Source organism: Streptomyces sp. NPDC051020 (assembly GCF_040683105.1).
In the GTDB taxonomy this organism is placed as follows: Bacteria; Actinomycetota; Actinomycetes; order Streptomycetales; family Streptomycetaceae; genus Streptomyces.
On sequence record NZ_JBFBCG010000043.1, the window covers coordinates 1 to 56,212 of the forward strand.

51 protein-coding genes and 6 pseudogenes are annotated in these 56,212 nt (G+C 68.0%); 21 read left to right on the forward strand and 36 right to left on the reverse strand.

Going from position 1 to position 56,212, the window contains the following annotated elements:
- Positions 1-340 precede the first annotated feature (340 nt).
- Genes AB0N06_RS22945 through AB0N06_RS22955 form a run of 3 tightly spaced genes read left to right on the forward strand, consistent with a single transcriptional unit; the run spans position 341 to position 3,014 of the window.
- Complete coding sequence (locus AB0N06_RS22945) at positions 341-1,417, forward strand: site-specific integrase (RefSeq protein WP_366136546.1); 1,077 nt, start codon at positions 341-343, stop codon at positions 1,415-1,417.
- Complete coding sequence (locus tag AB0N06_RS22950; protein ID WP_366136548.1) at positions 1,414-1,737, forward strand: helix-turn-helix transcriptional regulator; 324 nt, start codon at positions 1,414-1,416, stop codon at positions 1,735-1,737. Before AB0N06_RS22945 ends, AB0N06_RS22950 begins: the two co-directional genes overlap by 4 nt.
- Positions 1,734-3,014 (forward strand): hypothetical protein, encoded by a 1,281-nt coding sequence (locus tag AB0N06_RS22955; protein WP_366136549.1) that lies wholly within the window; start codon positions 1,734-1,736, stop codon positions 3,012-3,014. The genes AB0N06_RS22950 and AB0N06_RS22955 overlap by 4 nt, the downstream gene beginning before the upstream one ends.
- Before the next feature lie 33 nt (positions 3,015-3,047).
- Here AB0N06_RS22955 and AB0N06_RS22960 read toward each other — a convergent pair whose 3' ends face one another.
- The 7 genes and pseudogenes from AB0N06_RS22960 to AB0N06_RS22990 all read right to left on the reverse strand — a co-directional run.
- The gene (locus AB0N06_RS22960) at positions 3,048-3,524 is read right to left on the reverse strand and encodes a hypothetical protein (protein ID WP_366136550.1); all 477 of its coding nucleotides are present in this window, start codon (positions 3,522-3,524) and stop codon (positions 3,048-3,050) included.
- Positions 3,525-3,817: 293 nt separating this feature from the next.
- A complete protein-coding gene (locus AB0N06_RS22965) occupies positions 3,818-4,432 on the reverse strand; it encodes a hypothetical protein (RefSeq protein WP_366136551.1) in 615 nt (204 codons plus the stop codon).
- Complete coding sequence (locus AB0N06_RS22970) at positions 4,429-5,079, reverse strand: recombinase family protein (protein ID WP_366136552.1); 651 nt, start codon at positions 5,077-5,079, stop codon at positions 4,429-4,431. The genes AB0N06_RS22965 and AB0N06_RS22970 overlap by 4 nt, the downstream gene beginning before the upstream one ends.
- 79 nt (positions 5,080-5,158) lie before the next feature.
- The gene (locus AB0N06_RS22975; RefSeq protein ID WP_366136553.1) at positions 5,159-6,034 is read right to left on the reverse strand and encodes a recombinase family protein; all 876 of its coding nucleotides are present in this window, start codon (positions 6,032-6,034) and stop codon (positions 5,159-5,161) included.
- A gap of 201 nt (positions 6,035-6,235) precedes the next feature.
- The gene (locus AB0N06_RS22980; RefSeq protein ID WP_366136554.1) at positions 6,236-7,075 is read right to left on the reverse strand and encodes a hypothetical protein; all 840 of its coding nucleotides are present in this window, start codon (positions 7,073-7,075) and stop codon (positions 6,236-6,238) included.
- Positions 7,072-7,806 (reverse strand): MerR family transcriptional regulator, encoded by a 735-nt coding sequence (locus AB0N06_RS22985; RefSeq protein WP_366136555.1) that lies wholly within the window; start codon positions 7,804-7,806, stop codon positions 7,072-7,074. Before AB0N06_RS22985 ends, AB0N06_RS22980 begins: the two co-directional genes overlap by 4 nt.
- 137 nt (positions 7,807-7,943) lie before the next feature.
- Positions 7,944-8,678, reverse strand: a pseudogene (locus AB0N06_RS22990) (Tn3 family transposase); the annotation flags it as partial.
- A 121-nt stretch (positions 8,679-8,799) separates the two neighbouring features.
- Between AB0N06_RS22990 and AB0N06_RS22995 the strand changes: the two are divergent.
- On the forward strand, positions 8,800-9,273 hold the full coding sequence (locus tag AB0N06_RS22995) for a hypothetical protein (protein ID WP_366136614.1): 474 nt from the start codon (positions 8,800-8,802) through the stop codon (positions 9,271-9,273).
- 16 nt (positions 9,274-9,289) lie between these two features.
- Here the strand turns inward: AB0N06_RS22995 and AB0N06_RS23000 are convergent, their stop codons facing one another.
- The 3 genes and pseudogenes from AB0N06_RS23000 to AB0N06_RS23010 form a co-directional block, all read right to left on the reverse strand.
- Positions 9,290-11,356, reverse strand: a complete 2,067-nt coding sequence (locus tag AB0N06_RS23000) for a site-specific integrase (protein ID WP_366136556.1) — start codon at positions 11,354-11,356, stop codon at positions 9,290-9,292.
- A 26-nt stretch (positions 11,357-11,382) separates the two neighbouring features.
- Positions 11,383-12,474: a tyrosine-type recombinase/integrase gene (locus AB0N06_RS23005; RefSeq protein WP_366136557.1), complete on the reverse strand. Its 1,092-nt coding sequence runs from the start codon at positions 12,472-12,474 to the stop codon at positions 11,383-11,385.
- 149 nt (positions 12,475-12,623) lie between these two features.
- Positions 12,624-15,011, reverse strand: a pseudogene (locus AB0N06_RS23010) (Tn3 family transposase); the annotation flags it as partial.
- 86 nt (positions 15,012-15,097) lie between these two features.
- Here AB0N06_RS23010 and AB0N06_RS23015 point away from each other — a divergent pair.
- A complete protein-coding gene (locus AB0N06_RS23015) occupies positions 15,098-15,409 on the forward strand; it encodes a hypothetical protein (protein ID WP_366136558.1) in 312 nt (103 codons plus the stop codon).
- On the opposite strand, the gene AB0N06_RS23020 is transcribed toward AB0N06_RS23015, so the two are convergent.
- From AB0N06_RS23020 to AB0N06_RS23030, 3 genes are all read right to left on the reverse strand, one after another.
- Positions 15,399-17,129, reverse strand: coding sequence for an IS1182 family transposase (locus AB0N06_RS23020; protein ID WP_366136559.1), 1,731 nt, complete (start codon positions 17,127-17,129; stop codon positions 15,399-15,401). The two genes, AB0N06_RS23015 and AB0N06_RS23020, sit on opposite strands and share 11 nt — an antisense overlap.
- 468 nt (positions 17,130-17,597) lie before the next feature.
- Positions 17,598-18,137, reverse strand: a complete 540-nt coding sequence (locus AB0N06_RS23025) for a hypothetical protein (protein WP_366136560.1) — start codon at positions 18,135-18,137, stop codon at positions 17,598-17,600.
- Between the two features lie 4 nt (positions 18,138-18,141).
- Positions 18,142-18,366, reverse strand: coding sequence for a hypothetical protein (locus tag AB0N06_RS23030; RefSeq protein ID WP_366136618.1), 225 nt, complete (start codon positions 18,364-18,366; stop codon positions 18,142-18,144).
- 88 nt (positions 18,367-18,454) lie between these two features.
- On the opposite strand from AB0N06_RS23030, the gene AB0N06_RS23035 reads away from it, so the two are divergent.
- Positions 18,455-18,817, forward strand: a complete 363-nt coding sequence (locus AB0N06_RS23035) for a hypothetical protein (RefSeq protein WP_366136561.1) — start codon at positions 18,455-18,457, stop codon at positions 18,815-18,817.
- 536 nt (positions 18,818-19,353) lie between these two features.
- Entirely contained in the window at positions 19,354-22,404 is a 3,051-nt protein-coding gene (locus tag AB0N06_RS23040) for a Tn3 family transposase (RefSeq protein WP_366136562.1), read from the forward strand.
- Positions 22,405-22,468: 64 nt separating this feature from the next.
- Here the strand turns inward: AB0N06_RS23040 and AB0N06_RS23045 are convergent, their stop codons facing one another.
- Both AB0N06_RS23045 and AB0N06_RS23050 read right to left on the reverse strand, forming a co-directional pair.
- Positions 22,469-22,858 (reverse strand): hypothetical protein, encoded by a 390-nt coding sequence (locus AB0N06_RS23045; protein ID WP_366136564.1) that lies wholly within the window; start codon positions 22,856-22,858, stop codon positions 22,469-22,471.
- 21 nt (positions 22,859-22,879) lie between these two features.
- Positions 22,880-23,218, reverse strand: coding sequence for a hypothetical protein (locus AB0N06_RS23050; protein WP_366136565.1), 339 nt, complete (start codon positions 23,216-23,218; stop codon positions 22,880-22,882).
- 220 nt (positions 23,219-23,438) lie between these two features.
- Here AB0N06_RS23050 and AB0N06_RS23055 point away from each other — a divergent pair, with 220 nt between their 5' ends.
- Both AB0N06_RS23055 and AB0N06_RS23060 read left to right on the forward strand, forming a co-directional pair.
- Positions 23,439-23,930, forward strand: coding sequence for a hypothetical protein (locus tag AB0N06_RS23055; RefSeq protein ID WP_366136566.1), 492 nt, complete (start codon positions 23,439-23,441; stop codon positions 23,928-23,930).
- Positions 23,931-24,345: 415 nt separating this feature from the next.
- Positions 24,346-24,948, forward strand: coding sequence for a recombinase family protein (locus AB0N06_RS23060; RefSeq protein ID WP_366136567.1), 603 nt, complete (start codon positions 24,346-24,348; stop codon positions 24,946-24,948).
- Between the two features lie 206 nt (positions 24,949-25,154).
- Here the strand turns inward: AB0N06_RS23060 and AB0N06_RS23065 are convergent, their stop codons facing one another.
- The 5 genes from AB0N06_RS23065 to AB0N06_RS23085 form a co-directional block, all read right to left on the reverse strand.
- Positions 25,155-26,591, reverse strand: a complete 1,437-nt coding sequence (locus AB0N06_RS23065; RefSeq protein WP_366136615.1) for an IS1380 family transposase — start codon at positions 26,589-26,591, stop codon at positions 25,155-25,157.
- Positions 26,592-26,968: 377 nt separating this feature from the next.
- Positions 26,969-27,331, reverse strand: a complete 363-nt coding sequence (locus AB0N06_RS23070) for a hypothetical protein (protein WP_366136568.1) — start codon at positions 27,329-27,331, stop codon at positions 26,969-26,971.
- A 321-nt stretch (positions 27,332-27,652) separates the two neighbouring features.
- Positions 27,653-27,991: a hypothetical protein gene (locus tag AB0N06_RS23075; RefSeq protein WP_366136569.1), complete on the reverse strand. Its 339-nt coding sequence runs from the start codon at positions 27,989-27,991 to the stop codon at positions 27,653-27,655.
- A complete protein-coding gene (locus AB0N06_RS23080) occupies positions 27,988-29,754 on the reverse strand; it encodes an RHS repeat-associated core domain-containing protein (RefSeq protein WP_366136616.1) in 1,767 nt (588 codons plus the stop codon). Before AB0N06_RS23080 ends, AB0N06_RS23075 begins: the two co-directional genes overlap by 4 nt.
- Complete coding sequence (locus AB0N06_RS23085) at positions 29,646-30,572, reverse strand: recombinase family protein (protein WP_366136570.1); 927 nt, start codon at positions 30,570-30,572, stop codon at positions 29,646-29,648. Before AB0N06_RS23085 ends, AB0N06_RS23080 begins: the two co-directional genes overlap by 109 nt.
- Positions 30,573-30,875: 303 nt before the next feature.
- Here AB0N06_RS23085 and AB0N06_RS23090 point away from each other — a divergent pair, with 303 nt between their 5' ends.
- A complete protein-coding gene (locus tag AB0N06_RS23090) occupies positions 30,876-32,090 on the forward strand; it encodes an MFS transporter (protein WP_366136571.1) in 1,215 nt (404 codons plus the stop codon).
- Between the two features lie 90 nt (positions 32,091-32,180).
- Here the strand turns inward: AB0N06_RS23090 and AB0N06_RS23095 are convergent, their stop codons facing one another.
- Entirely contained in the window at positions 32,181-33,491 is a 1,311-nt protein-coding gene (locus AB0N06_RS23095; protein WP_366136572.1) for a transposase, read from the reverse strand.
- A 647-nt stretch (positions 33,492-34,138) separates the two neighbouring features.
- On the opposite strand from AB0N06_RS23095, the pseudogene AB0N06_RS23100 reads away from it, so the two are divergent.
- Positions 34,139-35,671 (forward strand): annotated as a pseudogene (locus tag AB0N06_RS23100) (ATP-binding protein); the annotation flags it as partial.
- A 351-nt stretch (positions 35,672-36,022) separates the two neighbouring features.
- Positions 36,023-36,493, forward strand: coding sequence for an SsgA family sporulation/cell division regulator (locus AB0N06_RS23105; RefSeq protein ID WP_366136573.1), 471 nt, complete (start codon positions 36,023-36,025; stop codon positions 36,491-36,493).
- Positions 36,494-36,577: 84 nt separating this feature from the next.
- Here the strand turns inward: AB0N06_RS23105 and AB0N06_RS23110 are convergent, their stop codons facing one another.
- Genes AB0N06_RS23110 through AB0N06_RS23125 form a run of 4 tightly spaced genes read right to left on the reverse strand, consistent with a single transcriptional unit; the run spans position 36,578 to position 38,714 of the window.
- Entirely contained in the window at positions 36,578-37,519 is a 942-nt protein-coding gene (locus AB0N06_RS23110) for a hypothetical protein (RefSeq protein ID WP_366136574.1), read from the reverse strand.
- Between the two features lies 1 nt (position 37,520).
- Positions 37,521-38,135 (reverse strand): TetR family transcriptional regulator, encoded by a 615-nt coding sequence (locus AB0N06_RS23115; RefSeq protein ID WP_366136575.1) that lies wholly within the window; start codon positions 38,133-38,135, stop codon positions 37,521-37,523.
- Positions 38,039-38,353 (reverse strand): hypothetical protein, encoded by a 315-nt coding sequence (locus AB0N06_RS23120; RefSeq protein ID WP_366136577.1) that lies wholly within the window; start codon positions 38,351-38,353, stop codon positions 38,039-38,041. Before AB0N06_RS23120 ends, AB0N06_RS23115 begins: the two co-directional genes overlap by 97 nt.
- A gap of 31 nt (positions 38,354-38,384) precedes the next feature.
- Positions 38,385-38,714, reverse strand: coding sequence for a hypothetical protein (locus AB0N06_RS23125; RefSeq protein WP_366136578.1), 330 nt, complete (start codon positions 38,712-38,714; stop codon positions 38,385-38,387).
- A gap of 78 nt (positions 38,715-38,792) precedes the next feature.
- On the opposite strand from AB0N06_RS23125, the gene AB0N06_RS23130 reads away from it, so the two are divergent.
- Positions 38,793-39,845, forward strand: a complete 1,053-nt coding sequence (locus AB0N06_RS23130) for an IS630 family transposase (RefSeq protein WP_366136579.1) — start codon at positions 38,793-38,795, stop codon at positions 39,843-39,845.
- Positions 39,846-40,055: 210 nt separating this feature from the next.
- Here the strand turns inward: AB0N06_RS23130 and AB0N06_RS23135 are convergent, their stop codons facing one another.
- The 5 genes and pseudogenes from AB0N06_RS23135 to AB0N06_RS23155 form a co-directional block, all read right to left on the reverse strand.
- Positions 40,056-40,565 carry a GNAT family N-acetyltransferase gene (locus AB0N06_RS23135; RefSeq protein ID WP_366136580.1) on the reverse strand — a complete coding sequence of 170 codons (510 nt, stop codon included), beginning with the start codon at positions 40,563-40,565 and terminating at the stop codon, positions 40,056-40,058.
- Between the two features lie 72 nt (positions 40,566-40,637).
- Complete coding sequence (locus tag AB0N06_RS23140; protein ID WP_366136581.1) at positions 40,638-40,874, reverse strand: recombinase; 237 nt, start codon at positions 40,872-40,874, stop codon at positions 40,638-40,640.
- Positions 40,875-40,933: 59 nt separating this feature from the next.
- The gene (locus AB0N06_RS23145) at positions 40,934-41,485 is read right to left on the reverse strand and encodes a hypothetical protein (RefSeq protein ID WP_366136582.1); all 552 of its coding nucleotides are present in this window, start codon (positions 41,483-41,485) and stop codon (positions 40,934-40,936) included.
- Between the two features lie 15 nt (positions 41,486-41,500).
- A complete protein-coding gene (locus AB0N06_RS23150) occupies positions 41,501-41,839 on the reverse strand; it encodes a hypothetical protein (RefSeq protein WP_366136583.1) in 339 nt (112 codons plus the stop codon).
- 127 nt (positions 41,840-41,966) lie between these two features.
- Positions 41,967-42,074, reverse strand: a pseudogene (locus tag AB0N06_RS23155) (site-specific integrase); the annotation flags it as partial.
- A gap of 1,206 nt (positions 42,075-43,280) precedes the next feature.
- On the opposite strand from AB0N06_RS23155, the gene AB0N06_RS23160 reads away from it, so the two are divergent.
- Positions 43,281-43,592, forward strand: a complete 312-nt coding sequence (locus tag AB0N06_RS23160) for a site-specific integrase (protein WP_366136584.1) — start codon at positions 43,281-43,283, stop codon at positions 43,590-43,592.
- Positions 43,593-43,765: 173 nt separating this feature from the next.
- Here the strand turns inward: AB0N06_RS23160 and AB0N06_RS23165 are convergent, their stop codons facing one another.
- Together AB0N06_RS23165 and AB0N06_RS23170 are read right to left on the reverse strand one after the other, a co-directional pair.
- On the reverse strand, positions 43,766-44,473 hold the full coding sequence (locus AB0N06_RS23165; protein ID WP_366136586.1) for an SDR family oxidoreductase: 708 nt from the start codon (positions 44,471-44,473) through the stop codon (positions 43,766-43,768).
- A 469-nt stretch (positions 44,474-44,942) separates the two neighbouring features.
- Positions 44,943-45,506: a Tn3 family transposase gene (locus AB0N06_RS23170; protein ID WP_366136587.1), complete on the reverse strand. Its 564-nt coding sequence runs from the start codon at positions 45,504-45,506 to the stop codon at positions 44,943-44,945.
- A 44-nt stretch (positions 45,507-45,550) separates the two neighbouring features.
- Between AB0N06_RS23170 and AB0N06_RS23175 the strand changes: the two genes are divergently transcribed.
- The 3 genes from AB0N06_RS23175 (at position 45,551) to AB0N06_RS23185 (ending at position 47,131) form a co-directional block, all read left to right on the forward strand.
- The gene (locus tag AB0N06_RS23175; RefSeq protein WP_366136617.1) at positions 45,551-45,808 is read left to right on the forward strand and encodes a sigma factor-like helix-turn-helix DNA-binding protein; all 258 of its coding nucleotides are present in this window, start codon (positions 45,551-45,553) and stop codon (positions 45,806-45,808) included.
- Entirely contained in the window at positions 45,759-46,067 is a 309-nt protein-coding gene (locus tag AB0N06_RS23180) for a hypothetical protein (protein ID WP_366136589.1), read from the forward strand. The genes AB0N06_RS23175 and AB0N06_RS23180 overlap by 50 nt, the downstream gene beginning before the upstream one ends.
- A gap of 122 nt (positions 46,068-46,189) precedes the next feature.
- Complete coding sequence (locus tag AB0N06_RS23185) at positions 46,190-47,131, forward strand: alpha/beta hydrolase (protein WP_366136590.1); 942 nt, start codon at positions 46,190-46,192, stop codon at positions 47,129-47,131.
- Positions 47,132-47,291: 160 nt separating this feature from the next.
- Here the strand turns inward: AB0N06_RS23185 and AB0N06_RS23190 are convergent, their stop codons facing one another.
- From AB0N06_RS23190 to AB0N06_RS23200, 3 genes are all read right to left on the reverse strand, one after another.
- Positions 47,292-47,675 (reverse strand): DUF6009 family protein, encoded by a 384-nt coding sequence (locus AB0N06_RS23190; RefSeq protein WP_366136591.1) that lies wholly within the window; start codon positions 47,673-47,675, stop codon positions 47,292-47,294.
- A gap of 204 nt (positions 47,676-47,879) precedes the next feature.
- Positions 47,880-49,433: a phage/plasmid primase, P4 family gene (locus AB0N06_RS23195; protein ID WP_366136592.1), complete on the reverse strand. Its 1,554-nt coding sequence runs from the start codon at positions 49,431-49,433 to the stop codon at positions 47,880-47,882.
- The gene (locus tag AB0N06_RS23200; RefSeq protein WP_366136593.1) at positions 49,430-50,566 is read right to left on the reverse strand and encodes a bifunctional DNA primase/polymerase; all 1,137 of its coding nucleotides are present in this window, start codon (positions 50,564-50,566) and stop codon (positions 49,430-49,432) included. Before AB0N06_RS23200 ends, AB0N06_RS23195 begins: the two co-directional genes overlap by 4 nt.
- Before the next feature lie 1,342 nt (positions 50,567-51,908).
- Between AB0N06_RS23200 and AB0N06_RS23205 the strand changes: the two are divergent.
- Positions 51,909-52,831, forward strand: a pseudogene (locus tag AB0N06_RS23205) (IS110 family transposase); the annotation flags it as partial.
- Here AB0N06_RS23205 and AB0N06_RS23210 read toward each other — a convergent pair.
- Positions 52,823-53,182 carry a hypothetical protein gene (locus AB0N06_RS23210; protein ID WP_366136594.1) on the reverse strand — a complete coding sequence of 120 codons (360 nt, stop codon included), beginning with the start codon at positions 53,180-53,182 and terminating at the stop codon, positions 52,823-52,825. The pseudogene AB0N06_RS23205 and the gene AB0N06_RS23210 overlap by 9 nt on opposite strands.
- A 369-nt stretch (positions 53,183-53,551) precedes the next feature.
- On the opposite strand from AB0N06_RS23210, the pseudogene AB0N06_RS23215 reads away from it, so the two are divergent.
- From AB0N06_RS23215 to AB0N06_RS23225, 3 genes and pseudogenes are all read left to right on the forward strand, one after another.
- Positions 53,552-53,734: pseudogene (locus AB0N06_RS23215) on the forward strand (IS110 family transposase); the annotation flags it as partial.
- A gap of 1,130 nt (positions 53,735-54,864) precedes the next feature.
- On the forward strand, positions 54,865-55,122 hold the full coding sequence (locus AB0N06_RS23220; protein ID WP_366136595.1) for a hypothetical protein: 258 nt from the start codon (positions 54,865-54,867) through the stop codon (positions 55,120-55,122).
- 531 nt (positions 55,123-55,653) lie between these two features.
- Positions 55,654-56,196 carry a hypothetical protein gene (locus tag AB0N06_RS23225; protein ID WP_366136596.1) on the forward strand — a complete coding sequence of 181 codons (543 nt, stop codon included), beginning with the start codon at positions 55,654-55,656 and terminating at the stop codon, positions 56,194-56,196.
- Positions 56,197-56,212 lie beyond the last annotated feature (16 nt).

The following is a 56,212-nucleotide window of genomic DNA, read 5'->3' on the forward strand; positions in this document are numbered from 1 at the left end:
TCGAGGTCGCGGTGGGGGTTGAGCCGAGATACGGGAGATCCCCGCCATGGCGGGGATCTCCCGTATCTCGGCTCAACCCCCACCGCGACCTCGACAAGGACGTCGTCGACCGCTGACCGTCCGGCACACGACAAGGGCGCCCGCAGCCATCACGGGTGAGCAATAGTCCCCGAGTTCCGCGTTCATCCCCCAGCGTCTGGCACGACTGAGAGTGCCTGGACCTGGGCCTGTTACCTCGTTCGGGTGGCCGCAGACCGTTCTGACCCAACCTCGCCCGTAGTGCGCAACCCTCATCCCTGTCGGGATTCCTTCAGTCTGGGTGAAGTCGTGGAGGCGTGGGTTGGCTCTGGCCGTAGTACGCGATCTGCGCGAGTACCGGGCGCCGGTGAACGAGGAGGAGCTCGCCGAGTTCGAGACTGATGTGCTGGCCGGGTTCGTGCTCGCGCGGGCGTCGGCCGGTCTGGTCGACAGCACGATCCGCAACGACACCAACCACCTGGAGCTGATCCGGGACTGGTTCGGCCGTCCGTTGTGGGAGATGGAGCCGGCCGACGCCGACGTCTACTTCGGCAAAGTGCTCCGCGACGCCAAGCCCTCGACGCGGACCGGGCGGGCGGGCGCGCTGGCGGTGTTCTTCCAGTTCCTTGAGCTGCGGCACAAGGTTGAGCTGCACAACCTCACCGGCCATGTGGTCGAGTGCCCGCTGGATGAGATGAACCGGCCGCGGGCCTCGGTGGAACCGCAACTGCGGATCCCGCCCAGCGAGGCGGAGATCGAGACGCTATTCGCCGGATGGCGCGAGCAGCTGGTGACCTGCCGCAAGTTCGGCCCGGCCGCCCGCAACTACGCGGTCGCCCGGCTGGCGGCCGACGTGGGACTGCGGATCAACGAGGCACGGATGCTCGACCTGGACGACATCCGGTGGGAGCTGGGCCGGTTCGGCAAGGTCAACGTCCGGCACGGCAAGGGATCCCGGCGGCGTGGACCGAAGCCGCGGCTGGTGCCGCTGATCAACGGCGCCGACCGCAACCTGCGCTGGTTCGTCGAAGACGTGTGGGGCCACTTCGATGCCGACCACACCCGCCCGGGCGCCCCGCTGTTCCCCTCCGAGCGCAAGAACCGGGATGGCTCCTGCTCGCGGGCGACCGCCGACGTCTTCCGCCGGTCGCTGGCCGACGCCGCGGCCCAGCACCTGCCTACCTGGGCCGGGAAGCTCACCCCGCACGTGCTGCGGCATTTTTGTGCCTCCCAGCTCTATCTCGCTGGCATGACCTTGTTCGCCATCCAAGAACTACTCGGACATACCTGGACCGGAACCACGGCCCGGTACATCCACGTCCACGGCACCCATGTCGAAGACGCCTGGGTCGCCGGACAGCAGCGCGCCACCGACCGATGGAAAGGACTGGCCCAGTGAAGTGGAACCTTCGCCTGGCGGCCGCCAACCGCGGCATCTGGAAGGCCAGCGAACTCCAGCGGATGCTCGCCGAACGCGGTGTGGTGATCAGCGCGGGGAAGATGTCGGGGCTGTGGTCCGGCCAGCCGAACACCGTCAAGCTCGACGAGCTGGACGTCATCTGCGCCGTGCTCGGCTGCGGTGTCGAGGAACTGCTCCTGCCCGAGCCGGAACGGGTGCCGGAGCCGACGCCGGCGACGGACTCGCAGGCCGCCGCGGTGGGCCAGGCCCGTGCCATCGCCCCACGCGCCCGCACCGGCAGGTCCCTGCCGCCTCGATGAACTGCGTGCACTGCGGCAAGCCGCTGCCCGACGGATCACGGCGTGACCGGGCCTACTGCGACCACAACTGCCGTGCCCTGGCCTCGTATTACCGGCGCAAGGCGGGTATCCCGCCCCCGCCGCGCTGGCAGCACCCCGCGCTGGCCTCGGACAACCCTGCGCTGCGGTCGGCCGCGGCCCATGCCAAGCAGCTCGGCGAGGCCAACGGATGGTCACCGTCACTCATCCGGTGCGCGATGGACGGCCTGACAGCGGTGCTGGCCGACCGCCCGCCCGGCAAACCGGTGAAGCTCACCGAAGTCCGTACGCGAATACCGCGACACGCTTCCAGCCATCGGGTCGCCGAGGTCCTCACCGACCTCGAACTGCTCGAAGACGACAGTGTGTTGGCAATCCGCTCCTGGATCGAGGACCGCACCACCGAGCTGCCCGCCGGCTTCGCTAGTGACGTTCGCGCCTGGCTGCTGGTCCTGCTCGACGGCGACAGCCGTGCCAAGCCCCGGTCCCACACCTGCCTTTACGTCTACTTCGGCTGCGTCCGCCAGCTGCTGGAGGACTGGGCGACGACCCGTGGGCACTTGCGCGAGATCACCGTCGCCGATGTCACGGCCGCGCTGTCACCCCTACGCGGATGGCAGCAACGCAACGCCATCGCCGCACTACGCTCACTGTTTCGCTTCGCCAAGAAGCGCGGCCTGATCTTCGCCAACCCCACCACCCGCCTCAAGACCGAAGCCATCCCGCGCAGCCTGCTGCCGATGACCGACGCCGAGGTCCTCACCGTCCAGCGGATCGCCGTCACCCCAGCGCAACGGCTGATCGTCGCCCTGGCCGCCGTCCACGCCGCCCGCGCTACGGCCATCCGACGCCTCACTTTGGACGACCTCGACCTGCCCAACCGCCGGATCACCATCGCCGGACACACCCAACGGCTCGGCGAACTGCCTCACCAGACCCTGCTGGCCTGGCTCGCCCAGCGTCGCATCACCTGGCCGAAGACCCCCAACCGGCACGTATTGATCAACGCGAAGACCGCCCTGGAAACCGGGCCTGTCAGTGCGGAATACCTCAAGCGGCATCTGCTGCACCAGGGCGTCTACCTCGAACGCATCCGCGGCGACCGGGTGCTGCACGAGGCGCTGACCGTCGGTGCTGACCCGCTGCACCTCGCCCTGGTCTTCGACCTGTCCCACACCACCGCGAGCCGCTATGCGGCCATCGCCCAGAACCTGCTCGACGACCAGATCGAGCAGACCGCCGATGATGAAGATTCTTGATTTCGGCTCTGTCCGCAGTTTCGGGAGCCCCGTTCAGAAGGACCGGTATATCCCCTCGGGATCATCGTGAGCCCATGCCGCGTACTCCTCGAAGCCCAGGTTGCCGATGCTCAGGTTCGCGTGGACGTCGTGGACCCCTGCGGGGATAGTGCGGAAATCGCGGCCGAACTCGCTCAGCTGTTCGTAGTCCTCATCGCCCGCGCACTCCTCCCGCGTCAGCGTGGTGACCGCCAGCAGTGCGTGGCTTTCGGCCTGCATGGTTGTACGGTCGGCGAGAAAGACAACGGCCAGGTTGTCGTCGGCGCAGACCGCAGTCAGCACCTCGTCAACGGTCGCCCCTGCCCAGGTCGGATCGTCGATGAAGTGGACGTGCGCCTCGTACTGCCTGTCTCCCCAGGGCTGCATCAGCGCCGCCGCGACGTCCTGCCACGCCTGGCCGTCGTGGTAGTCGGTCCTGACGACCAAAACATCGAACTCATCACGGCCAGTGACGGCGGGCAACGCTCTCATGGATCCTTCTCCTCGGTGACGATCGGTGAGCCGTGCCCGACTGTCTCATGGGCCGTTTTCAAGAGTCCTCATCACCGACAGCGAATGAGCATCTTGCCGATTCAGCAGCGACGAACCCACCGCACTTTCGAGCTTGCCGACCGAAGGCACCGTGGATTCCCGGTGAAAGCACCACAGTCACGCTGAACCCACGGCCGACGTGCCGTTAACGAGCAGCGACCCAGGTGACAAGTAACCTGCCAGTAGCTTTCGGATCGAAGGCCGTCGAGCCGGTTCGCATGCCTGGCCGATAGTCAGGTCAGGCCGGGTGGATCGCCGTTGAGATAGCGGCGGGCGGCGGTGACGAACGCGCGCTCGGCCTCGTCGTACATCTCCCGAACCCGGTTCGGAGGCACCGCTTCGCCCTCTGACACCAGTACTCGCTCGTTTTCGGCATCCGGCGGCACGATTTGGCAGACGTAGATGAGCGATCGGCCGATCCTGGTCAGGGAGTCAAGGAAGCCGAGCAGTTCGTCAGGGCCTTCGAGCGTGACCAAGGCCGCCGCCTTGTGCAGAGCGTCGTACGCCTCCGCGACCGCGTCGATGGCCTGGGAACGCTCCTCCTCGGCCTCCGTGCGACGGGCGTCGCTCTCGTTGTCGCGATTCCTGACCAAGTGGCAGAACAAGGCGGCGTCACGGGCCCGGGCGTCGGCGTCTCGGAGGGTCCGCACGGCGGCGAGCAGTTCGAGGAAGGCGGCACGCTGAGCGGTCCGGCGATCCTGAGCGTGCTGGGCGCGGGCGGTCACCCCGGCTGCGGCGACAGGGCTGCGGGCCGCCCGGACTGCGGTGCGGGCCTGCCAGTAGACGGCCGGAAGGCCCACCGCTGTGATGGCGACGGTCGCGACAGCCGCGACGCCCTCGATAGTCACGACTGTGATCCCGTCTGATTCTCCAGGGCCGTCTCGGACTGTTCGTCCTCAGCAAGGATGCGGTAGACCGTGGCGACCGAGGGGCGCTGGCCCTTGTTCTTGCCCGAGGTGATGACGAGCCTCTGGGCGATCTGCGGTACGGGCACGCCGTTGGCGCGCAGGCTGCGGGCGTAGTCGGCCATGTCGTCGTCGACGACCTTGGGCCGCCCGCCGTGACGGCCGCGCTCGCGGGCGGACGCCTGGCCTTCCAGGGACTTCTCCCGGATGTACTCGCGCTCGGACTCGGCCATGCCGGCGAAGAATGCGAAGAGGGCGACGCCGTGCCCGGAGGGGTCGTAGACGCCCTGGAGGGGGCCGGTGAGGAGTTCGAGCTGGATGTCGTGGTGACGCAGATCTTCGGCGATGGCCAGCAGCTCGGCGGCGCCGCGGCCCAGGCGCTTCATCTCGTGCACGGTGAAGATCACCCGTTGATGCGGGACGGCCCTCTTGATGGTGCGGGCGAAGTCCATCGCCTTGACGAACTCCGGCCGCACCCTGATCCGGGTGCTGATCTTCTCCGAGAAGACCGGATCACAGCCTGCCTCCTCCAGGGCGTCGAGCTGGCTCTGGAGCTCCTGCTGGGCGGTACTGCAACGGGCATACCCCACCCTCGTGGGCTTTGTTGGGGGTCAGCCGAGATACGGCCGGAAGGGATAGCAGCGTGATCTGGGCGCTGTGGGCGGCTGCTCAGGTCTGCGGTTCGTCCTCTGCGAGGACGCGGTAGACGGAGGCGACGGATGGGTTCTGGCCCTTGTTCTTGCCGGTGGGGATGAAGAGCTTGGCGGCGATGTCAGGTACGGGGACGCCGCCGGCGCGCAGGGTGCGGGCGTAGTGGGCCATGTCGTCGTCGAAGACCTTGGGGCGTCCGCCGTGGCGGCCGCGGTCGCGGGCGGATGCCTGTCCTTCGAGGGATTTCTCGCGGATGTACTCGCGTTCGGACTCGGCCATGCCGGCGAAGAACGCGAAGAGGGCGGCGCCGTGCCCGGAGGGGTCGTAGATCCCTTGGAGGGGGCCGGTGAGGAGTTCGAGTTCGATGTCGTTGGTGCGCAGGTCGTCGGCGATGGCGAGGAGTTCGGCGGCGCCGCGTCCCAGCCGCTTCATCTCGTGCACGGTGAGGATCACCCGTTGGTGGGGGACGGCCTTCTTGATGGTGCGGGCGAAGTCCATCGCCTTGACGAACTCGGGCCGCACCTTGATGCGGGTGCTGATCTTCTCCGAGAAGACCGGGTCGCACCCGGCTTCCGCCAGGGCGTCGAGCTGGCTCTGGAGTTCTTGCTGGGCGGTGCTGCAACGGGCGTAACCCACTCTCGTGGGCTTCGCCGTGGCCTCGGGCACCGAGGCGTCGAGGGCGGGGCCCATTTCCCACGCGCGGCCGGGGCCGCGGTCGGCGGGGGTGCGGACTTCGAGTTTGGCGCGGAGCTGGGGGACGAGCATGAAGCGGGGGGTGTGGTACTTCGGGGCGACTTTGCCGCCGCGGGTGCGGCAGGTGCTTCCGGCGGGGACGGAGCAGGTGGGGCAGTCGAACTGTTCGACGGCGGCGGCCGGTTCGGCGGGCTGGCTCATGTCTCAGAAGCTACCTGAGGGAGCTTTGTGCGAAGGCTGTTCTGCGAGAGGTTCTGAGAACCGGGATCGGGGACGAACCGGACACTCTTCGGGGCGGCTTGATCGTTCGCAGAACTACTCATTTGTGAGAATACAGAGAAGTCGAACGTGCAACCGATCGGAGCGCCTTGCCTGGCGCCACGTCGCGGCGAAGATGTGTGCTCAGGCGGGCTGACGGAGCGCGCTGACCAGCGCGCGCGGGTCGTCGGCATGGAAGCGGATGGTGCGGGCCTCTTCCGTCGCGCCGAGCGGGCGGGTGAAGGGGAGTGGCCGGTTCAGTTCCAGGGTCACCGAGGTCTGGCTGCCCACGATCAGGTCGAGGACCCCGTCCTCGGAGAGGGTGATCAGGCCGCCCTCGGGATAGCGCCGGTCGACCCGGACCGAGGCGACCGCGTCCGGCGGTACGGCGAGGTCGAAGAGGGCTCCGTAGCGGATCCGCAGAGAACCGTCGGGGCGCACGACGTGCGGCCGGGTGACGCAGGCGGCGTGCAGAGCCAGCACAAGGACGACGCCGTACAGGTCGAGTATCAGGATCACCCGGTGGACTGCCGGCCAAGGGATGAGGAAGGCCAGGCCCACCGTCTCGATCACCATCACGAAGAGCAGCCCGTACATCATCGCGGTCTGGGGCCCGGTATACGCGGCAGCGAGGTCCCCGGGGCGCACCCCGTGGGTGCCGCGCCGGACCCACCGCCCCAGGGAGGCGAGGGCGCGCAGTTCGTGGAGGACCAGGCGGCGGACCGTCACCGGCACCGCCTCCCGAACGGCGGCTTTCCGCGCTGCCCGGCGGTCCGCGCCGCGGGCGCGTGCGGCGACGTACAGAGAGCGCAGCACCCAGGCTTCCAGCAGCAGTACTGCGAGCACCAGCGCCTCGGCGCCCGCCAGCGCCCACCCGGGCGGCCGGACCCCGGCCACGAGGCAGGCCGCCAGGGCCAGTTCCCCCGGCAGTACGGCGGCTACCGCGACCCGCGCCGCCCGTACGCCCCTTGGCCGGCCGCTCATCCCCGGCCCCTTTCCATGAAAGCCTCCATGAGCCGGCCCACGACTTCCGCCTGCGCGGGGGTGTACTCGGCGAGCAGCGCCTCCTTGAACCCGGTCACGACCACCCCGTCCTCGGGGATCGCGGCGAACAGCTCCTCGGGGACGGCTGCCATCAGGTCAGCTGCCAGGGGTGCGATCCTCGGATCGTCGGTCGGGGCTTCGGCGAGCCCGTCGAGGCGTTCATACAGTTCGCCAACCGCGGGATCGGCGACCAGCGTCCCGAGCAGCGCGAAAATCTCTTGGTTACCGGTGCTGGTGGCGTCCAGCAGCGTGAGGAACTCGCGGTCCTTGGCCGCGCTCGGCGAGTCTGTTCGGGGTGCCTGTGCCAGCAGTGCGGTGAGGGCGGGTGAGAAGGGCCCGGTCGCGCCGGGCGGCTCGGCGAGCAGGGCGCCGAGCCGGCAGCGGCGCTCCCTGATGTCGGCTTCCTGGCGGGCCAGGTCGGCGTCGAGTTCTTCCAATATCTCGGTCAGTTCGCGCCCGGCATCGTCGGCGAGGGCGTCGCGCACTTCATCGAGGCTGAGGCCGAGTTCGGTGAGCCGGCGCACCCTGGCGAGCAGGACGGCGTCGCGGACGCTGTAGGCCCGGTAGCCGTTGGGGCGCCGCTCCGGTTCCGGAAGCAGCCCGACATGGTGGTAGTGCCGGATCGCCCGGGTGGTGAGCCCCACGAGCGCGGCGATCTCTCCGATTCGCATGCCGCCAGTAGAAACCCTGCCGTTGCGTCAAGGTCAAGCGCTGAAAGTATCGTTGGGCGCAAAACGATTCAAGCGTGTCTACACACCGGAGTGGTACGTCTTCGCCAGCGCACGTATCTGGCCGGAGTCCGCTCCCGCTACTCCTCGTCGTCCTCGTCGAGTTCCACTGTGTCCGGGTCGCGAAGCGGGCGTAGGGCGCCGCCAGCCGGGGTGGAGGCGGTGAAGTTGTAACGGCCCAAGACGTTGAGGTTGCGGTGCTTGAGCGGGGACAGGCGGGCGATGTCCTCGTCCCGGATCTCGTGTCCCTCGGCACGGAGCCGGGCGACGGCGGCGTCGATGTACCGGGTGGTCCAGAGCACCACGGCGTTGAGGACCAGGCCCAGTGAGCCGAGCTGGTCCTCCATCCCGTCCCGGTACGCCTGGTGGATGGTGCCGCGCTTGCCGTGGCACACGTCGCGGGCCAGCTTGTGCCGGGACTCCTGCACGGTGAGCTGGCGGTTCATCTGGCGGCGGTAGGTATCGTCGACCGGGTCGACGACGCGGAGCAGGTGCTCGGTCTTGGCGATCCGGCCGTACTCGGCGAATGCCTGCCCCAACGGGGTCGGGTGGCCTTCGCGTCCGAACATCCGCAGCAGGTCGTAGGCGCGCACCTGGTTGGTGACCAGGGAACCGGCGACCCGGAGCATGTCCGGCCAGTGAGTGATCACCTTGTTCAGGTTGACCCGGTTGCGGGCCAGCGGCTCCAGCGGCCCGTACGTGCCGGTCTCTACGCCGGGAAGGGACGCGCGCCAGAACCGTTGGTCGTCTAGGTCCTTGAACCGGGGACTGAAGTTGTAGCCCAGGATGCGGAAGATGCCGAACACGATGTCGCTGTTTATGTGGACAGTTCAAGTTGATCTTCTTTCGGCGTGTTACTCGGATCGGTGCCGGGGCCGGCCGGAGTAGCCACCCGCATAGAGTGAGATCTTCGATGGAGTGGCAGGGGTGGCGACCGTGGAAATCACCGTCCAGTGGATACGGACGTCTTGGACGAAGCAGTCCCGGGGAGGAGAGGCTGCCGCCCGTAGGAACGCGGCCCCGGTCGGCTTCACTGTCCCGGCTTCGCCGCCCCCGTTTGCGCACGTGGTCCGCATGCATGAGCAAGACGGCTTCGAGCCCCGTGGCGGACAGGAAGACCTGCGCAAGGTCGATGTTCAGCTCCGTGAAGCCGACGGCCGGTTGAGGGTGCTTCCCCGAGTGCAGCCCTTGTTTGGCATACCCCCGCGGCCGCGACGGCCTCCGGCTGTCCGTCTGGCACCTGGACAGTGGGTCCGCTGGCAGCTCAACTACCGTTTCAGCAGCGCGGCAGGGATACGGGACTGGTCGTACTGGATGGACACCTTCAACATCGCCTACGGCCCGGTGGACGCCGATGTGTTCTTGTCGGATCCCACTGTGTATGTGGACGAGCGAGGACCGCTCCGGTAGCTCCACCACGGGTTGATCACGCACTGGAGCCGTTCCCCTCTGCTTCAGCGTTGAGGGGCTGACCGAGGTCGGATAGGAGTCTCTCGATGCGTTCGCTGGTGCAGCGGTGGCGTTCGACCTCGCGGTCCCAGCCGCGGTCGGCCGCGTCGCGGGCGAGCGTCAGCTCGACCTCGCGTCGTGCTCGCAGCCGTGGTGCGTACTCAGGTGTGGTGACGAACTTTGCGCAGGTCAGGTAGAGGTCGCACTCGCAGGGGCCTTCGGCGGGGAGCCGGAGGCAGCGGCCGAGTTCGAGTTCGGTCTTGAAGAAGTTCGTCTTCAGCCAGTCGACCGAGGTGTCGGGCAGCGCGCCGTTGCGTAGTTCGTCGGCGGCCGGGCCGGCGATGGTGGCGCCGGGGCCGAGCACGGACTGGTAGTCGCGCAGGACCGCCTGGTCGCTGACCTGCGCATAGACAAGGGCCATGTTCACGGAGGTGTGTCCGAGGACCTTCATGATGGTGTGGAGTTTCGCGCCGCGTTCGGCGAGCTGGGTGCCGACGGTGTGGCGGAAGCGGTGGGCCGAGACGGTGCCGCGGCCGGTGCTGCCGCGTCCGCCGGGGCGGACCAGGCCGACGGCCTTGCAGGCGGCCTGGATCGGGGTCTCGAACAGGTAGTACGTCGACAGCAGCTTGCCGTGGCTCATGAACAGGTAGCGGATCTCCTCGCCGGTGCGCTCGTCGGTGAACGGCCGCTCCGGTGCGTGTCTGCGCAGGTCGATGACCTTCTGCAGGGCCTCGGCGGCGTCCTCGTGCAGGGGGACGACGCGCTCTTTGTAGGTCTTGCGGCCGGACAGGCGGAGCCGCGGGGTTCCGTCGGGGTAGCGGTCCAGGCAGTCCAGCGGCAGGCGCTGGATCTCGGTGCGGCGGGCTCCGGACCAGCGGGCGACCAGCAGGGCGGCCCGCTGGAACGGGCAGGCGATCGCGTCGATGGCGGGCATCAGCCGGCCGAGTTCCTGCTCGGGGATGAACCGCGGCACCTTCTCGGTGTACTTCGGTGCGTCGCCAGCGCCGATGAGGGTGTGGCCTGGCACGTCGTCGTACTGCCAGAGCGCGGTGTCCCGGAAGAACTGCGACAGCCCGGAGATCCGCTGGATCCGCGACATGACACCCAGCGGTTTGCCCGTCGTCGGCGCCGGAGCCTCGGCGATGTGACCGATCCAGTCCAGACAGTGCTGGCGCGTGACGTTGGCGAACGTCGTGATGCTGGGATGGTGTTCGCCGAGCCACTGCCCGAAGACCCGCACCGCGAGTTCCAGCTTCTCCACCGTCGAGGGCGCGTCGGTCAGCCGGCGGGCCACGAGCCACTTCTCCGCGACGGCCTGCATCCGGGGCGGCAGCACCAGGGCCGGTTTCCACGACGGCATCAGCTTGCGCGGCTGCGTGGCAACCTGACCGCGATGGAAGAGCACCACCTTCAGCTGGTGCAGGTGCGTGATCCAGCATTTCGCCGGGCCCTCGTAGAACTGCTCTGCCGATGGGTAGAAGGCCCCGAACTCCGGGTTTTCCGGGAAGAGGCGGATGGCTTCGAGGACCTCGTCGATGTGCTCGCTGGTGATGTCGTCGACGTCGGTCAGGCCGTTGCGGAGCACGATCCTGGCCACCGACCAGTGCATCGCCTGCTTCGCCGCCGGTCCGCTGTAGCCGAGGGCGATCGCCTCCTCGACCAGGGCCGTGGTGCCCAGGTCGATCCCGGCGAGCGCGGCCTGGTCGTGAACACGCAGCTGGCCAACAGCGAACATCCACGGGTAGTCGAACGTCGCATATCCGCGCAGGCCGAGGTAGGTGAGGTAGGGCCGGGCCTTGTGCGAGGCGGGAAACGACGGGGAGTGGAAGGACTCGCCGGGCGGTCGGCCCACCCGGTCGGCCAGCGGCTCGGCGAACCACGCGGCCAGGTCCGGCCACCGTGCGAGAAAGGCCCGGTAGAAGCGCAGTTTGGCGTTGAGGTAGTGGTGGTTGAAGCCGTCCTGACCGCGGACGAACCGCACGTACTCGTGGTCGGGGCAGTGCCGGGGGCGCTGTCGGCGGACCGGGTCCGGGCTGGCGGCCATGGCCGCAGTGGAGATCGGGCCGCCCCTCATGAAGTGGCCTCCCGCGGCTTGCCCAGAGCGTCCAGGGCCTGGTGGTAGTCGGCGACGACTGCAGGGTCGGAGACCCGGGTGTAAAGACGCGTCGATTCCGGCGAGGCGTGACCGAGTCGCTTCTGCAGCGTCAGCTCTCGCATTCCGCCCTCCCACATGCGGGTCGCGTGAGTATGGCGCAGGGCATGCGGGGTCACCCAGGGCTCGCGGATGCCGGCGCGGGCGCAGGCCCGGGAGAACATCCGCACCAGCCCGTCGTAGCCCAGCGCCTCCAGCCGTCGGGCGCCGCGGCCGCCGATGAGGAACACCAGCCGGCTGTCAGCGTCCTGCGGACGCTCGTTCATCACATAGGCACTGACCGTGGCCAGGGTCTCCGCCTCGTGCAGGTCCACGACGCGCTCCTGGCGGGACTTCGACCGGGCGCCCTTGGGGTGGTCGTCACGATGGCGGACCACCACGCGCCGCCGCCCGTAGGCCAGATCGTCAAGGTGCAGGCCGAGGACCTCGCCGGGCCGCAGTCCGCCGTGAAGCATCAGCAGCACGATCGCCCGGTCGCGCAGCCCTCGCAGCTGCGAGAGCAGCAGCTGGACCTGCTCGTCATCCAGGGGACGGGGCACCCGCTGAACGGTCTTGACGCGTACGGCCCGACGGACGGGGCGTTGCCGACTGGCCCGGCCCATGAACGGGCGGTGCCGCTCGGAGACGCGCTGCAACGCGGGGTCCGGGCGCTTCTCGATCGGGTTGGCCCGCTCCAGCAGCCCGGCCAGGATCGCGTACTCGTAGAACGAGGACACCGCGGCCAGGATCCGGTTCACCGTGCTCGCCGCGAGCTTGGTCGCCGGCCCGTCGGCATCCATCGTCACCACCGACAGCGTCATCCGGCGACGCGGACGACGGGACGGCACCGACCGCAGGTACTCCAGTAGCGCGATCGCGTCCGGCGGACTGAACCGCTCCCAGCTCAGACCCCGGCTCTCGAAGAACCGCCACAGATGCCGGAGGTCGTAGGCGTACGAGACGAGCGTGTTCGGCGAACAGTCCCGAGCGCCGAGGAACCGCAGGAACCCCGCAACGACCTCGACCGGCATCCCATCCTCGTCGAGCAGCTCGACAACGGTCGAGCCGTCCTCCACACGACGCTGCTGAACCCGCACGGACACCCCCACGGCCATCGCACCCGACGGCCCCAATGGCCGCCCCCAACTCCCAACGGAGAGTGAGGTGTCCAGGTAACTAAATACGAGGCGTTGTCGGTGGCGACCATCTCCGGCTTCACCCCGCCGTCGAGGTTCAGCAGGGCGTCCAGGATGTGCAGGGAGTCGCGCGGCGTGCCCGGCACCACCATCTGCCCGATGCCCGCGACCTGGTCGTTGACGGCGTTGAGCCAGGTGATGCCGCGCTTGAATCCGAAGTACTTCGGCGACGGGGCGGCGTTGATGGTGCGGACGGGAACGACGAACCGCAATCCGTCGACTGAGGCCAGCAGCCCGTCTCCCCAGTACCGCACGATCGGCACCTGGCCCTGCGCCTCGATCAGTGCAGCGTTCGCCGCGGCGATGGTGTCGGCCCGCAGGTAGAACTGGTCGACGTGCACCAGCCGGGAACGGTGAAGCGCCTCATGCGCGGGGTTGATGACCGGGGTCATACCAATGTTGCACGCCTCCGAGACCAGGAGGGCCACCAGTGAGGTGGTCAGGTCCTTCATGCGGGTCGTGCCGTCGCCCAGGTGCACGAACGCGTCCAGGAACCCGGTCCAGCCGTGCACCTCGAACAACAGCTCCGGCAGGTCGATCTTCGGGAGCATCTTCTCCACCCGCCCCCGCAGCCACGTCAGGGACTTCGGCTCGCCCAGCGCGCCGAGCTTCGACACGTTCAGCTTCGCCCGGCCGCCCGGCGGGACCTCGATGGTGACCTTCGTGTCTTGCCCAGCCGACTCCAGCCGCTCCGCCATCTGCTTCCACGCCGCATCCAGCGCCGTCACCAGCACGGCCAGGTGCTCCTCGACCGGCATATCCAGGCTCAGACCCGCCAGAACGTCCTCCCGAACGGCCTCCCACTCCGTGCCATCCAGCAGCCGGGCGCGCGGGTCGGACCAGCGGTGCGAGGGAGAGGCGAACACGTCCCGGCGCTGAAGCGCGCGGTGCAACTGCTCCAGCACGCACACCACGTATGCGTCCCGGTCCACAGCCCCCGGCGGCAGCTCGGCGTTGGCATACACCGCCTTGCGCCACGCGGCCGGCACCAGCTTGTCATCGACCTCGCGCGGCAGCAGCGGCTTGTCCCTCACCCGCCGCCGAGCCAGAGCGGGCAGCCGCTTCACCCCGGCCAGCACCCGCTTCCCGCCGGTCGCCGCGTCCAGCGCCTTCGACTCGCCCAGCAGCGACAGGAACGGCCGCACCGTGTTGTACCGGGTGGCCAGCGCCGCCCGCATCGCGACGGCCGCCGAGTCCTCGTCCTCCGGCACCAGCGAGACCACCAGCACGGCCGCACTCATCACCGCGGCCCGGGGCGCGACCTCCTCCACCGCCCGCCACAGTGCCGCAGCGTCCAGATCCGTGCCGTGCGCCTCGACCAGCTCCAGCTCCTCGAACAGCACCTTCGCCGCCCGCGCCAGGGTCCGCGACGCCTTCTCCAGCTGCGGAAGCGTCGAGAGCCGCTCCTTGTCCGTCGCCCGCTTCGCCGTGCTGATCAGCCTCGTCGCCATCAGCACCGAGAACAGGTCAAGGGCCTCATCGATCGCTTTGGCCTCAAGGTGGCGCATCACCGCGGTGAGCATCGCCGTGCGCTTGGGCTCCGCGGCCCGCTCCAGGCTCGCTGCCTTGGACCCCAGGCCGTAACGGGCCAGCGCCGCGAGCCGGTTCGGCGGGATCTGCGACAGCTTCAACCGCCCCAGCTGGAACGCACCGATCTCATCGACGCGCTCCAGCGACCGCGCGAACGCCGTGCCCGTCGTACGCGTCGGCGGCCGGCGCAGCCGCTCCAACTCCGAGTACCGGCCGCCCTCCGGCGTCACCAGCGTGGCCACCAGGTCCGCCGGCAGCGCAGGGTCCGCGCGGTGAGCCGCCCTGGCCACGGTGGCGTGCAGCCGCTTCTCCGCGATCGTGCGAACCTCCGACACCTGCCGGGCCAGCACCGAGACACCCGGCAGCAGCACCCGGTTCCGCCGCAGCCAGCCCACCGCCTGGTTGAACAGCGCGACCGGCCCCTCCGCATGGGTCCACGCCCGGCCGTGCAGGAACGTCCGGAACTTCCGCCCCCACTCCGCATCTTCGTACGGGTGGTAGCCGTAGGCATCCCGGATCTCCCACGCGTGCTCGTACGCCGTCTTCAGCCGCTCGGTGTACCGCTTCACGCACGAGGGGTCCTGAATCCCGAGCTGTACGGCCAAGTGCTCGACCACGGGCCACGGCACCACGAGAGGGTCCTCCAGAAACAGCCCCACGTAGCGGACCGTGCACATCTGGAGGGCGAAGCCCAGCTGATGATGCTTCGTACGCCGCAGCGCGATCAGATCCCGGTCGACATCGTCCAGGAAGAAGAACCGCTCCAACTCGGGTCTCGTCGGCTCCTCGGCGAACTTCCCGTACGCCTCGGCCTGATCATCAGTTAAGAACTCCACCGGCATGACGCGGACCGTAGCCAGGCCCCACCCGTGATCGACGATCTTTCGGCGAACCTCAGTTCTGGGGATGATCGCTGTGCTAGCCGATCGTGATCGTTCTCAGCGCCAACGGCTGTACCGATGTTCCCCAAGGCCGGTTCACCACTCTCAACGAGCTGCGCGCCGGCCAAGACGACATGCGCGGCGCCGTCTCCGAGACCCACCGTGACCAAGCCCGCGCCGCGATTGTCTTCACCGCGGCCGGCATCGACGCCTGCCTGCGTACCCTGCTGCGGGACTCTCTGCCCATCCTGCTGTCGACCACCGGTGAAGCACACGGCGCGTTCGTCAGCCACTTCATGTCCAACCGTCTCACTGGGGACCTGACCTCGACTCTGCTGCCCAATTCCGTCAGGCGATGAGTCGGTAGTGGAGTCGTTCGAGGTTGCTGTTGCGGGTCCGGCCGGGCGGGGTGGTCCAGTGCGCGTCGAGCCTGATGACGTTCATCGCGGTGGCGGAGAAGGCGTGTTGGAGGCGGACCTTGGGCAGGCCGCGGTAGCGGGCCCGGCGGATGCCGGTGATGTCGAGGGCCTGGTTGATGGTGCCCTCGATCCCGGAGCGGAGTGCGTACTTGCTCTTCCAGGTGTCGGTCTTCTGCTCGGCTCGGGCCCGGACGAGGGCTTCGTGGGGTTCCTCGGGCCGCAGGGTGAGCATGCGGCGGCCGAGTTTCGAGTTGGTGCACTGCTTCTGGAAGGGACAGGAGCGGCAGGTCAGGACGCTGAAGGTGATGACGATGGCGTCCTTGCCGTGTTGCTTGACGGGGTTCCAGTGCGAACTGGTGCGGCCGGCGGGACAGCGGACCTGGCGGGTCTTCCAGTCGATGGTGAAGGCGTTCTTGTCGAAGCCGGCGGAGGCCTTGGCCTGCGGGGAGTGGTCGAGGAGGACGGGGGTGACCATGCGGATGCCCTGGTGGTGGGCGGTGGTGATCAGATCGGCCGACGGGTAGCCGGAGTCGAGGTAGTGCTCGGCCGGCTTGACCTTGTGTTCGGTCAGGTTCTGCTGGATCGGGGCGGTGGCCTTCGCGTCGGGCACGGTCGCGACGGTCGTGAAGACATCGGTGATCAGCCGGGGCGCCAACCCTGCTTCGGCTTCGGCGGGAGCGTTGTCGCAGGTCTCGGTGAGGTGGACCTTGTATCCGAGCCAGAACAGGTCCTCGCCCTTCGCCGACCAGCGGGCGTCGGGGTCGTAGGGGGAAGCCAGGCGGATACTGCCGGGCGGGACGCCCTCGTCATCGGCGTCCCGCTTCTTGACCACCTCCCGCCCCCGGGAATCGGTGCGCACGGCGTAGGTCTGCACGAGGATCTGCCGGAGCAAGGCCACGGCCTCGATCTCACGGGTCCACACGGGGGCGTCGTCCGCCCAGGCGGCCCGGCACAGGGTCAGCGCGTCCTGGCCGTACACCTGCGCGAGCCTCTCCCGCCTGGCCTTCGAGCGCGGCATCGTCCAGCCGTCGACGCGCGGCCCGTACCGCTCGGCGAACTCGGCGACATCGACCACGCCGGCCAGCCAGGACGGCGCCGCGAGGGCCAGGGCCTCCAGCGCGGCCCGCACGCTCTCCCCGGCCAACTCGGTCCGGTTCAGGTCACGGACCGCGCTGATCACATGGGTGGAATCGGTACGCTGCTTCCCACCCGCCTTCACCAGCCCTTCGATGCGACAGTGCTCCAGCAGCCGGTCGAACACCACCCGCTCCATACCGTGATCGGCAAGCCGGGTGCGGAACTTGGACAGCACGCTGGCATCGAAGCCGCTATCAGCGAGTTCCAGTCCCAGCGCGTACTTCCAGTCGATCGCCCGAACCGCCATCACCGCGGCCTGCCGATCGGTCAGGTCCTCGCAGTACTGCAACACCATGACCAGCGACAACACCCCCGGCGACAAGCCCGGCGCCCCCCGCGCCCCGAACGCCTCGGCGAATGGCTCGTCGGCGAAGACCTCCGCCAGCCGGTCCCGCAACCGTATCGCCAGGCTCCCCCTCGGGAACGCAGCCCGCGCCACCGCCGCTGTCTGCTCCGGAATCTCCGGCAGCCCCACCGGCCGCATCGACACCCGCACCACCTCCACGGCCGCACGACAGGACACCGGCCGTACCGCAGATCATCACCGCCCCGCCCTCACCCCCGCAGCGAATTGGGCAGCAGAGCCGACGTAGATGTCAAGGACCCTGGACCATGATCGGTCCGGGGTCTTTGGGCTTGCGCCCCCGGCAGGATTCGAACCTGCGACACCCGCTTTAGGAGTGGGATTGAATCCTTGATCGGGGGTGCTCGTTACTGCTGGGTGGTGCTGTCCTTGCAGGTCAAGCGCTATCCAGCATGATCTTTGGTGCTGGCCGTGACAGTTGGTGTTCGACCATCCGCTCGCTCATCGCTCACGCGCGGATGTTGCACGACTGGCGTTGCGCGGGCTCTTGCCGCGGCGCTCACGCGTCGCCGACTACTCCAGGATATCCAGTGGCGGCAGTCGCGGTCGGCCCTTCGGAGTCGGCGAGGAGCTGGGCCTCCCTCGTGCGGAACCCGCACCCAGAGCGTCGGGGTGCGGGCCTTCGCGTCATGTGCCGAGTACGGATACGAAGTGTGTTGTCGCCTTCCTGCGTCGTTCCGTTACGCCGAACGCCGTCCCGGTGCCTTGGCTCGTGATGGTGAGGAGCCGTCCGTCCGCCCGTAGCTCCGCAGAACTCTTGCTTCGGTCGGCCGCCCACAGAACGGCAGTCGGGACATCGAGGAGCTTGTTGTACGTGAACGCCAGAACCCGGCGTTCGGTGAGGACGACGAAGCAGCCACGGACCGTGCGCCATACCACCGGGGTGTGAGGACGGCGGACCGGGAACACCACGATCGGGGACTCGCTCTCGTCAAGGAGCGTCTGTACCCGGCTGCGCTCCTTCCACGATTGCCCGCTGAAGTACACGGTCCACCACGCCGCAATGACGAGCGCGTAGATGAGGAGACCCTCGGTGGTGGCGCTGAGGACATACACGAACAACACCGCGAGCAGTGGCAATCCCAGCCATAGTGCGACGAAAAGGATCAGCCGTTTCCGTAGCGCGCGGCTCGCCACTCGCTGTATCCGCGACTCGATGTCGTACATTCCGTCACCCCTGTGGTTCGGCTGGAGGGCCCGGCGCCCCCCGCGCCCCGAACGCCCCGGCGAACGGCTCGTCGGCGAAGACCTCCGCCAGCCGGTCCCGCAACCGTATCGCCAGGCTCCCCCTCGGGAACGCAGCCCGCGCCACCGCCGCTGTCTGCTCCGGAATCTCCGGCAGCCCCACCGGCCGCATCGACACCCGCACCACCTCCACGGCCGCACGACAGGACACCGGCCGTACCGCAGATCATCACCGCCCCGCCCTCACCCCCGCAGCGAATTGGGCAGCAGAGTCGACCTCTGCCACAAAGACGGCGGTCGTGAACATCGACCCGCGAGCCGCTCTGATCGACCTCTACGTCGAGGATCTGACCGGCAGGAGTATCCAGGGCGGCCCCGACCTCATCCGCTGCCGCAACGCCCTTGGCCTCAAACTGGATCCCGCCCTCGACGACAAAATACTCAAGGGGCACCAGCCGTTCTTCAACGCCCGGCACGAGGTCGTCCACGAGCTGGACCTGATCGACCCGGCCGGTCGCGGTAGCCGCGGACGCCGCCACCGCGACCTCGCGGCCGTCGGCGCCCAGTGCGACGGCGCGCTACAGCTGCTGCACGCCTTCATCGCGCCTACCGCCCGTACAGTGCGTCAGACACGGCGGACGATGGGGCTACACGTCACATGACGGAGAGTGCAGACGCACACTCTGGCGCCGATGTTCCTCGCCCCCGAGTTCCGCGCTCTCCCTCAGCTCTATCTAGCTAGCTGGCTAGCTGGCTAGCCCTTCGGAGGGAGCTGCCAACTATCCCCTGACCTTGGGAGATACGGTGAATCTAGATAGATAAAGTGCGGTGACTCAGAGGGACGCTCTCTGTGTGGTGGGACGCTCCCGGCGGCGCGTCCTGGAGCGGGAGGGCAGAGCGGACAAGCGCGTTCGCGCTTGGCACCCCCGGGTGCGGCCCCCTTGCGGGCCGCGCGTTCACCGACGACGGCCGAACCGGCCGCGGCCGGCCTCCCGGCCGTCGCCGGGCGCGGCCCGCGGCCTTCCGCACGTCACCCGCCCCGCCGCGCCCGTGCGACTCCCTGAGCGCTGCGGCCCGCCTACGAAGGTCCAGGGTCCGGCCGGTAATGCTGCTGGATTGAACGCTAAGGACTTGATCATGGTCTCGGTTCAGTCACTGGCGGGACGGCTGTGATATCCGCTGCCTAGCGTGACGATCTGTGACAGTTGAGTACCTCTCAGAGGATCAGATAGCCCGGTATGGACGCTTTGCCGGGGAGCCGTCAGTTCAGGAGCTGGAGGAGTTTTTCCGGCTGGACGCGGTGGCGCTGGAGAAGGCGGCGTCCAAGCGGCGTGCGCATAATCGTGCGGGCTGGGCGGTGCAGTGGGGCACCGTACGGATGCTGGGCACTTTCCTGAAGGTCCCGGCTGAGGTGCCGCCGGGTGTGGCCATATTCGTGGCGGAGCAGTTGGAGATCGATGGTCCGTCGTGTCTGAAGTCGTATCCGGAGCGGTTGCCGACTCAGCACGAGCACGCCCGGGAGATCCGGGAGCTTCTGAAGGTCCGGGACTTCGAGGACGGCGACCTGGCCTTGCGGGAGCACATCGCGGGTCGGGTGTGGGTCTCGGGTGAGGGGCCGAGGGCGTTGTTCGACCGGGCGGTGACGTGGCTGCTGCGCAACCGGGTGCTGTTGCCGGGGCTCACGCAGCTGGCCCGTCTGGTCGGCGAGGTGCGTACCGGTGAGCAGGCGCTGATCTACTCGGTGGTGGACGCGCCCGTCGAGCCGGAGTTCCGCCGCGAGCTGCTGGAACTGCTGACCGTGCCGGACGGCGCGCAGACCTCTGTGCTGGAGCGGTGGCGGAAGGGGCCGCGGGATGTGTCGGGGCGGGGGCAGAAGGCCGCGCTGGAACGGGCCCGGGATATCGGCGGGTTTCAGGCGGGTGAGCTGGATCTGTGGCGGGTGCCGCCGGTGAAGCTGGCGGAGCTGGCCCGGTACGGGATGGGCGCGCACGCGCCGACGTTGCGGCGGCTGGCCGAGCCTCGGCGTACGGCGACAATGCTGGCGACGGTGCGGCATCTGGAGGGCTCCTCGATCGACGACGCGCTGACGCTGTTCGACGTGCTGATGGCCACGAAGCTGCTGGCCCGTGCGGAGCGCGAGGACGGCAAGGCGCAGTTGCAGGGTCTGCCGAAGCTGAAGAAGGCGGCGGCGAAGCTGCGTGGCGCCGTCTCCGTGCTCCTGGATGTCCCGATCGAGGTCGAAACGGAGGGGGACGACGAGCCGGAGCTGTTGAGTTTTGCGCAGGCGTGGGAGCGGATCGAGCAGCTCGTTACCCGCGAGGAGCTGGCCAAGGCGATCGTGGAGCTTGCCGAACTCCTGCCGGAGGGCGGTGATAAGGATGCGGATGCCTCGTGGCGCAAGCAGCTGCTGGACCGGTACGCGACGGTGCGGCCGTTCACGTCGCTGCTGGCGGAGGTGGTGCCGTGGGGTGCGACGAAGGCCGGCGCGCCGATCGTGGAGGCGCTGAAGGAGTTGCCGAAGGTGCAGGCGCGGCGCAAGCCGGGTCCGGAGCACATCGACACCTCGCTGCTGGACGGGACGTGGCGGCGGCTGGTGCTGGGCAACCCGCTGCTGGCGGTGAACGGACTGATCGACAAGCACGCGTGGACGTTCTGTGTACTGGAGGCGCTGCACACCGCGCTCAAGCGCCGTGATGTGTTCGCCAGGGGTGCGGACAACTGGGGTGACCCGCGGGCGCGGTTGCTGTCCGGGCCGGACTGGCAGGTCAACCGGCCCCGGGTGCTGAACGCGCTGGAGCTGTCGGGAGATGCGGATGAGCACCTGGGTGAGCTGGAAGTGCTGCTGGACGAGATGTACGCGCACGTCGCGGAGGGGCTGCCGGGTAACGCGGCGGTGGACGTCGTGGACGGGAAGATCCGCCTGGACAGGCTGGAGGCAGACCCCGAGCCCGCCGGATACAAGATGGTGCGGGATGCGGTGGCCGGGATGCTGCCGAAGGTGGACTACCCGGAGCTGCTCCTGGAGGTCCACGCCCGTACCGGCATGTTCGACCCGTTCGAGCACATCGGCGGGAAGGTCGCCCGCCCGGCCGATCTCGACCTCACGCTGACCGCGCTGCTGGTGTCGAAATCAACGAATATCGGGCTGGAGCCGGTCGTCAAGCCCGGCGAGAAGGCGCTGACCCGCTCGCGGCTTACGGCTGCGGGCTGGGGTTACTTCCACCTGCCCGGCATGAGCGCGGCCTCCGGGCTGCTGGTCGGCCGACAAGGCGACATCCCCCTCGCTTCTGACTGGGGTGGCGGGCACGTCGCCTCCGCCGACGGGATGCGCTTCACCGTGCCGCTGCGGTCCCTCCACACCCGCCCCAACCGGAAGTACTTCTCGACCGGGCGCGGGGCGACCTGGCTCAACGTGGTCTCGGACCGGGTGATGGGGCTGGGCGGCATCGTGATGCCGGGCACGCTGCGCGACTCGCTGGGCATCCTGGACGCGATGTTCAACCTTGACGGCCCGGTCCGCCCGGAGATCGTCATCACTGATACCGGTTCGTACAGCGACCTTGTCTTTGGTCTGTTCGCGATCTGCGGCTACCAGTTCTCCCCACGGATCGCGGACATCTCCGACGCCCGGCTGTGGCGTTTCGACCTTGCCAGGGACTACGGGCCGCTCCAGCCCGTCTCCCGTCAGCGCGTGCAGGTGGAGCGGATCCGGCAGAACTGGGAGGACATGCTCCGCGTGGCCGGCTCTCTTCAGACAGGAAGGGTGCGGGCGTACGACCTGCTGCGGATGATGACCAGCGGCGACCGGATGACCGGCCTGGGCGACGCGTTTGCGCACTACGGCCGCATCTTCAAGACTCTCCACCTGCTTCAGTTCATCGACTCCGAGGCGTACCGCAGGATGATCGGCGTGCAGCTGAACATCGGCGAGGGCCGCCACGCGCTGGCTCGCCGGATCTTCTTCGGACGGCTCGGCGAGCTCCGGCACGGGTACCGGGAGGGGATGGAGGATCAGCTCGGCGCACTGGGTATGGCGCTCAACGCAGTGGTTTGGTGGAATACGCTCTACATGGACGCTGCCGTGAGCGAGTTGGAGACCGGCGGTGTCATGGTCTCCAAGGAGATCCGTTCTCGGCTCTCGCCGCTGGTCCATGAGCACATAAATTTCCATGGCCGGTATCCGATCGTCCGCAGCCACGGCGACGGCTCGCTGCGCGCGCTGCGCGACCCGAACGCCACGGAGGAGTAGGGGCTCGGTAGCCCCGATACCCCAGCGTCGGAGCAACCGGCAGGAACAGGGAAGAAGCCATGGTTCAGCTCAGCTGGTGGCCGAGGAGGGCGAGGCCCGGGGCGGCGGCGAGGTGCTGGTAGGCGTGCAGTCCGGGTGCGCCGGGGCGCGGGATTGCGCGGTCACGGTCCTGGAACGTGACCGCACCGATCGCCGTGCCCTGGGCGCGCAGCGCCAGCAGACCGGAGAGCACCCTGGGGAACAGCTCGACGGGGGCGGCCGCCAGCGCCGCGTCCCACCAACGGGCGCACGCGTCGTCGGGATCGGCGACGTCTAGGAGCGCTAGGACATCGACGCGGCGGCGTCGAAGGGCGTCGGGCGGAAGCTCACCCGGCGACACGCGGCGGCCGGTCGCGCAGGTGGCGACCCCCGCGAGGGTGGAACGTACGGCGGTCGCACCGTCCAGTGGATCCACTTCGTGGGCGATGCCCTGGAGCTACTTCTCCAGGAAGTACCGAGGCGGACCGGGATCACCGGCGGGTACTGCGGGAAGGCTCTGTCCCGGGACCAGAGCTGTCAATTCGCCTGTCCGAGGATCGGCGCTGTACCCCTGCTGCCCCTCGGCGAACGGCACCACTTGACCGTCCGGTCCCACGAAGCCCAGGAGCACGGAACGACCCGTCCGGGGATCGGTCTCGTACGCAAGGCCCCAGCCGGCCGCTGCCGCCGCCACCGCGGCCGCGTCGGTGTCCTTCAGGCTCGCAGCACCCGCGGGGGCGGCACCTGCCGCCACGCAGAGAAGGGCAGTTGATAACGCGATGTGCAGAAGTTTCATGGGGCTCCGCTCTTGTGCCAGCTCTGATGAAAGATCTCATCGTAGTGGTTAAAACTCGTTGCCGGCGAAACGGCTGGAAGCCGCTGACCCACTCAATGATGGCGTGAAGTAACCGACAGGTCACCTACCGCGACGTGCGCGGGGTGGGTATGTTCGATCTCCATAAGGGCCGCGATCTTCGCGGCCTCACACATGTCTGGAGTGTCGAATGAAGTTACGCGTGAAGGCAGTTGTCCTCGCAGCCCTGGCCGTCGGCAGCATGCTCGCGGGAACCGCACAGGCGTCCGCCGCGGACTCGCAGGCCGACGTACAGCCGCTGAGATGGGTCGGGAAGGCCGTTCCGAGCGCCGATGCGCCGACCGGCCAGGTAGCTCACTACCTGGCCGACCCCGAGGCGGGGACCATCACTTTCCTCGGCTTCGTAGCCCCCGAGCCGGAGATCAGCACCTCGATCGTTGAGCACAACCCCGCCCAGACCGGCGACTGCATCCTCGCACCGACCGGCACCCCTTACGCCTCCTACGGGTTCCACGGCGCGGGTACCATAAATGGCACCTGGTCGAACCGCAAGCGGATCACCGGAGGCACCGAACGCTGCGCCGGCACGTATCACGCCCAGAGCGGAGGCAGCAGCTTCAACACGCCCACCCTCGCCTCAGGCGCCTTCATCGACTTCACCGCCGCCACCGTGTTCAACCAGATACGCATCTGACCTGCGTAGTAGTTGTACAGCTGCCCCTGCCGGGTGACCGGCGAGCAGCGTAAGGACACCGTGCCGAATACCTCCGCAACGGAGTCATGGGCGAGTCTGGGGTTGCCACTCAGGCTCGCCCTGGGCGACATCGACGCAGCCGTGGTGACCGCCCGCGACGCCGTCACACGCATGGGAGGCGTCACCTCCGCACAAAACTCGCCCGTCGCCGCGGCGTGCACGCCATCGCCGACTTCCTGAACGACACCGGGACTGAGTAGCGGAGAACCGCATCGCGACACCACCACCGGAGAGTGTCGGCAAACGACCGTCTGCCGACACTACGGCCGGTGATCACGAACCCGCAGGTGGGCGCTGTCGGCAACTCGCGTCGGAAATCAACGTCGGTGAACGGTCGTTGGGGTAGTTTCCGACAATGCTTCTCGGATACTGCCGCACATCGACGGCCGACCAGAACCCCGATCATCAGATCGACGCACTTCTCCGCAATGGCGTCGACCGCGACAACATCCACGTCGATGTCGCCAGCGGCGCGAAAGCCTCCCGCCCCAAACTCGATCTCGTCATGCAGCTGATGCGCGAAGGCGACACGCTGAAGGTCACCCGGCTCGACCGGCTCTCCCGCTCCGTCCTGCACCTGGTCACCCTCGGCGTCGAGCTGCGCGAGCGCGGGATCGGCCTGCACGTCATCGAGCAGGGCATCGACACCGCCACCATGGAGGGCCGCGCGATGTTCGGCATGCTGTCCGTACTGGCCGAGCTGCAGAGGGAGCTGATCGTGGCGAACACCAACGACGGGCTCGCCTCCGCGCGGGCCCGCGGCCGTGTCGGCGGGCGCCGACCGAAGCTCACGGCCGACCAGGCCGAGCTCGCCCAGCAGCTCTACGACGCCCGGGAGAAGACCGTCCAACAGATCGCCGACATGTTCAACGTGCCCCGTTCCACGGTGTACGGACACCTCGACAAGACCAAGACCGTCCCCCGCCAGCCGAAGAAGGCCGTCGCCGCGAAGCCCTGAAGCTCCCCCGAGGCCACTTCTCAGGATCGACGCGAGACCATGATCAAGTCCTTAGCCTCGCCGTTTCGGTTGGGCTGAGGCGGCGTCGCTGATCGCCAACTGTTGGGTGGCCGACGTGATTTCGGTGCTTGGGAAGGGCGGAGTCCCGACGCGATGGTCGGGTTCTCCGGGTTCCTTCGGGTCGTGGGCGGACGGGGGTTTGCCGGTCAGCTGGCGGGTCGGGGCAGTGCGGCGAGGCGGTAGAAGGCCGTGGCCAGTTCGTGTCTCCAGGGCCAGGTCGCCGATATTCGCAGGTGGAGGCGTCGGCCGCCGCGGGTGAGGCGGGCGGCGACGTGCAGTAGCCGGTAGCGGAGTTTCTTCGGCTCGGCAGTGGCCAGCTCCCCGTCCAGGAGGAGGACACGGGTCCAGGCGAGCAGGTCGATCGCGGCGAGGCTGAGTTCGAGCCAGACGGCGTTGACGCCGAAGTCGCGGGAGGGGAAGCGGCCGAATCCGGTGGTCTTGCCGCACCGGATGTGGTCCTCGACAGTGGCATGTCCGCGGTGGCGGACCTCCAGGAACTGGGCGGAACCGCCACCGGAGTACGGGGTGTCGGTGAGGAACACCTGATGCCGTAGGCCCTCGTCCTGGTCGAACAGGGACAGCTGGGCTCCGGGGTGCGGCCGTTCTCGGCGCACGATGATGCGGGTGCCGGCCGGATAGCCGTCCAGATCGACCATGCCGGTCAGCTCGGCGACCTCGGCGCCATCACGCAGAGCCCCGTCCTGGTTAAGGGCGGGATGCCAGAGGCGCTCAGGCATGGCCCGGACAGCGCGGCGGACCGGCTCGGTGATGGCGTATCCGACCGAGAAGAAGGTACGGATTCCTCGTTTCCGCACGTCGCGGACGTGGGCGAGGAAAGCTTTCGCGGATCCGGCACTGTCGGTGCGGACAAGAATGTCGGTGCCGTGCCGATGCGCGTCGGGAATTTGCGCGAGTGCCTGGTCGAACACCGTGATGTGGTCGCTCGCGGTGTTGGCACCGGCGTTTCCAGGACGTAGTCGGCCCGACAGTGCCTCGCCGGTGTTGGCCAGGAAGCACAGCAGAGGGTGGAAGCCGAAGCCGCCCTTATAGGTGGGTGCGGCCTGCTCCTTCTCGGAGTGGCAGGTGACCAGCGTGGCGTCGAGGTCCAGGACCAGCCCGGGCAGAATACGTCCCGCGGCCCGGACCGGGGGTATGCCCTCGCCTTGCTCGGCGGCCTGTATCCAGGCGACTTCCCGAGCTTGGGCACGCGCCGAGCGCAGAGAAGCCAGTGTCCTCTCGTCGGTGTCGGCGAGCAGTCGCCAGGCCGTCGGTGTCGAGGCGACCGAACCGAACACCCCTGCCTGGTCCCGCAGTACGGCCAGGTCCGCGATGGCCTCACCGCCGTCGGCGAGCATCACCGCCAGGTCGGTGGCGATCCGGCCCGGATCATGCCCAGTCCCGCGCGGCCGAAGCGGCCGCAGCGCGGTGGAGTACGCAGCGGTCAGTCCGGTGGCATCAGCGAGATCCGCCAGCAACCGTGCCCCGGCATGACCGACCACTCCCGAACCATCGGCACTGACATGGATCTTGGGACGAAAACCGATAGTCTGCACGTAGAAAGTGCCCTCCGCCTGGACCGACAGAACCCCTCAGCAAGGTTCATCGTCCCAGGTCAGGAAGGCACTTTCGCGTTTCCGACCCCATAGCCAGCCGACCCCAAGCGAAATGGCGAGGTTAGCGTTCAATCCAGCAGCATTACCGGCCGGACCCCGCTTACCCCTGACGAAGCTCGGGGCATCACTGGCACGTTCCTTTCCACTTTTCTTTGATGCCTTAGCCCAGAGGATTCTGACCTTATTGATGGCCCGGGCTGTCCCGTACTACCAGATGAGGCCGATGATCGCTACGACTGCGGCCGCGCCGATGATGGAGAGCACCGTTTTCGTGCTGACCTCGATCCGTCAGCGTAGGCCGGTGGCTGATCGAGGTCAGTGCCCCCTATGCCATTGGCAGAAGGAGATCACTCAATGTCAGTGGCCTTCAGATTCCCGTCCATTAAGGTCCATACTCTTCTGTGATCTGTTGCCTGCCATCCTTCCTTGGCAACTAGAGGCCCCTTCATCCATGTCAACATGCCGGGTACCCCTTCTTCGAGGAGCGCTCTCCTCGCCGCCTGCTTGCGTTCGATGCGAACGGGATACACCGAGACCCAGAACCCCACGGATCCCGGATGCACGCCGCCTCCGTAAGTCCTTGACTGGGCCGCAGTCCATCTGACATCCATGATCTCGGATGTGTCTCCAGTGGTCGACGGATCGAACGTGAGGTCCACGATCTTGGCCGCCGCAGGTTCGATCGCATCCCGCATTTCACTGTGCGTCACAGGCCACGCATATCCTCGCGGCAGTTTCTTTCGGGCCACTCCAGCTTCCTTACTTGCGATTGAGGTGCTTTTCGATCTGCTTCCACTCGCCCGACCTGCGCTCCTTCGCGGTGGGCAGCCGGCGGTACTGTTCCTTGAATATCCGGTCTACGGCCTTCTTTGTCGTTTCCGTTCCCTCCTTCCCCTTGCCACGTGCCCATGACGGAATGTCGCGCGCAGTCTCTTTGCCGGACTTCTTTGATGCCTTGGACCAGAGGATTCTCACCTTGTTGATGGCCCAGGCTGGTGCAGCCCGTCCCAGACCCAGGGGGCTAGGTTGGGTCAGTCTTCCCTGTAGTGCTGGGAGACCGCTTCCCAATCCTTGGCCCACCAGCCGCAGAGGCGGTAGATCTCTGCGGCCGTGGGGTCTTGGCCCTTCACGGAGCGCAGGTGGTCGAGCAACCCGACCTTGTGTCGCCGAGCGGCGATCACGTATTCGAGTACGTCATCGCCGCTGATGTGATCGTGGTCCGTTGCCCACAGGGCGTACTCGGGCCAGAGCATCCCCGCGTAATCGTGGAACTCTCCGAGATCCTCCTCCGAGTCGTTCCACGCCTCGCTGTAGGCGTCGAAATCGTCGATAGTGGCCCGGCCCTGGAGAACGTCGTCGATGAAGGTCATACCTTAATCTTCCGTCCCTTCACTTTGGGCTTGTAGATCTGGCCGCCCTCGGGGTCCGCGCTGCCGAGGTGGCTTCCCTTGGAGTCATAGACCTCGATGTCGCCGTGGGTGTAGTCCCATTCGTAGTAGCGGCGGGACTTGCCGTTCTTCCCGTTGGTTTTCGTCTTGCCCTTGTACGGCCTCAGCTTCTTCCAGTACGGGGAGTTTCCTGGGGCCGCCTTTTCCGTGTGCCCGTGCCGGTGAACGACCCACTGCGTGCCCTTGTAGACCGCGTACACCGTGATGCCGATGGCCGCGAGCAGTCCAATGATCCAGCCGAGCGGGTTCCACCAGTCGGCAACCGCGAAGAATCCCACCGCCGCCACGGCCGCGAAACGGCCGTCGAGGTCGTAGCAGTTGACCGGGTCGCCGTTGCAGTACTCGTAGGCGTTGGCGCTGCCACCGGGGACGGGGTCGACGGTCAGGAATCGGCCGGTGTCCGCATTGTAGAGGCGCACGCCCATCAGGAGCAGGCCGGACGGAGTGTCGTCCGAGCGCTGCGCGCCGCCGAGCCACGCGTAGCGGGCGGACGCCTGGCCGGCGCGCGGGTGACCGTACTCGTCGTAGTCGAGGACTGTCAGCGCCAGTGTGGTGTCCGCAGGCAGTTGCAGGGCGATGTCGCCGTGGAGGTTGGCGAGCTGAAGGACGGTGCCGCCGGTCTTGGCGGTGATGGCGGTGAGGCTGCCGTCGAGACCGTCGACGTTGCGGGTCAGCGCCCCGGTGACGGTGTCCTCGCTGATCCAGCGGGGTGTGTCGCTGTCGTCGGCGTAGTGGTTGGTCTTGCCGGCGGTGGTGGTCCAGGTGGTGCCGTCGCTGGTCTCTAGGGTCCAGTTCTGGTGGCGGAAGGCGGCGTCGAGGGTCCAGGTCTGGCGGGTGGTGCCGTTGGTCTGGCGGCGGACGAGGTCGTTGGCGTAGTAGTCGATGGTGCCGTGATTGGGGACGGTCAGGGTGCGGCCGAGGTCGTCGTAGGTGTAGCCGGCATCGGTGATGCGGTCGGCGGTGTCGTAGGTGTGGGTGGTGCTGGGTTGTGGTGCGGTGGAGCAGGCGGCGCCGCCGGCTGCGGTGCCGGTGGTCTGGGCGGTTCGGTTGGAGCGTTGGTCGAGGGTGTAGGTGCGGCGGGTGCATTCGGTCTGTGCGGTGTCGTCGGTGCGGGTGAGCCGGCCGACGGCGTCGTACGTGAACTCCTGTGTGGTCCGGCCGGTGTGGCGGGTGACCTGGCTGTGCGCGGAGTAGGTGGCAGTGTCGGAGTAGACGGTAGTGCCGTCGCTGTCGCGGGTGTAGAGGCGTGCGAGGGCGGTGCCCGTGGTGTCGTACTGGGTGCGCGCCGTGTAGCCGCCGGGGAGGGTCTGCTGGGTGGTGCGGCCGTCGGGGTCGTAGGTGGCGGTGAAGGCGCCGGCGACGGAGTCGGTGATGGTGGTGGGCAGGCCGCGGGGTTCAGTGGTGTGGTTGTAGGTGTAGGTGGTGGTGGAGGGGACCCCGTCGGTGATGGTGACGGTTCGGTCGAGGTTGTCGTAGGTGGTGGTCGTGGTGGAGCCGGAGGCGTCGGTGTAGTTGGGGCATGACCCAGATACGCCAGAAACCCGCCACGGGATGATCTTGCAGACCGGAGGACTCGCTACAGGGTGTTGCTCGCGAGGGCGGCGACGCGGTTCTCGTACTCGCGGCGCGCCTTGCGCTGAGCTGGGATCGCTGGGGCGCCCGGGGTGCCGTCGAGGGACTGGCAGCGGATGAGGAGCTGGCGGTGGACCGCGGAGGTGGCGCTGACGCGCAGGGTGTAGCCCTGGCCGCGTCGTACGGCCACCCCTTGGTCGAGCGCGACGCGCTCGGCAGGTTCCAGGTCGGCGGCCCGGAGGAAGTCGGCGACCTTGCCGGGCATGTCGAGGACGACCGACAGCTCCGGGGCCGGGGCGCTTGGGTCGGCGGCCGTGTATTCGGGCAGGAGATCGGCGACGGCCGTGCGGATGGCGCCGCGGCTGACGGCGTGGTCGCGGGCGAGGGCGGCGATGGAGCGGCCCTCCAGGTACGCGGTGCGCACGGCGTCGGTCTTGTCGGCCGGGACGGCCGGGCGGCGCCCGCCCTTGTTGCCCTTGGCCTCGGCGGCCCGCAGTCCGTCGTAGGTGAGCTCGCGCTGGAGGTCGCGCTGGAGTTCGCCGGCGGCGGCGAGGGTCTGCACCATGAACTTCACGGTGGACAGCAGTTCGCCGGTGCGGGGGTGGCGGGCGGTGAGGTCCATGGCGGAGAACGCGCCGTCGTGGATGCGCAGCGCGACCTGGTCGCGGTGGAGGACGTCGAGCACGTCGAGGATGTGCCCGGTGCCGCGTACGAGGCGGAACATCTCGGAGATGTGCACGGTGTCGCCTGGCCGGGCGTAGGCGAGCAGTTCGCCGAACTTCGACCGCTCAAGGGGGTGGAGGCGGCTGGAGGTGCCGGCCTGTTCCTCGAAGACGACCGGGTCTTCGATCCCGGCCTCGGTTAGGACGAGGTTTTGCCGGTCGGTCGACTGCTGGTCCGTCGACACCCGTTTGTAGACCAGGTTGGCCATGCCACTCCCCGCTCTCGGTGGTCGCAGTCGACCCTAGCTGTCAGCAAACCCTGTCATCATCCGCCATCGGATCTGATTGGATCGGCGCCGCCGTCGGGCCCCGGAAAGTCTGGGTTCATTGGACGCCCGGCGCGCCTGTCGTCATTCGTTCGTTTGCCGACACCGGCCTTCAGGGGATGGAACACGCGTCGGGGCCTGCGTCGCCGTTAGGGCACGCGATCTTCGTACGACTGCGGCGGGTTCTGCGGCGCTGTTAGCCTGCGGTCCATGATCAAGGGCGGTTTGGCAGGTCGAATAGGCCGGATGGCGGGGGACAGTGGGCCGGAGCGCGTGCTGGTCGCCGCCAGTTTCGTCAACCGGGTCGGCAATGGTCTGTTCAACGCGGCGTCGGCGCTCTATTTCACCTTGGTCGTGGGCCTGCCTGCGGTGCAGGTCGGCGCCGCGCTCACCATCGCCGGAGTGATCGGCTTGTGCGCGGGGATACCTGGGGGTCATCTCGCTGACCGGCGCGGCGCACGCGTGATCATGATGCTGGCCCTCGCGGTCCAGGCGGTATCGATGGCGGCCCTCGTCCTCGTCGAGAGCTGGGCCGCGCTCACGATCATCGCGACGGTCGACCAGATCGCCGCGGCGGTCGGAGGGGCGGCGTGGGGGGCTCTGGTGGCCCGGGTCGGGGGTGAGCGACCGGCCATGTTCCGGGCGAAGCTGCGCACCTTCGTCAACCTGGGCGTCGTCCTGGGAACGGTGGGTGCCGGGCTGGCGCTGGCCGCGGACACCCGCGGCGCCTATGTCACGCTGATTCTCGGCAACGCGGCGAGCTTCGCCCTGTGCGCGGTGCTTCTGCTTCTGCTGCCCCGCTATCCGGTGCTGGCAGCGCCGCCGCGGCAGCGGCGCTGGCTCGTCTTCGCGGACCGTCCGTTCCTGACGTTCACCGCCCTCTACGGGGCCATGGGACTGCAGTACCCGGTGGTCTCCCTGCTCCTGCCGATCTGGATCTCCGAGCACACCGAAACGCCGCGTTGGACGGTGGCCGCGCTGTTCGCAGTCAATTCCGCCTTCTGCGTACTGATGCAGACCAAGATCGGCTCCCGTATCGAGACCCCGTACGACGGCGGCAGGGCGTTTCGCACTGCGGGGCTGCTCTTCCTCGTCAGCTGTCCGATGATGGCGCTGGCGGCGTACGCCCCTGTCTGGGCGGCAGCAGGACTGGTCCTGGCGGCGATCTTCGTCCATAGCCTGGGAGAGGTCTGGGAGTCCTCGGCGTGCTTCGCCCTGGGTTTCGGTTTTGCCCCCGACCATGCCCAGGGCCAGTACCAAGGTGTCCTCGGCCTCGGCTTCAACGCGGGCCAGGCTCTTGCCCCTGCGATCCTCACCACGGTGGTGCTAGGCCTCGGCACGGCGGGCTGGCTGCTGCTGGCGTTGTTCTTCGCAATGCTGGGTGCTGCTGGCCCATCTCTTGCCCGCTGGGGTATGCGGACCCGGCCGCAGCCGGGCGTTGCTGCGGAAGCGACGAGATGACCAGGGAGTAGGTGCCAGGAGCCTTCCGCGTGGCATGGAACAGTGTGTGTGCATCGCGTGGCCGCTGGAGTAGCGACATGACATGGGTGGTCAGGCCGCCTGACCGTAGCCGTCCGGCGCGGGCGGGGCGTCACCGCGCAGCGGGCTGAAGTCGACGTCCAGATGCGGGTCGTACGCCTCGGGCACGAGGCCGAGCTCATGGGTGGAGTACTCGCCGAAGCGGCGGACGTGCTCGGTCAGGTACGGCGAGATGTGGGCCAGGTCCTCGGGGTCGATGACGTGGCCCTCCTCCTGGAGCTGGCGGACGATCTCGGCGATGTCCAGGGCGTTGTGGAAGATCACCGCGTTCGTGAGCAGCGCGTTGAATTTCGCGGTCTTCTCCTGCTCGACGGGGTCGTTGTCGGTGATGACGCCGCCGTTGCCGAAGCCGATCCACTGGGAGAAGCCGTTGAACGCCTCGACCTTGTTCGTCGCGGCGGTCACCCGCCGGCGCAGCGGGGCGTCCGAGAGGTAGCGCAGCAGCTGGACGGTGCGGATGACGCGGCCGACTTCGCGGAACGCGGTGTAGGTGGCGTTCTTGCGGGAGCCGGCCCGCAGGCGCCGCAGCAGCAGCGTGGAGGAGATGGCGCCCTCGCGCACGGAGACGGCCACCCGCATCAGGTGCCGGAACTGGGACTCGATCAGGTCGAAGTCGATGACGTTGCGGCCGCTCTCCCCGAACAGGGCGTCGATGTGCACGTACTCGGTCCGCTTCGTGGGCCGGTAGAAGGTCAGGTCCTTCCAGTTCCTGATCCTGGGCATCAGGTCGAAGCCCAGCAGGTGGGCGAGCGCGAAGACAGGGAAGCTCTGGCCCTGCGTATCTGCGTGCACGGTGGTCGGCTTCACCTCGGACGTGTTTTTCAGCAGGCCCTCGATGATGTAGACGGCCTCCCACACCCCGCACGGGATGAAGTGGGTGAACAGCGCGATGTAGGTGTCGGAGATGTGGTGGTACGCGATGCCGCCCGGCTTGCCATACCGCACGGACGTCTCGGACAGCAGGTTGTTGAGGTAGGTGTCCATGTGGGTGCCGTCCGCGGCGACCGCGGAGCCGTCGCCCCACGCCTGCGAGATGTCCAGGCGGGCGTGTGCGTTGACCAGGTCGGCGATTGCCTCGTTCAGCGTCGGGATGGAGAAATGCCGGTTCGCGGCCAGCGACAGCTCGTGCCCGCTCACGCCGGGGATGTGCCGGGCAGCCTCGTAGGGGCCCATGTTGGTGCCCTTCACGAAGGTGGTGATCACGTACCGGCCGAAGGGGTCTTTCAGCTTCGGCTCGTTGCCCGAGGCGGGGCCGAAGCGACGCCACCACTCCACCCAGTACGCCGTGCGGGAGATGATCCCGAGCAGGGAGCGCTCCGGCATCCGGGCCTTGATCTCCTGCTCCAGGGCCTTCGCTGAGGCGCGCTGCCCTTCGGCGCGCCCCCGTTCTGGGCGGAACCTTCGACGAACATCCGTTCCGCCTGCGCTCGGCACAGCCCTCGGTCGACCCAGTCCATGCCTACATCTCCCCTGGCGGTGCACTTCCCGGCTCCGCCTGCTGTGCCCACATGCCTATCGGTCAGATATGTATGACATTAGCTCACATGTATGGAGACTCCGTCCCAGCGGGTTCATGGGCGGGCACCAATCAGTGCGAACCTCGAGAGAAGTCTCCCGCCGGAACGCTCAAACCCAGGAAAGGTCGAGCAACAAGAACTTTTTCGGCCATACCAGGTGACGAAAAAACTCGAGCCATCTAGTCTTCAGCTCGGGCGGGAATAGCCACTATTCCGACAGGACCGTTCCGCATTCGGCATGTGATGGGCCGGTCACCGGCCCATCACGCGCGCAGCCACTCGCCGGGTGTTTCAGAGCGCCTGCCGAAGCCCTGAGGGCGAGTTGAGGGACGGCCGCCGCCACGGAGCAGCGGAGCCACGACATACCCTCGCCATGGGTCTGGCGATCCGCCCGCAGGGGTGCTACAGCGTTCGGGCCAGGCGCTGGTCCAGCAGTGAAGGGAGTGGGGGACCATGGAGTCGATCGTCGGGACCGTGGTTGGCCGCGAACGCGAGCAGGAGGTGCTGTCCGACTTCGTAACGGCCTCGGGGGGCCGAGCGCTCGTCCTGCGAGGCGACACGGGTGTAGGCAAGAGCGCCCTGCTGAACCATCTCGCCGACCTCGCCTCGGGCGAGAAGCACAGGGTGATCAGGGCGGCCGGTGTTGAGGCCGAGTCGGAGCTGCCGTTCGCCGGCCTGCACCAGTTCCTGTACCCGCTGCTGTCCTCCATAGACCGGCTGGACGACGTGCACCAAAGGGTTTTCGACGTCGTCTTCGGCAGGGGTGAGAGCACACCTCCCTCGGTCATGACCCTCGGCATCGCCGTCCTCGACCTGCTCTCGCTCGCAGCCTCACAGCAACCCCTGCTGCTGATACTCGACGACGGTCAGTGGCTGGACGCCGCCAGCACCGAGGTGTGCGGGTTCGTGGGGCGCCGGCTCGCCGGCAGTTCGGTGAAGCTCGTCGTCGGGCTGCGCTCCGACGTGCCGTCGGGCTTCGACACGGCCGCGCTGTCCGAACTGCCGGTGACCACGCTGTCGGAGAAAGCCTCCGAACAACTCCTGGACATGCACCACCCCGGGCTTGATCCCCAGATCCGCCGTCTGGTGCTGGACGAGGCCCAGGGCAATCCGTTGGCCCTGCTGGAACTGCCGCCCTACGTGCGCGGCGGCCGGGCGGGACGCAACCCCGAGGAACTGTTCGGGTACACCGGTGTTCCGCTGCCTCTGCGCCTGCAGCACGTGTACGGCGCACGCATCGAGGCTCTCGGCAACGTCGTGCGCGCTGAGTTGCTGCGCGGCGCCCTGGACGGCGTCGGAGCGGGCACGGCAGCCGATCACACACGGGGCACGCGCTATCGCATGGTGGACGCCGACGAGGCCGCAGCCTGCGGCCTGCTGGACATCGGCCCACTGAGCGGCGACTTCGTCTTCCGCCACCCCTTGGTGCGATCGACTGTTGTTCAGATGGCAACCCCCAATGAGCGGCGCACGGCTCATGCTGTTCTCGCCCGCGTGCACTGTGATGACATGGAACGGCGTGCCACGCACCTGGGAGCCGCAACTGTCGACCCTGACGAGGAGGTCGCTGCCGTACTGGAAGCCGCAGCCGACTCTGCCACCCGGCGGGGTGGCGCACTGGCCGCCGTCGCCTGGCTGACCCGTGCCGCGGAGCTGAGCGAGAGCCACGAGGAACGGTCCAGGCGGCTGGGCGGCGCGGCGTACATCGCAGGCCACGCGGGCCTGCTGGACCAGGTCCAGCAGCTGATCGGCTCGGACACCGGGTCCGGCAGCCATCATTCCCCGGCCTCCGTGATCGCGTCCGGCTATGTCGCGCTCTTCGAGGACGGGGACGTACGGTCCTCGCAGCGCCAGGTCTTCGCGGCGATCGAGAGCATGCGCGACGACGGGGTGCGGGAGCCGAACGAAGTGCTCACGCGCCTGATCGACCTGCTGCTGGCCATCAACCAGTACGCCAGCGACGGGGCCGCGTGGGAGCGGACGCACCATGGATGAAGACGACGGGAGTACGGTTCACGGCTAGTTCCTCCGAGCAGGGCGACCACCCGGCACCATCACACGGGCGACGGTCTCAGGGTCGTCCAGGCATGAGCCGGAGGCGACAGTCGAATGACTTAATGTGGGCGACCTGCGGCGGGGCACAGGCTTCGGCTCTGCGCGAAGGCGCCCAGAACTGAGATGACCCAAGGCGGACGACCGTCCGGATACCGGCCGTTCCTCACGACGATCACCGTCACCCCGGGCGCTGTCGGACGGTCAGGTTACTTATGTACGACGATCCCGCGGCGGCGAGAGTAGGTCGAACCAGCATTCGCCACCGGGAAGGATCTACCCTTCATGAGCGCCAACCATCCAGGTGTCCAGGCTCCCCGAACGGCGCCGCACGACCGCCCCGGGCTGATCTTGGACATCGAACGCGTGCTGGACGTCCACGCGCGGCAGGCGATCAGGGCGGAATTCCACTTCACTCCGAAGTCGCCCCTGGTCGTGTGCGTAGAGTTCCTCATTGAAGGCGGCCCGCGTGTCCTGTGGCGTATCGGGCGTGACCTCCTTCAGCAGGGGCTGTACTCGATAAGCGGCCTCGGCGACGTTCAGATGTGGCCGTCGAACCTGGAGGATCGGGCGACCGCGTGGCTTCAGCTGGCCTCGGGTGACATGGCGGCTCTGTTCGAGATGCCCGTGGCTCCACTGGCAGAGTGGCTGGAGTACACCTACGAGCTCGTTCCCGCGGGTCATGAGCTCGCCCGGATCGACTGGGACGTCGCCACCGCGGACCTGCTGCCGGCTCACGGAGCGCAGTCCGACTGACCGCGTGGACCGATCACGCCTTGGGTAGGCGACAGGTTCTCGTCGCGCGACCGTTGGCGCAGTCGGCGGCGAGTGTCCTGCCCTTCAGCCTCGGCGGTGCCTGGCCGCCATCGCGCGGAACACCTTCTTCGGTTCCCAACGGGTCTCGTCGAGCATGCGGACCACGCCGTAGGAGCCGAGGTCCGCGTCTCCCGGCCTGCTGTAACCGGCGAAGGTGAACCAGAGTGCGGTGTCCACCCCTTCCTCCTCGAAAATGTCCAGGAGCTCGGTGAGGTAGCGGACCTGCTCGTCCTCGTCCGGCACCGCGTCGTGCGGCACCTGCCAGGCCGAGCCGCCGCGTTCGCCCGCGCCCCTGTAGGCGCAGGTTCCGTACTCGGTCACCGCGACGGGCTTGCCGTGTGCGAGGTGTCTGCGCAGCTCGGACCGGAAGGTGTCGACGTTGTACGCCGCCCGGTAGGCGTCGATGCCGACAAGGTCGAATGGACGCCAGTCAACGAACTCCCAAGGGGCCGAGGCATAAGTGATGCGGCCGCCGAAGTGGGCGCGCACCGTCTCGGCGGTTCGTGCGAGGAAGGCGTTGAGACGCTTTTGCATGGGCCCGAGGCCGTTCCACCACTCCATGTCGGCATCAGCCATGGCCCGCAGCCGGTCGCCGTAGGTGTCGCCCGGGATGAAGCCGCCGCAAAACGCGCTCATCTCGCAGCCCGCGACGAACACCACTTCGGCGCCGCTCCTTCGTACGGCTTCAGCCAGGCGCGCACAGTCGGCGAAGAACGGCACCAGATGGTCGGCGGGCAGGTCGACGGGGAACGGGGCGAACCACACCTCGAGACCGGCGGCCGCCGCATAGCGGGCGGCGATGCTCAGCCGTTCGGGGTCACGGCCGGAGACTCGTACGGCATCGCAGTGCAGCTCGTCGGATATCACCGCCATGTCATGCTGGACCGTTTCGTGGGTGAAGGTCTTGCGGGAGAGGTCCTGTCCGGGGAGAAACCCGGTGTCGTAGTTGATGCCCCGTGCGCGCACGTCACTGCCCCTTCAGGTGATGCTTCAGGTGGCCGTGCTCCAGCAAGGCGAAGGCGAGCTCGGTGTCCTTGGCCAGGGCACGGACCGCTTCCTGTGGCGATGCACCCCCGGCCAGGAGGTGGAAGAAGGACTCCTGGAGGGTGAGCACAGTCGCAGCGATTTGAGCCGCCATCAGTGCGGCCGCCGCCTTTCCGTACTCCTCCGCCAGTACCTCGGCGAGCGCCCGGCGTTGCTGGTAGAGCAGGGCGTTCGCGGCTCCGCTGAGCGCGGGGCTGTCGAAGATCACGCGCATCTGGGCGAGCACTTCGCCCTGGTCCATCGCTGCCATCTGCCTGGCTGCGAACGTCTCGTAGTGGGCCCGCAGCGCCTGGAGCGGGCAGTGCCCTGTCGGCCGCCGGGCGACGATCTCGGCCAAGTTCTCCTGTCCCACGCCCTGCAGCGCGAGCGACTCCTTGCTGGGGAAGTACGTGAAGAGGGTGGCCTTGGCGACTTCGGCGGCCTCGGCGATTTCACTGACCGTCACGGCATCGAAGCCGCGTTCGGCGAACAGCTGCAATGCCACAGCGGTGATCCGCTGCTTCGTCTGTTCCTTCTTGCGCTCGCGAAGCCCTGCCATGCGGAAACAATAACCAGACTCAGTTCAGAATCAAACCTGGTACGGATATGGGGCGGAAGGCCAGCGGTGGTCAGGCCCTGCTCGCGCAGCGGGGCGAAGTCGACGTCCAGCCGCTCCCGGTCCGACGTCCGCCGCGCCGGGCTGATCAGCCGGTTCGCCATCAGCACCGCAAACAGGTCCAGCGCGTCATCGACCGCTTGCGCCTCCAACTGACGCACTACTGCTGCTCCGCAGAAGTTCGTGGAGGGGTCAGGCCGCCGGACTATCGAGGTAGAGACCGCAGGCGCAGTCCAGGCATTCCTCGGGGCTGCCGACGGGGAGGCCGCTGGGTAGCACGTTGTCTTCGTAGCCGCCTCGGCTGGCGAGGTAGAGAGCGAAGCCCCAGGAGTGCAGCACGCCGGCGAAGCGCAGGCGGCACAGCGGCAGCTGTTCGCCGTTCTTCAACTCGCCGTCCACATAGGCGAATCCGGCCCGGAAGCGGACCTGGACCTGGGCCAGCTGTGGCCAGCGCTGGCTGGCGCGGGCGTTCAGCCTCTGGCGCAGGTGGTGCTGCATGGACTCGGGCGGGTTCTTCGGCACGGCCCCCATCCTGCCGTCCCGGCCGGCCCTTCGCCATGATCACTGCTCGTGACGGAGGGTTCGGGAGGGTGTGTGGCGGTGTCTGTGACGGTGGACGAGGTGACACGCGGTGCGCTGGAGCGGATGGCTTCCTCGGCGAAGGGGCAGGTCCGGCAAGTCCTTCGGGCCAAGATCGTGCTGGCAGCAGCCACCGGGGTGGGCAACGCAGCGATCGCACGCCGGTTGGCTGTGAACGTGAACACGGTACGCAAATGGCGCGGGCGGTTTGCCGCGCTGGGCCTGGACGGTCTCAAGGACGCCGCCCGCTCCGGCCGGCCTCGCCGCTACGACGACCTGGTGCGCGTTGCGGTGGTCGCCGCAGCCACCAGCGCCCCGGTCGGCCCCGCCGCGGCCTGGACCCACGCGTCCATCGCCGCCCAGGTCGCGGGCACCGTGTTCGCACCGATCTCCGCCTCCCACGTCGGCAGGATCCTCGCCGACCTGGACCTCAAGCCGCACAAGGTACGCGGCTGGCTCACCCGCCGCGACACCCCCGACTTCTGGGAGCGCGTCAAGGACATCTGCGAGCTCTACCGCAACCCGCCGACCGGGGCGATCGTGCTGTCTGTCGACGAGAAGACCGCGGTCCAGGCCCGCGAGCGCCGCCACCCCTCCCGACCCGCCCGACCAGGCCGGGCGGCCCGGCACGAGTTCGAGTACCGCCGCCATGGCACCGCCTCGGTCGTCGCCGCGCTCGAAGTCACCACCGGGCAGACCCTGATCGAAACCATCCAGCGGAACAACGCCGTGACCTTCACCGCCTTCCTGGACCGGCTCGACCGGCTCCTGCCACGTGGCAAGGACATCCACGTCGTCCTCGACAACGGCTCCTCGCACACCGCCAGACACACCAAAGCGTGGCTCGCCGCCCACCCGCGCTGGCACGTCCACTGGACCCCGCCCCACGCCTCCTGGCTCAACCAGGTCGAACTCGTCTTCTCCGCGATGACGCGCGCTGTCCTACGGCACGGCGACTTCACCAGCCGGGCCGACCTGATCGAAAAGATGGACACCTGGATGATCCAGCGCAACGAACACGCCCGCCCCTTCCGCTGGACCTACGAGGGCACCCCGCTCAAGGAAGCGGCCTGACCCCTCCACGAACTTCTGCGGAGCAGCACTACCGCCGTCAACGGGGCGGTCCGCCGCGGCTCCGGCGCCCGCTCGATCGTCTGCGCCTTGCTCAGCTGCCCGTACCGGGCCAGCGTGGACAGCCGGTTCACCGGCACCCGGGACAGGTTCACCCGCCCCAGCGCGAACGCCGAGATCTCCTCCTTCTCTGCACCAACGGCTCGGTGATGGTCAAGCCAAATCAGTGCGTGGGTGGATGATCCAGTGATTTGTGTCCAGAACTCGACCGGCGAACTCCAGGCTCTGTTCTTCAACGAACGTGAAGCCGACAGCTCGGCAGATGCCATTGGAAGGCAGGTTGCTGGTTGCGGGGAAGGCGTGGATGAGTCCCCAGCGGCCGTCCTCCTTGGCCATCTCAAGCAGTGCCCGCACGGCTCGCTTGCCGTAGCCCTGGCCTTGGAAGGCGGGCAGGACCATCCAACCGATCTCGGAGATGTGATGGTCGTCGGCTTCGTGGGACCACAGCGAGACAGTTCCGGCGACGGCCGAGGGGTCAGCTGCTTCGGGGATGATCATTTTGGTCCAGGCGGTGTCCTCGGCAGCTCGGCGGACATCGCGCTGCACCTTCTCATCCATGCCTTCTCGCGGCAGGGGACCCCCGAGATCTTTCATCATGTCGGGATCGCATCGCATCCGGATATATGCGTCGACATCGTCAAGGACCACATTGCGCAACAGCATTCTGTGCCTCCTGGTTGGCAGCGATTGTCCAATGTCATCACGCAGCCCGCACCGTTGGGGCCTGCGCTCCCCTCACCCTCCTGTGAGCTGGGACTTCTGATGTGGGACGACGGGAAGCCCGAGCGAGACCGGGCCACTTCGCTGGAAACGGCGGGCCTGCTCGCGCTTGCTGCGCAGGAAGGTGAGGGTGAGATCGAGTCCGTCGATCTCACCCCGCCAGTCCTCGGCGACCGCGCGCTCGCGGCGGGCAAGCAGGTCTTCCTCCAGTTCATCCAGGCGGGGCAGCATCTTCGGGTTGATGCTCAGCATCGGGCAGCGGATGCAGGCTTCTCTGAACTACGCAATCAGCATGGCTCTTGGGACGGCTCTCAGCGCTGCCAAAGGAACGCGGCCTGACGGCAGGGCTGACAGTTGAAAAGGTAACCGCGGCCCCCGCCGCCGAAGTTCGCCGAGGTGGCAAAATCGTGGCCCTCCTCCAGCTCGGCCGTGAACGTCATGCGGGTGGCGCACGAGGGACAGTCGGGAGTCTCGTCACCCTGGATCCAGTCAGGCTCGCCGCCCACCCGTCCGAGGACCGGCTCCTCCGTGGGTTCGTCAGTGGGATGGAAACGCAGAGCGGTGACGGCGCCCAAAAGCGTCTCGCCCTCGGTCGGGACAACAGCCGGGATGAGCTCACCGGAGAACAGGTAGGCGCGATTGGCGCCAGCAGCGGCGTCCCAGTCGTCGCACATCCCAGGATCGTTCTGGCAGAAGAACGCCGCGACCACGCCGATGTCGAGGGGGAGATGGGCGAGGAACTGCATCGCCCCACCGCACTCGCAGCACATCGGCCAGACGAATTCACCCGGGACCAGCGGGACTCCGCCGGTGCGCGGCGCGGGCGCGTCGGCAGTGGTCTCGCCGCCGTAGATCAGAAGCATGGCCAAAGCCTAAGGTCAGCCTCTCGGGCCAGGGATCGGGGTCGGGTTTTCAGTCCGTGTGGCGACCTGGCCGAACGTCGGTATGCCGAGGCTGACGGCCGTCGATCGACGGGCCGCTTCGGGATCGAGCTGAGCCAGCTTGTCCTGGGCGCCGGCAAGGCTGACCTGCAGGCCCTCGACCTCGCCGAGCCAGCCTTCGCGCTCGGCCTCAGTGATCCGGGCGATCAGGTTGTCGCGGATGTCGGTCAGCCGTGACCGTTGGGCTGGATCAGGCCGGAGGAGCGAGCACCTGACACAAGCGTGCTCATGGATGCAGGGGGATCCGAAGGCGCGTGCGCAGGTGCCGATGGACACCTTCCGCTTCTCGAAGTGGGCGAGGAAGGCGTCCCACTCATCCTCTGTCGGGACCCGGTACTCCTCGCCGGGACGGGAGGCCCGTCGGCGGGCGATGAACGCCCGGTGGGCCTCGATCGTCTCGGCAGGACAGCACCCCGGCGCGGCGGGAGTTCCAGGTGTTGACCGCCGCGGTGCACCAGAGCAGTTCGAGGGCTTCGCCGATCTCGTCGTCCGCGACTGTCCGGCGCGGTCTCCTGCCCGAGTTTCTCGTTCCTCCGCTGAACCCGCCGCGGGGCCTGCCCCGTTGCCTTATAGAAGAACTCCTGCGGTCAGGATGATCAATGGCTGGCCCGGCCGCAGGAACGGGCGGCCGTCCTCGCACCCTTCCCCGATGTGAGGCCGGCCGCGCCACTCATTTCATTTCCGACGACCGGACAGCCGCGCCGCACAGCGCGCCCGCCGGGGAGGAAGCGGACCACGGCCGGGTCCACGGGCTCAGGGCTTCGACGGCGCGAGAACCTCGTGCGTCAGTTCCTTGGACGTGCAAGAAGACCAGCCTTTCCGCGCCATGGTCACCGACCGATGTGCATCCTCCACTTGCACGAGTCGGAGAGGTGCGATGGTTCAGTCACATGTGTGCGGTCACCGCATCTGAGTCTCCACACCTGCTGCACCATGGCTTCTGTCGTCCCGTCACGACAGATCCAACTGCCGGACCCGGCAAACTGGATGCCTGCACCCGTCACGGCATCGCGTCACGGGCGAACCGGAGGGGAAACGCGTGAGCTCGAGCAGGATCCCGGGGTTCGCGGTGGCCTCGGCCACGGCGGTCACCGCTGTCGGACGCATCGTCTGAATTTCCTCGGGCAACAGCGCCGAGGCGACGCTACTGGGACCTGTTCTCGTATAGCTACGACGAGCGGACATGTAGCGCTGAGTGATGCTCGGGGCTGGACCGGGGGCGAGGGCTGGCGGTACAGCGATTGGCGGTGGCGGCGGTTCCGTTTCGAGCTCCGCTTATCGGACTTCCGGCGTGCCTGATAGTGCGTCAGGGTGGTGCCGCAGTAAATGCCGGATTGACTGCGGCGGAGTCTCTACGGTGATCTTCGCGACCTGCGGCGGGGCATTCCAGCCGCAGGGGCGAGGTGTACGCATTTACTGCGGCAGATACCTGGAGGCGGGACGGACGTGACGGTCGAACCAGTGACCGAGCTCCGGTCCGGGGCGCGCTCCGCCTGCCGCGCGCCCGGCTCGTACCGCTGTCCGCCCCGCCCGCGTCGTACACCGCGGCGGTCGAGCGGTACCTCACCGGCGCGGGCATCGCGAAGTCCTCCGCGCGGAGTGGATTCACTGGCAGTCCGGCACCGCCCAGCTCCTGCCCCGACTGATCGCCCGCCGCACCCGCGGCCCGCTGTTCCTCACCGACCGCAAGGCCCCAGCCGGAACGCCGACGCTCGACGTGTGCCCCGAGACCGGCCGGGCCCGGCTCTCCTACCGGCGGGCCGAGGAGATCTTCGAGGAGAACACCCGGCTGCTGGCCAACCCGCTCGCCTCGCCGGAGGACATCGAGGACCTGGACGGCTGGACGCTGCACCGGCTATGCCACAGTGCGCTCACCCACGACGCAGAGGGCGGAACCTCCACCCCGATGCTACTGGCCCGCTCCCGCCACGCCTCCGTCCGCTCCCTGAAGCGGAATGCCCGCCCCAGCGTCGACGCAGTCGCCCGGCACGTCGCGGAGCGCGACCCCGCCGGACGTCGCCGGACGTGAAACCCTTCATTTGCGGCGGGTGGCAGCGCTCTTGTCACCTTGACCGACCACAGCCTCTGCCATCATCGCGTACGGCACCATCGCGTCCTCCCACCGAGCGGGTGGCATCGGCGAGCGTGGGGGCCTGCTCGCAGTACCGGTCCAGCACGTGAGCGATGGTCGGGGAGGTCCGCCTACCAGGCCAGTGGTTCGCCATCACGGAAGAATCCGCCGGTGGGGCCGGAGTCGGGCAGGGTGGCAGCCCAGACGACACTGGCGGCGCCTCGCTCGACGGGTCCGCCTCCCGGGCCGCCCATATCGGTGGCGATCCAGCCCGGACAGACGGCGTTGACCAGGATCCGCTCGGCGCGCAGCTCGTCAGCGAGCTTGCGGGTGAGGGCGTTGAGGGCCGCCTTCGAGACCCCGTAGGCGGGGGTTCCGCCGGACATGTGTTCCAGGGATCCGGATTCGCTGGAGACGTTCACCAGACGGGGGTGGGCTGAGCAGCGCAGCAGCGGCAGGAACGCCTGCGCGGTCCGCCAGGCCCCGAAGAGATTGGTCTCCAGGGTGCGGCAGACCTCGTCGAGGTCGGCTGAGGCGGCGTACTGGGCGGTGTCGTAGTTGATGGCGGCGTTGTTGACGAGGACATCGAGACGCCCGAACTCCGCCTCCACGCTGCGGGCGAGGGCACGGACGCCGTCGGTTTCGGTCACGTCCAGTCGGTGTGGCAGCAGCGCGCCGGGCACTCCGGTGGCCAGGCTGACGGCGGCCTGTTCGGCATCCTTCAAGCGGCGGGCGCACAGCAGGACGGTGTAGCCGAGCGCGGCGAGCTGACGCGCGGTCTCCCGGCCGATTCCCCGGTTGGCGCCCGTGACCAGCGAAACTGGCGCGGTGGTACTCATGTGTTCTCTCCTCGGCACGGACGATCGGGACCCGAGCAGCACGTTATGCAGTCGCCCTGCGCGCACAGATCAGGCTCGAGTCGTAGGCGGGCCGCGGCCTTGGACGTAGTCCTCACGGACCGTCGCGCCCGGCGACCATCGATGTGACCTTCGCGTGCCCGCTCGGGGTCAACTTGGCGAGCTCGGCAGGCGGCCTGGATGCACGCGACCGGTCGTCGACCGAGTCCTTGCGGTGGCCCCCACACCAAACAACGCACGATGTCTTCGGTCTCCCGGCCCGGTGTACTACAGGCTGATGGTGACGGCCTCGACCCGGTGGCCGGCGCCACCGCCGTGCGGCGGCCTTGTGCGACAGGTAACAGAGCTGCTTGTCGCTGCAGGGAGGTCGTCGGCAGCGGCTGGAAGCAGGGGATGTACGCGCAGCGGCGGCACATGCCCGGCCATGTCTCCACCGTACGCCCGGCTCCGATCAGGCGGGGGCCGCCGCGGCCTGCCCCTTGGGCGCGCGCGGACGAGGCACCGTCGCTGCTGGGGCGGGCAGGTCGAGGTCGAGGCGGCTGTTCATGTCCAGCTCGAACCGGCCGTAGGGGTTCACGTGCGTCCAGAACAGCGGGGACAGCGCCCGCCGGTCGGCGTCGGTGAGCGTGTCGGCCCACTTCGGGTCGGCGAGGACCTGCTGCATCAGCAGCGTGTTGACGTGGACCAGGGCGGACTGGAGCAGGTGGAGAGCGAGCATGGACACCTCCTGGGACTCCTTGTCCTGCCCGGCGAGGTCGCCGTCCTTGCCGTGGAAGAGGTCCTTGTTCGCGCTGTTCCAGTTCTCCACGACCTGCAAGCCCTCGTGGATCTCCTGCCGCAGCTCGACGTCGGAATGGTAGTCGCAGAGATGTACGCACCGCCCGCCCGAGTTCCTCGATCGCCTGGTAGGTGGGGTGTTTCGGGCCGCGCGGGTGAAGCGGCGCAGGACCTGCTCGGCCTCGGCGGTGTCCAGGCGCAGGGCGGTGGTGTACTTGACCGGTCGAGACCCTGTCACCGGCCCTGCGTCTGCCGGTCGTTCTGCGGTACTTCTCCACCGGGATCACCTCGTACCGACAGATCGCCGAAGCCTGCGCCGTGCCCGTCGGCACCGTGCGCAGCCGGCTCAGCCAGGCACGCGCGGTGATGGCCCGGGCTCTGACCGCCACGGCGGCCGCGGCACACGAGGATGTGATGCGCCGTACGGAGGCGAGCTGGCAGGACGGCCTGCGAAACACTCGCGGCCGCCGAGCGAGGCGAGTTCGGCAAGGTGGTCAAGGACCGCCACTCCCCCGACGTCTCACTGCTGGCCGGAGGTGAACGGCTCGGCGGTGCCGACCTCCTGCTGGCGGGCATGGACTGCGACCTCTCGGCTGGCGTACGCCAGCGTCCTGTGCGCATCGTGGCCGGCCGGTCGCTGGTCGTGTGGGAGATGGAACTGATCAGCCCGGCGGACGATCCGGACCACTGTCCCCCAGGTGTCGCCTGGATCATGACGCTGGACGGCGGCCGCTTCGACCGGGTCTCCCTCCATCACGCTCCCCGCCCGCAGGCGGAGCCCGCAGTTCCGGCGACCTGAGTCCGCGCCTCTCCCCCGCCGCCGGTCACTGTGAGTCAGATCACACTCCGGCGACCGAACTCATCGCCCTCCAGAACGTCATGTCGGTGGCACAGCAACCTGCACACCACACGGAGGTCCCGATGAACTCGTCGATCGCACACAGCCACGCCTCGGTGCCCGACACCGCCCCCCTCTCCCCCGGCACCCACACCTACCGGCTGGCCGGCCTGGTGCAGCGCTACCACGTCCACGGCAGCGGCCCGGTGTGCGTGGCCCACTCCGGCGGGCCCGGGATCTTCTGGGAGTACATGCGCATGCCTGCCCTCGAAGAGCACCTGACCATGGTGTACGTCGAACCCATCGGCACCGCGAGGGACAGCCGCCTCCCCTCGCACCCGCACGGATACACGCGGGAGCGCTACAGCAGCTTCCTGGAGATTCTGGTCAACCGGCTCGGTGTATCCAAGGTGCATCTGCTGGGGCACTCGCACGGCGCGTTCGTGGCCGCCTCCACGCCCTGCATCGCCCTGACCAGTTGGCGGGACTCGTGCTGTACGAGGGCGCCCCCCGTCACCGGCCCCGAGCACGGCGCGGAGGCGGTCCGCATGGTGGAGGCATTCGCCGCGAAGCACGCCGGCCACCCGGGGCTGCCCGAGGTGATGGCCGCGTTCGGTGCGATGGGCGGCATGTCCACCGACGAGCAGACCGAGGCGGTCGCCCGAGGCGTGCTGCCGTCGTACTTCGCCGACTACTGGGGCGACGAGGAGCGCCTGGCCCCGTTCCGGGAGGCGGTGCGGGCCACGTACATCTCTGGCCTGGACGAGGACCTCACCCCTGACGCCGTCGACGATCGCACCGCCCTCAAGGAACTGGCGGTACCGGCTCTGGTCGTTGTGGGCCGGCACGACGTGATCTGCGGAATGCGCTGGGGTCTCGAACTCCACGAACTGATCCCCGACTCGCGACTCCTGGTACTGGAGAACAGTGGTCACATGGGGCACGTGGAGGAACCCGAGGCGTTCGCGGACGCCGTCCGCGGATTCGTCCTGGGGACCACCAACCCGAGGAACGGCGCCGTGTAGGACGGAACGACGACAGGTGACGTTCGTCGGCCCTGACGGGGCCGACGAACGGGAACTCCGCACCGACTTCGCTCGTCGTGGTAGCGGAGGTCTCTCGAACCGGGGTCGCGCCGCAGAAGGGAGTCCGCGTCGGGCCGGCGCATGCTCGGGGGGTCCTGCCTCAGGGCGCCGACGCCCAGATGGCCACGGAGCCGCACTGGGACCTGGGGGTCTTCGCTCCCGGCTTCTTCGGGGTGATCGTGCGCGGATCGACCGCCTCCCCCGGGGCGCCCTCGCGGTACAGGCCGTGGGGCAGGCTGTCACGGTCGTGAGGCAGCAGGAAGAACACCCGGCGTTTGTAGAGGCCGCTGTCAGGGTCCGGGGAGGCATCCTCGTCCAGCAGGGCGTATCCCACCATGCGTCCGTCACGCGCGTAGGGCGGCTTGGTGTTGCGTCGCCTTGTCTTGTCCAGCGCCTGACGGACGTAGTCGAGCTGTTCGAGGTTCTCCAGCCACACCACCTCGGCCTCGTGGATGAGGTCGCTCTCGGTCAACAGCGAACTCATGGCTGCAGCCTCTCCTTCGTCGGCGTACCGCCCGGCCATGGGCATGGCGGGTCATCTGTCCGTGTCACTCCGGTCCGCTCACCGCCAGGTGACGGGCCGCCCGGTGAGGACCACCGCATCGGGGGGGGGCCTCCTCACCATCGTAGAGCGCCCTACGACCACGGTGTAGGCCGCGTGCTGGAGAGAGCAGAGGCACGACAGCCGTCATGGGCGCTCCAGCAGTGCGATGCCCGGATAGTATTTTCGGCCGTTCGACTTGATCATGTCGGTAGGAGAGGCAACCCCCACCTCCTGGCGGACTCGGTTGGCGAAGGCCCGAGGAGTCCCGGGCCTGATCCCCTCGCCTGCGTGACACCAGGAGCTGTACTCCGAGTAGAGCAGCCCCTGTTCCACCCGCAGGTCCTTCCCTGAATCACCGTCGCGCGTGCAGCACTCGGCAAGGAAGCGGCCGATGTGATCCTCGGTGGTGGCGTAGGCCGTGGTGGCGATCCGGACCCTGTCGGGGCCCTCCAGCGGGTCTCTGGTGCGCAGATAGCGCTGTGCCCCTTGGATGAGCCACTGCAGGATCCCCGGACCCTCGTCCCGGACCAGCTCGAATGCGAGGTTGTCGATCCTGCGGTGTGCTGGAACCGTGCGGGTGAAAGGCAGCAGGCGGATGCGTCGCCAGAACGCGAAACCGCCCGTGGACACCTCCGGGCGGTGGTTGCCGAGCAGCCACAGATGATGGGTCGGGGTGAACGAGAAGTAGTCCTGCCGCATACGACGGGCCTTGATCTTGTCGCCACCCGTCAGGAGCCGGACGCGCGCCTCGTCGAACTTGTCGTTCGGCTTCAGCTCGCTGCAGACGATCAGGCGGCGCCCGTGCAGTTCGGTCAGCTCCGTGGAGTGCTCGGAGAAGGCACCACGGTCCATCAGAAACCCTGGCGGGGCGGCGTCCGCGTAGTCACCGAGGATCTGGATCATGATGTCGAGCAGTACGGACTTGCCGTTCTTTCCCTCACCGTGCAGGAAGGGCAGTACCTGGGCTCCCACGTCGCCCGTGATCGAGTAGCCGAGCAGCAGGTGCAGGAAATCGATCATCTCCCGGCCCTCGTCGTCGTCACCGAAGGTGTCGGCGAGGAACCGGTGCCAGCGAGGTGTCTCCATGCTCTGGGGGGCGACGCTGGTCGCCCGGGAGTGGAAGTCACGGGTGGGATCGGGCTTGCGCAGGTGCCCGCTGTGGAGATCGACGACACCGACAGGAGTGCACAGGGCGTAGGGGTCTCCGTCCAGTCTGTCGGGATCCACGGAGATGTCCGGCGAGGCCTTCGCCTGAGTCAGGAGGGCCTTCAGCCCGGTCGTGGACAAGGTACGTCGCTTGTGCTGCGCAAGCTCGCGGTCGCCGAAGACTCCTCGCGGGTCGGTGGAGGCCATGTCCTCGGCCATCTCTCCAGCGGCCCACAGCGCGGCCTTCTCCCCTCCCCCGCGCTTCCACCGGTAGCCGTCCCAGGCGAACCAGCCCAGACCTTCGACATGACGGAACTGGTCGTGATGCAACTGCACGAAGAGACGCGCGTTTCCCCGGTCAGAGAGAGAAGGAGGCACCAAGGGAGCAGGGAAGGGGGAACCGCCCATGGGAGTGGGCGCAGGAGCGCTTACGGAGCCCTGGGCGGGCAGACGGGCGGGACCGGCGACCAGCTCCGCCGACTCCAGGTCGAGCATCTGCTGAGCGGCGGCCTGCGGATCGAAACGCGGCGAGCCTTCGGCACTGCTGCTCATGGACGTCCTTTGAGGTGGAGAGGGCGGACGGACCCTACGGCAAGGGCGTCGTCGACGATCTTTTCATTCCGGGATTGTTGCCAAGGGCGGGCGTAGTGGGCGACACGTATAAGTCGGTCACGAATGGCAGCTCGGTCCAGGTGCCCTGCGCCGACCAGCCCGCCGGCGGTATAGGCGGCTCGATTGAGTTTCTCCGAGAAGCCCGTACCTTCCGGGGCGGCAGCACATTCCGCGACCAGCGCGATCAGAGGATCGATGAGTTGGTCGGCAAAAGCGGCGCGCCGCCGGCCCCGCGGCTCGGGAGCCGCGGTCACGACGTGATCGACGGGGAGCTCGGGCTCGATCACGTGATGTGTGCGACGGAGCTCGCGCTGGAGCCACTCGGGCAGCACCGCGGGGTGACGCGCCGTGCCCTCGGCACGATAGACACCCTTCGGCGTGCGGGTTCCCGGAGCGACGATGTAGCCGCCCTCGGCACGGACGTCCACCTGCCACGCAAGGGCCGTGCGCCGTGCGGACCCGGTCGAACACCTGTACCTGAGGGAGGGGTCGGCATTCCGATACCAGACATGTAGGCCGCCCGAGGGGGTACGCACCCGCAACGTGTCCTCGTCCTGAGCTGGAGAGGTTTCTCCCCGATAAGCCGCCAGCAAGGCCAACGTGTCGAAACCTGAGGCCAGGCCGTCGAGCTGTACTCGCTCAGGGATCGGGATACCTGGAAGCAGCTGTCCTCGGGAGGGGACCTCCGCCTGGTGTGCGTCGATGTCGATGACGACGAGCCCTGCGGGGCCGCAGGCGACTCCCACTCCTGAGGAAGGGGTTTCACCCCACCAACGCTCGATGAGGCCGGGATCGGTCGTGGCCGCATGGAAACCGTGACAAGGGCGGCCTGCGGGCAGGCAGGGGCACGACGCCGGTTCGTGCCTGGGGCCCGTGCCGCAGGCGGTGCAGTTTCGGACAGGTGTCTTCCGCCCCGGGGTCAGGGGATGAACCGGCCAACCTCTAGCTGCACACCACCGGGCGACAGCCCGCGACGACCCAGGCACGGCGCTGACTTCACTGTCGTGGCTCTCACGTTCGCGCGCCACAGGAATCGTCCTTGTCACTTCTGTCTGCCCGATCACTTCACACACCTGACGTGGGCGGCCGCCTCCTGGCAGGGACCGAAGAGACCCTGATGCGAGAAGAGTCTAAGGCTCGCCGTCGAGAAAAAGAGTCTGCCTGACCCGCGCGCCGTTTCTATCAGTTCGGTGGGTCCCTTGGGTCCCTTGGGTGGGGGCTTGCCCTCACCCAAGGGGCTGGAGGGACTGAAGAGCTAGGTGAACCTTGCCCGATGGGGGGCGAGGACAGCTGCCGGGAGCAGTCGAGGGACCAAGGGGCCAGGGACCAGGGGTGAGGGGCTGTGCATCTGCGCAGTCCCTCACCCGGTGGAGCGCATCATTGCAGGTCAGAGCCATTCGCTCACTCTTGCCAGGGACTGTAGGGACTTAACGTCGCCATTATGAGCTGTACTAGATGCATGTTCATATACGCACGCGCGTACGAATATATCTCTTGTACGCGTCATAATAGTGAAGTTGAGTCCCTACAGTCCCTCTCGGAATTGCCTCCGAGGCTTTGACCTGCCCAAACGCCGAGGGTCCAACCTCAGGGACCAAAAGGCGCAGTCCCTCCAGCTCCGGGGTCGGCCCCTGTCAGACCCTTGGATCCCTCCCCCGCACCGCACAAAACGGGAACCGCGGCCGGCTTTCGGCCACTCCCGGGAGGGGGCGTGACTGAACCCTTTCGGTTCCTGTTGCCGTTGCACGGATGTGCCCCAACGTTTCTCTTGCCCCAGTGGCGAGGTGTGCAGCTCAAGCGATACGTTGCTCCGCCCACAGGAAGCCTTGATGGGCCTTTGAAATGTTTTTACTATGAGAGACTCACACCGCTCTCCCGGTGCTGGTCAGAGTCGGTGCCCCCGCGCATTCGAGGATCTTGAACAGTTGACGGCCGACCGCTCGTTTCAGGCACCGTTGTGCGGGTGTGACCAGCTGATTGCGCAGCTCGGCCTGTTCATCGTCAGGGGCGGGCCTTGGAGTCCGCGCACTCGCCGTTCCTGGCGATGCCGGACCGCCTGGCCGACATCGTCTCCGGACTGCTCTGAACCGCGACGGAGCCGGTCGGTCGACATTCAGCAGCCATGACGGACCGACAGACAGAGCCCGGCGCCGCCCGCCACGGGCCACGTCAGGCACGGAGTGTGCCCTTTGTAGTCCGGGCCCCGTGCCGCACGAACGGGCATCGCTGCCCGGTCCCGGGTGACGCGCCCGCCGCACTGACGGCGTCGCCGATAGCGGGGGCCCGGTACCTCCTGCCCGCACGGCGTGCGTGGTGGCCGGCAGCGGCACGATGCCGCCGGAGCTTCTCCGGCGGTCGGAGTTCGGCGATCGCGTACTTGCGGGCGTGCGGAGTGTGCTCTGTGGTCAACCTGGACGACGGATCGCCGACCTCTCCCCCGGCGAGGCCAAGCCGACGTCCGCGACGCCGCGATCATCGCTGACGCCGCCCGCACCATGCCCTGCGCGCCATCAAGCTCACCGACGAGACCATCGCCGAGCTGGAGATGATCGTAGGCTTCGACGACGCCCTCGCCGGCGAGGCGACCCGCATCGCCAACGGCCCGCCCGGCCTGCGCACTCAGATCCCCCGGCACCTGGAGCGCGTGCTGGGACCAAGGCTGGACCACCCGGCCGTCCTCGCGCTGCTGGAGCACTTCGGCTCACCGGCTGCCCTGCGCAAAGCCGGACGCCGCCACCTGCTGAACATCGCCAGGCCCAGAGCCCCGCGTCTGGCCGAGCGCCTGGTCGAGGACCTCCTCAGCGCCCTCGACGAGCAGACCGTCGTCGTCCCAGGCCCCGACGCAGCCGCATTGATCGTGCCGAGCCTGGCCGGCACCTTGCGAGCCGTCCTGGACCAGCGCAAGCTCCTGGAGAAGCGGATCCAGAAGCTGCTGGACGAGCACCCGCTCTCGAAATACCTCACCGCCATGCCCGGCATCGGCACCAGGACCGGCGCCCGTGTCCTGATCGACGTCGGCGACGCGAGCGCCTTCCCGACCGCCGCCCACCTCGCCCTCCTACGTCGGCCTCGCCCCCGCGACCCGCAGCTCCGGCTCATCCATACGCGGCGAGCAACCCTCCCGTCGCGGCAACAAGCAGCTGAAACGGGCATTCTTCGTGGCCGCGTTCGCCTCTCTCAACGACCCGGCCTCCCGCGCCTCCTACGACAAGAAGATCAGCCAAGAAAAGCGCCACACCCAGGCCCTCCTCTGCCTGGCCAGACGCCGGGTCGACGTCCTGTTCACCCTGCTCCGCGACGGCACCTTCTACGAACCCCGGCCCGCCGGGTCAGCCTGAATCGCCGAGAGTCCGCCTTGCTTCAGCCCACAGCTGCTCGAACTCCTCAGCGGAGATCTCGGCTGCCTGGGGCTGGTCCTGCCAGCCGTCCATGGGGCCCTCGGCGAGAACGCCGTACTGCCGCTCATAGCGGCACATGGCCGCAAGGTCGGCATGATCACGCAAGTGCAGCACCTCCGCCAAAGATGCAGCTACCACCGGCCGTGAATCCTTCCCCCGGACCTCAACCTGACGCGCCGTCCAGCTTTCGTCATCGGCCTCGAAGTACAGCCACAGGTCTTCGTCTTGGTAGTAGGTGCGGAACCAGGTCGTCATGTCGCGATCCTGACCCACGACCTTGACCAAACCCATAGGTGCACCCCCCCCGACTGGCCTGGGAGATATGTACGGGCGAGCACTGGTGGGCGACGAACGGCCGGTCAGTCCCATGTTTGAGACGCGGCCGTGCCGCGTTTCCGGCCTGTACGCCTCAGGGGCGAGCGCTGCCTCGCCCGGGACAATAAGAAGGGACCATGCCCGAACTCACTGTTCCGGCGGCCCCCGACAGGGCCGTGCGCGAGGTGCTCGGGCACGGCGCGCACGGCGTCGCCGTCGTCACGGCCGACGGGCCGACCGGCCCCATCGGTCTCACCTGCCAGTGCTTGATCTTGTCGAAGACGGCCCGCAGCCTTGGTTCTCCGTTGGGCAGCGGCTTGTCGAAGACCTTCTTCCCGGCAGGCCGTCGTCGTCCCCGAAACCGGCACCCTCGACATTGTGGTCCCGTCGCTGGCCCGCTCGCTCGCCGCCGTCCACGAGCAATGGCGCTCCCTGGAGAAGCAGATCGAGGCCTTGCTGGAGGCTCACCCTCTTTCCCAGGTCCTGACGTCGCTCCTCGGCGTCGGCGTCAGGACCGCCGTCGTCCTGCGGGTCTCCGCCGGCGACGAAACCTTCTACGAACCCAGAACCTCACGCGTCACTTGACCAAAGACGTAGAGGCACTCACCTTCGTGGGCTATTACGGCGTAATAGGCGAAGTCTTCGCTGGTCCGATGAAGCATCTTGGCAAGCGGGCGCCCCTAGAGGTGCCCGGTCAGTCTGTCCGCTGACCTGCTCGGCTTCGTGCCCGTCCCCTTGCCTGGCCAGTCGGGCAGGTTGTGGCCGGTCAGTACGACCGGCTATGAGGGCAGGGCGGCGACCGCCTACCGTGCTTCGCCACCGCGAGCCCGCCCATCCCCCGAACATTCCGGTTGCCGCTTGAGCTGGATGTGTGGTTGACCCCGTGCTGAAGCACGCTCCGTGGCATCTCCGATCTGTGAAGTGACAGCAGCCGTCCGATGCCGACTCCGTCGAGTTCGCTGATGGGCGGGAGAGGATCGCTGGGGCCTTGAACGCGCTGGCCTGTGTGCATGAACAGCGCGTCCTCGTACGGGCGTCGATGCGGTCACCGTTCTCGTTGTCGGCGCCGGCGGCGTCAGCCCGGGCTTGCCGCCTGGTCAGCAGCATGGGCCAGGTGCCGTCGCGCTGCCGGCGGTGGAAGAGTCCCTGGACCGCCTGTCATGGTCGTACTCCCGCGGCAGATCCCTCCACGGAGCACCGGTCCGCCCTCGCCCCCCGCCACCGGATTCCATCGATCAGCTTCTGACGGCCCACCAGCGGCCTGTCCAACCTCGCGCCCGGCAGCAACGGCTCCAGCACCGACCACTGCTCGTCGGAAAGATCCCCTCGCCCACATCAAGATCATCACGATGGGGGACGGCGAGCCGACTTTCAGAACACGGGCCTGGGCAGCTGGTCGACCAGCCCAGCACGGTCGCTCCGGGCCTCTCCCGCCGTGGGGCCGGACCCGGCGCGGACCTATTACGGCGTAATAGGTCCGCGCCGTTGATCATCCTTCCTTCGTAGCAGCGCGAGAGCGAATCAGAGTCTGGGAAGCAGGACCGCTGGGGCAGGATGTCGGCATGAGGCATCGGCGCTTGTGATGCCGGACGGCGGAGAAGGTCCTGATCTCGGTGCGGCCCGATCCGCGCAAGAAGTTGCCATCCCGTCCGACCCGTATGGATGCGTTCAAGCCGGTGATCGACCAGATGCGGGCGGGCCTGGCTCCGTGCAAGCAGCGCTTCACCGTCATGTGGATCTTCGACCGGCTGGTGGACGAGTTCGGCGCGGACGAGGTGTCCTGCCAGAAGGTCCGGGGGCCGGCCTACGTGGCCACGCGCCGTAAGGCGGTCCGCGTCGAGGCCGGTACCGGAACCGACTCCCCCGGCCTCGCCACCACCCGCGCTCGCTCCGAACAACAGAAGGCAGCCAGCTGAACGGCAGGAAGTGCCCCACCGGCTTCTCAGCTCCTCGACAGGCGCCGACGCCACCATCCTGCACGCAGTCCACGGGCTTGCCAGTAGAGGTGAGGGCTGAGGGGAAGACTGCGGCGATCGACATCAGCGTCCACGCTGGCCACTACCCGGCCAAGGTCCGATCGAGGGCCGCGCGGAAGCCACAGCAGAACGTCCTTCGGAGTCATATGCCACCAGAGGACCACAGCACTCACAGGCCATCGCCGGATCAGGCAGAAAGCGGCCTGGCGGATCCACATACCACTGATACTCAGCCAGGGCGGCAGCCACAGCTTCCGGCCATAGCCGGTCGTCCTCCAAACCTCCAGGGTGAGGCCGATACCGGCGAGGCAGCCGTTCACCCGGCTTGTCGCAGGCCATCCCTGCCATCGAAACCCGCCCGGAGCCGCGGCCGCTCCTCCCAGCGGAGGACTCGATGCCCCTCGCAGGGGTGATCATCAGACACTGCTTCAGGCCGATCCCTGGCGCCGGCTGGGCAAGGAAGATCGGCCCATGCGCTTCAAGACGCTTCATCCATCCCCGACGGTCGGTGACACCGCGCGGCCGGTCCCCAGGTGGGCCATCCGCTCCGCCCAGGTCATACCCCTGGCTGTCCTGCCATCGTGCCTCTGGCGCCTGCCGTTCGCTTTCGACTACGAGATGGGCCAGGTCTACGCAGTCCACAAGACGTGGCACTGGTGGGTGATCCTCTACGTCTTCGGGCTCAGCCTTCTCTCCGAGGGGCTCGCCTACCTCTCCTTCGGCCTGGTGGCCGGATGGGGCGAAGTGGCTCCTTCCTGGATCCCGATCATCGGTGGCCGACGTATTCCACCGCTCGCAGCCATCGTCCCGGCCACCTTGGGCGGTCTCGCGCTGATCGCGCTGTGGGATCCGCTGCCGCTCGCCTTTCTCCACATCGGCGGGGTCCCCCTCGTCGAGTACTCCAACGGCTGGTGGAAGGCTCTTGCGGCTGCGGCCACTCTCCCGTTGATTCTGTGGGGCCCGCTTCTCCTGGCTCTGACGTACGCGTACTACCAGCGCCGTCGTGGAGAGTGACATGCGGTCAACTTGA

Bases quoted from the DNA above. Each gene is read 5' to 3' on its own strand.
- AB0N06_RS22955 (WP_366136549.1), top strand. From the start codon at position 1,734: ATGAACTGCGTGCACTGCGGCAAGCCGCTGCCCGACGGATCACGGCGT.
- AB0N06_RS22960 (WP_366136550.1), bottom strand. From the start codon at position 3,524: ATGAGAGCGTTGCCCGCCGTCACTGGCCGTGATGAGTTCGATGTTTTG.
- AB0N06_RS22975 (WP_366136553.1), bottom strand. From the start codon at position 6,034: ATGAGCCAGCCCGCCGAACCGGCCGCCGCCGTCGAACAGTTCGACTGC.
- AB0N06_RS22980 (WP_366136554.1), bottom strand. From the start codon at position 7,075: ATGAGCGGCCGGCCAAGGGGCGTACGGGCGGCGCGGGTCGCGGTAGCC.
- AB0N06_RS22985 (WP_366136555.1), bottom strand. From the start codon at position 7,806: ATGCGAATCGGAGAGATCGCCGCGCTCGTGGGGCTCACCACCCGGGCG.
- AB0N06_RS23000 (WP_366136556.1), bottom strand. From the start codon at position 11,356: ATGGCCGCCAGCCCGGACCCGGTCCGCCGACAGCGCCCCCGGCACTGC.
- AB0N06_RS23005 (WP_366136557.1), bottom strand. From the start codon at position 12,474: ATGCCGGTCGAGGTCGTTGCGGGGTTCCTGCGGTTCCTCGGCGCTCGG.
- AB0N06_RS23025 (WP_366136560.1), bottom strand. From the start codon at position 18,137: ATGTACGACATCGAGTCGCGGATACAGCGAGTGGCGAGCCGCGCGCTA.
- AB0N06_RS23050 (WP_366136565.1), bottom strand. From the start codon at position 23,218: ATGAAACTTCTGCACATCGCGTTATCAACTGCCCTTCTCTGCGTGGCG.
- AB0N06_RS23060 (WP_366136567.1), top strand. From the start codon at position 24,346: ATGCTTCTCGGATACTGCCGCACATCGACGGCCGACCAGAACCCCGAT.
- AB0N06_RS23075 (WP_366136569.1), bottom strand. From the start codon at position 27,991: ATGACCTTCATCGACGACGTTCTCCAGGGCCGGGCCACTATCGACGAT.
- AB0N06_RS23085 (WP_366136570.1), bottom strand. From the start codon at position 30,572: ATGGCCAACCTGGTCTACAAACGGGTGTCGACGGACCAGCAGTCGACC.
- AB0N06_RS23090 (WP_366136571.1), top strand. From the start codon at position 30,876: ATGGCGGGGGACAGTGGGCCGGAGCGCGTGCTGGTCGCCGCCAGTTTC.
- AB0N06_RS23095 (WP_366136572.1), bottom strand. From the start codon at position 33,491: ATGCCGGAGCGCTCCCTGCTCGGGATCATCTCCCGCACGGCGTACTGG.
- AB0N06_RS23105 (WP_366136573.1), top strand. From the start codon at position 36,023: ATGAGCGCCAACCATCCAGGTGTCCAGGCTCCCCGAACGGCGCCGCAC.
- AB0N06_RS23115 (WP_366136575.1), bottom strand. From the start codon at position 38,135: ATGGCAGGGCTTCGCGAGCGCAAGAAGGAACAGACGAAGCAGCGGATC.
- AB0N06_RS23135 (WP_366136580.1), bottom strand. From the start codon at position 40,565: ATGCTGTTGCGCAATGTGGTCCTTGACGATGTCGACGCATATATCCGG.
- AB0N06_RS23140 (WP_366136581.1), bottom strand. From the start codon at position 40,874: ATGCTGAGCATCAACCCGAAGATGCTGCCCCGCCTGGATGAACTGGAG.
- AB0N06_RS23145 (WP_366136582.1), bottom strand. From the start codon at position 41,485: ATGCTTCTGATCTACGGCGGCGAGACCACTGCCGACGCGCCCGCGCCG.
- AB0N06_RS23165 (WP_366136586.1), bottom strand. From the start codon at position 44,473: ATGAGTACCACCGCGCCAGTTTCGCTGGTCACGGGCGCCAACCGGGGA.
- AB0N06_RS23185 (WP_366136590.1), top strand. From the start codon at position 46,190: ATGAACTCGTCGATCGCACACAGCCACGCCTCGGTGCCCGACACCGCC.
- AB0N06_RS23190 (WP_366136591.1), bottom strand. From the start codon at position 47,675: ATGAGTTCGCTGTTGACCGAGAGCGACCTCATCCACGAGGCCGAGGTG.
- AB0N06_RS23195 (WP_366136592.1), bottom strand. From the start codon at position 49,433: ATGAGCAGCAGTGCCGAAGGCTCGCCGCGTTTCGATCCGCAGGCCGCC.
- AB0N06_RS23210 (WP_366136594.1), bottom strand. From the start codon at position 53,182: ATGGGTTTGGTCAAGGTCGTGGGTCAGGATCGCGACATGACGACCTGG.
- AB0N06_RS23220 (WP_366136595.1), top strand. From the start codon at position 54,865: ATGGATGCGTTCAAGCCGGTGATCGACCAGATGCGGGCGGGCCTGGCT.
- AB0N06_RS23225 (WP_366136596.1), top strand. From the start codon at position 55,654: ATGCGCTTCAAGACGCTTCATCCATCCCCGACGGTCGGTGACACCGCG.